The sequence below is a fragment of the Paraburkholderia bannensis genome (genome assembly GCF_014200455.1).
Lineage (GTDB): Bacteria > Pseudomonadota > Gammaproteobacteria > Burkholderiales > Burkholderiaceae > Paraburkholderia > Paraburkholderia bannensis_A.
Genome location: NZ_JACHBW010000008.1, coordinates 1 through 57,671, shown reverse-complemented (window position 1 = coordinate 57,671; position 57,671 = coordinate 1). Strand labels below are relative to the sequence as shown.

General features: G+C 63.7%; 50 protein-coding genes and 1 pseudogene (1 of these 51 running past the window's edge). 16 read left to right on the top strand and 35 right to left on the bottom strand.

All coding sequences use genetic code 11. The annotated features are described in order from the left end of the window. Nucleotides 1-190, top strand: the 3' portion of a protein-coding gene (locus F4827_RS14590) for a type II toxin-antitoxin system HicB family antitoxin (protein ID WP_183724657.1). It extends 170 nt beyond the left edge of the window; only the last 190 of its 360 coding nucleotides appear in the window; the start codon falls outside the window, past its left edge; the stop codon is at nt 188-190. Between the two features lie 81 nt (nt 191-271). On the opposite strand, the gene F4827_RS14585 is transcribed toward F4827_RS14590, so the two are convergent. The 5 genes from F4827_RS14585 to F4827_RS14565 form a co-directional block, all read right to left on the bottom strand. Then, nucleotides 272-535, bottom strand: a complete 264-nt coding sequence (locus tag F4827_RS14585) for a non-ribosomal peptide synthetase (RefSeq protein WP_183724656.1) — start codon at nt 533-535, stop codon at nt 272-274. Further along, nucleotides 532-972 (bottom strand): DUF2778 domain-containing protein, encoded by a 441-nt coding sequence (locus F4827_RS14580; protein WP_233177996.1) that lies wholly within the window; start codon nt 970-972, stop codon nt 532-534. Before F4827_RS14580 ends, F4827_RS14585 begins: the two co-directional genes overlap by 4 nt. Before the next feature lie 248 nt (nt 973-1,220). After that, nucleotides 1,221-1,496: a hypothetical protein gene (locus F4827_RS35265; RefSeq protein WP_260175221.1), complete on the bottom strand. Its 276-nt coding sequence runs from the start codon at nt 1,494-1,496 to the stop codon at nt 1,221-1,223. A gap of 203 nt (nt 1,497-1,699) precedes the next feature. After that, nucleotides 1,700-3,919 (bottom strand): TonB-dependent siderophore receptor, encoded by a 2,220-nt coding sequence (locus F4827_RS14570; RefSeq protein ID WP_183724654.1) that lies wholly within the window; start codon nt 3,917-3,919, stop codon nt 1,700-1,702. A 265-nt stretch (nt 3,920-4,184) separates the two neighbouring features. Then, the gene (locus tag F4827_RS14565) at nt 4,185-5,783 is read right to left on the bottom strand and encodes a tetratricopeptide repeat protein (RefSeq protein ID WP_183724653.1); all 1,599 of its coding nucleotides are present in this window, start codon (nt 5,781-5,783) and stop codon (nt 4,185-4,187) included. 416 nt (nt 5,784-6,199) lie between these two features. Between F4827_RS14565 and F4827_RS14560 the strand changes: the two genes are divergently transcribed. From F4827_RS14560 to F4827_RS14550, 3 genes are all read left to right on the top strand, one after another. Continuing rightward, nucleotides 6,200-7,333, top strand: a complete 1,134-nt coding sequence (locus F4827_RS14560; protein ID WP_183724652.1) for a porin — start codon at nt 6,200-6,202, stop codon at nt 7,331-7,333. A 275-nt stretch (nt 7,334-7,608) separates the two neighbouring features. Next, the gene (locus F4827_RS14555) at nt 7,609-8,847 is read left to right on the top strand and encodes an MFS transporter (RefSeq protein WP_183724651.1); all 1,239 of its coding nucleotides are present in this window, start codon (nt 7,609-7,611) and stop codon (nt 8,845-8,847) included. A 135-nt stretch (nt 8,848-8,982) separates the two neighbouring features. Further along, nucleotides 8,983-9,438, top strand: coding sequence for a DUF1269 domain-containing protein (locus F4827_RS14550; RefSeq protein WP_183724650.1), 456 nt, complete (start codon nt 8,983-8,985; stop codon nt 9,436-9,438). A gap of 162 nt (nt 9,439-9,600) precedes the next feature. Here F4827_RS14550 and F4827_RS14545 read toward each other — a convergent pair whose 3' ends face one another. The 5 genes from F4827_RS14545 to F4827_RS14525 form a co-directional block, all read right to left on the bottom strand. Beyond that, nucleotides 9,601-9,930, bottom strand: coding sequence for a hypothetical protein (locus tag F4827_RS14545; RefSeq protein WP_183724649.1), 330 nt, complete (start codon nt 9,928-9,930; stop codon nt 9,601-9,603). Between the two features lie 60 nt (nt 9,931-9,990). Beyond that, nucleotides 9,991-10,941, bottom strand: a complete 951-nt coding sequence (locus tag F4827_RS14540; RefSeq protein ID WP_183724648.1) for a TIGR03571 family LLM class oxidoreductase — start codon at nt 10,939-10,941, stop codon at nt 9,991-9,993. Between the two features lie 63 nt (nt 10,942-11,004). Further along, nucleotides 11,005-13,833, bottom strand: coding sequence for a LuxR C-terminal-related transcriptional regulator (locus F4827_RS14535; RefSeq protein WP_183724647.1), 2,829 nt, complete (start codon nt 13,831-13,833; stop codon nt 11,005-11,007). Next, the gene (locus tag F4827_RS14530; protein ID WP_183724909.1) at nt 13,830-14,813 is read right to left on the bottom strand and encodes a LysR family transcriptional regulator; all 984 of its coding nucleotides are present in this window, start codon (nt 14,811-14,813) and stop codon (nt 13,830-13,832) included. Before F4827_RS14530 ends, F4827_RS14535 begins: the two co-directional genes overlap by 4 nt. 48 nt (nt 14,814-14,861) lie before the next feature. Further along, nucleotides 14,862-16,604, bottom strand: a complete 1,743-nt coding sequence (locus F4827_RS14525) for a fatty acid--CoA ligase (RefSeq protein WP_183724646.1) — start codon at nt 16,602-16,604, stop codon at nt 14,862-14,864. A 273-nt stretch (nt 16,605-16,877) separates the two neighbouring features. On the opposite strand from F4827_RS14525, the gene F4827_RS14520 reads away from it, so the two are divergent. Together F4827_RS14520 and hchA are read left to right on the top strand one after the other, a co-directional pair. After that, nucleotides 16,878-17,909, top strand: coding sequence for an NADP-dependent oxidoreductase (locus tag F4827_RS14520; RefSeq protein ID WP_183724645.1), 1,032 nt, complete (start codon nt 16,878-16,880; stop codon nt 17,907-17,909). Between the two features lie 154 nt (nt 17,910-18,063). After that, on the top strand, nt 18,064-18,945 hold the full coding sequence (hchA, locus tag F4827_RS14515) for a glyoxalase III HchA (protein WP_183724644.1): 882 nt from the start codon (nt 18,064-18,066) through the stop codon (nt 18,943-18,945). A 64-nt stretch (nt 18,946-19,009) separates the two neighbouring features. Here the strand turns inward: hchA and F4827_RS14510 are convergent, their stop codons facing one another. Continuing rightward, on the bottom strand, nt 19,010-20,017 hold the full coding sequence (locus F4827_RS14510; RefSeq protein WP_183724908.1) for an NAD(P)H-quinone oxidoreductase: 1,008 nt from the start codon (nt 20,015-20,017) through the stop codon (nt 19,010-19,012). Between the two features lie 199 nt (nt 20,018-20,216). Here F4827_RS14510 and F4827_RS14505 point away from each other — a divergent pair, with 199 nt between their 5' ends. Further along, a complete protein-coding gene (locus F4827_RS14505; RefSeq protein WP_183724643.1) occupies nt 20,217-21,089 on the top strand; it encodes a LysR family transcriptional regulator in 873 nt (290 codons plus the stop codon). 24 nt (nt 21,090-21,113) lie between these two features. Here F4827_RS14505 and F4827_RS14500 read toward each other — a convergent pair whose 3' ends face one another. Both F4827_RS14500 and F4827_RS14495 read right to left on the bottom strand, forming a co-directional pair. After that, a complete protein-coding gene (locus F4827_RS14500) occupies nt 21,114-21,425 on the bottom strand; it encodes a cupin domain-containing protein (RefSeq protein ID WP_183724642.1) in 312 nt (103 codons plus the stop codon). 82 nt (nt 21,426-21,507) lie between these two features. Next, nucleotides 21,508-26,367 (bottom strand): NAD-glutamate dehydrogenase, encoded by a 4,860-nt coding sequence (locus F4827_RS14495; protein WP_183724641.1) that lies wholly within the window; start codon nt 26,365-26,367, stop codon nt 21,508-21,510. Between the two features lie 128 nt (nt 26,368-26,495). Between F4827_RS14495 and F4827_RS14490 the strand changes: the two genes are divergently transcribed. After that, nucleotides 26,496-26,966, top strand: coding sequence for a hypothetical protein (locus tag F4827_RS14490; protein WP_183724640.1), 471 nt, complete (start codon nt 26,496-26,498; stop codon nt 26,964-26,966). A 180-nt stretch (nt 26,967-27,146) separates the two neighbouring features. Further along, nucleotides 27,147-27,809 (top strand): hypothetical protein, encoded by a 663-nt coding sequence (locus F4827_RS14485; protein WP_311673454.1) that lies wholly within the window; start codon nt 27,147-27,149, stop codon nt 27,807-27,809. Between the two features lie 18 nt (nt 27,810-27,827). Here F4827_RS14485 and F4827_RS14480 read toward each other — a convergent pair whose 3' ends face one another. From F4827_RS14480 to F4827_RS14455, 6 genes are all read right to left on the bottom strand, one after another. Further along, nucleotides 27,828-28,982, bottom strand: a complete 1,155-nt coding sequence (locus F4827_RS14480) for an arabinogalactan endo-1,4-beta-galactosidase (RefSeq protein WP_183724639.1) — start codon at nt 28,980-28,982, stop codon at nt 27,828-27,830. Between the two features lie 75 nt (nt 28,983-29,057). Continuing rightward, nucleotides 29,058-31,025 carry a beta-galactosidase gene (locus tag F4827_RS14475; protein WP_183724638.1) on the bottom strand — a complete coding sequence of 656 codons (1,968 nt, stop codon included), beginning with the start codon at nt 31,023-31,025 and terminating at the stop codon, nt 29,058-29,060. Nucleotides 31,026-31,106: 81 nt separating this feature from the next. Beyond that, complete coding sequence (locus F4827_RS14470; RefSeq protein ID WP_183724637.1) at nt 31,107-31,958, bottom strand: carbohydrate ABC transporter permease; 852 nt, start codon at nt 31,956-31,958, stop codon at nt 31,107-31,109. 19 nt (nt 31,959-31,977) lie between these two features. Next, nucleotides 31,978-32,883: a carbohydrate ABC transporter permease gene (locus F4827_RS14465; protein ID WP_183724636.1), complete on the bottom strand. Its 906-nt coding sequence runs from the start codon at nt 32,881-32,883 to the stop codon at nt 31,978-31,980. 119 nt (nt 32,884-33,002) lie between these two features. After that, the gene (locus F4827_RS14460; protein WP_183724635.1) at nt 33,003-34,265 is read right to left on the bottom strand and encodes an ABC transporter substrate-binding protein; all 1,263 of its coding nucleotides are present in this window, start codon (nt 34,263-34,265) and stop codon (nt 33,003-33,005) included. A gap of 81 nt (nt 34,266-34,346) precedes the next feature. Next, nucleotides 34,347-35,489, bottom strand: coding sequence for an ABC transporter ATP-binding protein (locus F4827_RS14455; RefSeq protein ID WP_183724634.1), 1,143 nt, complete (start codon nt 35,487-35,489; stop codon nt 34,347-34,349). Nucleotides 35,490-35,782: 293 nt separating this feature from the next. Here F4827_RS14455 and F4827_RS14450 point away from each other — a divergent pair, with 293 nt between their 5' ends. After that, nucleotides 35,783-36,805 (top strand): LacI family DNA-binding transcriptional regulator, encoded by a 1,023-nt coding sequence (locus tag F4827_RS14450; RefSeq protein ID WP_183724633.1) that lies wholly within the window; start codon nt 35,783-35,785, stop codon nt 36,803-36,805. Nucleotides 36,806-36,817: 12 nt separating this feature from the next. On the opposite strand, the gene F4827_RS35260 is transcribed toward F4827_RS14450, so the two are convergent. From F4827_RS35260 to F4827_RS14425, 8 genes are all read right to left on the bottom strand, one after another. Then, the gene (locus tag F4827_RS35260; RefSeq protein ID WP_260175219.1) at nt 36,818-36,958 is read right to left on the bottom strand and encodes a hypothetical protein; all 141 of its coding nucleotides are present in this window, start codon (nt 36,956-36,958) and stop codon (nt 36,818-36,820) included. Beyond that, nucleotides 36,946-37,308, bottom strand: coding sequence for a hypothetical protein (locus tag F4827_RS35255; protein ID WP_260175218.1), 363 nt, complete (start codon nt 37,306-37,308; stop codon nt 36,946-36,948). Before F4827_RS35255 ends, F4827_RS35260 begins: the two co-directional genes overlap by 13 nt. Beyond that, the gene (locus F4827_RS35250; protein ID WP_260175217.1) at nt 37,269-37,439 is read right to left on the bottom strand and encodes a hypothetical protein; all 171 of its coding nucleotides are present in this window, start codon (nt 37,437-37,439) and stop codon (nt 37,269-37,271) included. Before F4827_RS35250 ends, F4827_RS35255 begins: the two co-directional genes overlap by 40 nt. A gap of 79 nt (nt 37,440-37,518) precedes the next feature. After that, the gene (locus tag F4827_RS35245; RefSeq protein WP_260175215.1) at nt 37,519-37,926 is read right to left on the bottom strand and encodes an MFS transporter; all 408 of its coding nucleotides are present in this window, start codon (nt 37,924-37,926) and stop codon (nt 37,519-37,521) included. 180 nt (nt 37,927-38,106) lie between these two features. Then, nucleotides 38,107-39,150, bottom strand: coding sequence for a porin (locus F4827_RS14440; RefSeq protein WP_183724632.1), 1,044 nt, complete (start codon nt 39,148-39,150; stop codon nt 38,107-38,109). A 157-nt stretch (nt 39,151-39,307) separates the two neighbouring features. Beyond that, nucleotides 39,308-41,818: a glucose/quinate/shikimate family membrane-bound PQQ-dependent dehydrogenase gene (locus tag F4827_RS14435; protein WP_183724631.1), complete on the bottom strand. Its 2,511-nt coding sequence runs from the start codon at nt 41,816-41,818 to the stop codon at nt 39,308-39,310. Between the two features lie 159 nt (nt 41,819-41,977). Beyond that, the gene (locus F4827_RS14430; protein WP_311673446.1) at nt 41,978-43,081 is read right to left on the bottom strand and encodes a porin; all 1,104 of its coding nucleotides are present in this window, start codon (nt 43,079-43,081) and stop codon (nt 41,978-41,980) included. Nucleotides 43,082-43,891: 810 nt separating this feature from the next. Further along, complete coding sequence (locus tag F4827_RS14425; RefSeq protein ID WP_183724630.1) at nt 43,892-44,824, bottom strand: LysR family transcriptional regulator; 933 nt, start codon at nt 44,822-44,824, stop codon at nt 43,892-43,894. 137 nt (nt 44,825-44,961) lie between these two features. Between F4827_RS14425 and F4827_RS14420 the strand changes: the two genes are divergently transcribed. From F4827_RS14420 to F4827_RS14400, 5 genes are all read left to right on the top strand, one after another. Next, nucleotides 44,962-46,179: a M20 aminoacylase family protein gene (locus F4827_RS14420; RefSeq protein WP_183724629.1), complete on the top strand. Its 1,218-nt coding sequence runs from the start codon at nt 44,962-44,964 to the stop codon at nt 46,177-46,179. Nucleotides 46,180-46,368: 189 nt separating this feature from the next. Continuing rightward, nucleotides 46,369-47,619 (top strand): porin, encoded by a 1,251-nt coding sequence (locus tag F4827_RS14415; RefSeq protein ID WP_183724628.1) that lies wholly within the window; start codon nt 46,369-46,371, stop codon nt 47,617-47,619. Nucleotides 47,620-47,650: 31 nt separating this feature from the next. Next, nucleotides 47,651-48,043 (top strand): BON domain-containing protein, encoded by a 393-nt coding sequence (locus tag F4827_RS14410; RefSeq protein WP_183724627.1) that lies wholly within the window; start codon nt 47,651-47,653, stop codon nt 48,041-48,043. 73 nt (nt 48,044-48,116) lie between these two features. Beyond that, entirely contained in the window at nt 48,117-49,415 is a 1,299-nt protein-coding gene (locus tag F4827_RS14405) for an MFS transporter (RefSeq protein WP_183724626.1), read from the top strand. A gap of 28 nt (nt 49,416-49,443) precedes the next feature. After that, complete coding sequence (locus tag F4827_RS14400) at nt 49,444-49,971, top strand: cysteine hydrolase family protein (RefSeq protein WP_183724625.1); 528 nt, start codon at nt 49,444-49,446, stop codon at nt 49,969-49,971. Between the two features lie 26 nt (nt 49,972-49,997). Here F4827_RS14400 and F4827_RS14395 read toward each other — a convergent pair whose 3' ends face one another. The 3 genes from F4827_RS14395 to F4827_RS14385 are packed head-to-tail and all read right to left on the bottom strand — an operon-like array spanning nt 49,998 to nt 52,503. Next, complete coding sequence (locus F4827_RS14395; protein ID WP_183724905.1) at nt 49,998-50,690, bottom strand: trimeric intracellular cation channel family protein; 693 nt, start codon at nt 50,688-50,690, stop codon at nt 49,998-50,000. A gap of 32 nt (nt 50,691-50,722) precedes the next feature. Beyond that, complete coding sequence (locus F4827_RS14390) at nt 50,723-52,015, bottom strand: M20 family metallopeptidase (protein WP_183724624.1); 1,293 nt, start codon at nt 52,013-52,015, stop codon at nt 50,723-50,725. 44 nt (nt 52,016-52,059) lie between these two features. Then, nucleotides 52,060-52,503, bottom strand: a complete 444-nt coding sequence (locus tag F4827_RS14385) for a MarR family winged helix-turn-helix transcriptional regulator (RefSeq protein ID WP_260175214.1) — start codon at nt 52,501-52,503, stop codon at nt 52,060-52,062. 190 nt (nt 52,504-52,693) lie between these two features. Here F4827_RS14385 and F4827_RS14380 point away from each other — a divergent pair, with 190 nt between their 5' ends. Then, the gene (locus tag F4827_RS14380; RefSeq protein WP_183724623.1) at nt 52,694-53,632 is read left to right on the top strand and encodes a LysR family transcriptional regulator; all 939 of its coding nucleotides are present in this window, start codon (nt 52,694-52,696) and stop codon (nt 53,630-53,632) included. Nucleotides 53,633-53,685: 53 nt separating this feature from the next. Here the strand turns inward: F4827_RS14380 and benD are convergent, their stop codons facing one another. The 5 genes and pseudogenes from benD to F4827_RS35240 form a co-directional block, all read right to left on the bottom strand. Continuing rightward, nucleotides 53,686-54,462, bottom strand: coding sequence for a benzoate diol dehydrogenase BenD (benD, locus tag F4827_RS14375; RefSeq protein ID WP_183724622.1), 777 nt, complete (start codon nt 54,460-54,462; stop codon nt 53,686-53,688). Beyond that, nucleotides 54,459-55,484 (bottom strand): benzoate 1,2-dioxygenase electron transfer component BenC, encoded by a 1,026-nt coding sequence (gene benC, locus F4827_RS14370; RefSeq protein WP_183724621.1) that lies wholly within the window; start codon nt 55,482-55,484, stop codon nt 54,459-54,461. The genes benD and benC overlap by 4 nt, the downstream gene beginning before the upstream one ends. A gap of 62 nt (nt 55,485-55,546) precedes the next feature. Beyond that, complete coding sequence (gene benB, locus F4827_RS14365) at nt 55,547-56,035, bottom strand: benzoate 1,2-dioxygenase small subunit (RefSeq protein WP_183724620.1); 489 nt, start codon at nt 56,033-56,035, stop codon at nt 55,547-55,549. After that, nucleotides 56,032-57,390, bottom strand: a complete 1,359-nt coding sequence (locus F4827_RS14360; protein WP_183724619.1) for a Rieske 2Fe-2S domain-containing protein — start codon at nt 57,388-57,390, stop codon at nt 56,032-56,034. The genes benB and F4827_RS14360 overlap by 4 nt, the downstream gene beginning before the upstream one ends. A 143-nt stretch (nt 57,391-57,533) precedes the next feature. Then, nucleotides 57,534-57,671 (bottom strand): annotated as a pseudogene (locus tag F4827_RS35240) (catechol 1,2-dioxygenase); the annotation flags it as partial.

The following is a 57,671-nucleotide window of genomic DNA, read 5'->3' as shown; positions in this document are numbered from 1 at the left end:
CGACTGCGAGGCAAGCGGCCGCAAGCCCCAGAAGCCGGCGTCCGGCAAGCTGATGCTCCGCATTGACCCGGACATTCATGCTCGCGTCGGTATCGCTGCTGCTGTGCTGGGTGAGAGCGTGAATCAGTGGTCGGAGGAAGTGCTGGGCCGCGCCGCGCGCGAAGTATTGGAGCGTGCGGCGCACGCCTGAATGTCAAGTCACAAAAATGAAAATGCCGCCGCGTGTTACCACGCAGGCGGCATTTTTTATGACGGCTAGAAACGTAAGGCGCTAGGTTCTCGGCGCTGTCTGCTTACTCAGCGCAGCGTTGGCACGCCAGACAAGCAGAGCGGCCAGCAGGAACGAAACTGCCATCGTGATGTAAAGGTAAAGGTCTTCCAGTGCTTCGTCACCATAGAAGCCGAGTAGCCCGCCGAACCGTGCGTAAGCGGCCGCCATCGAGTCAGAGAATGGAATATGTCCAAACGCCCACATGAATCCGGTAGCGAGCGCCAGGGTCAATGCAACGTTCACAACGATTTTGAATGGCTTCATTTCACTTCGATGATTCCATATGCGAAACCTTTCCCGCCAGGTATCGGCATTGCTTTGCTCGCCTTCAGTGCCGCCCTTAACCGGGAGAATGCGCTAGGGTCTGCGAGAGTTATACACCCTTCGCTCAGATTCCTTGGGCCGCGCGGGTGCAGGCGAAAATTTCCTCGCTTCACGCCGTTGATGAATACCCAGTCTGCGTTAGTGCCTGCGTTGTAGAGTGCGAACCAGGCACTTCGATCGGTGCCATAAATATGGTCGAGCATGAAGTCCCGAACGTGGGTAAAGATACCGCCTGAACCGCGATCCACGATGTAATAGCGCCCCGGCGGCAGAGGCCCGATGTTCGGGATTGCTGCGGCTCCAGCGTTATCTTTTCCGTTTCCGTCTCCGGAGAAGGCCGCGAAGTCTCCAACGCCTGCGCAACTCAGCTTCGACATCGGCTTACCGTTTAGGTCGAATGTGCACGATATAGCCATTTAATCACCATTAGAGCGATATTAATCTATTGGATTTTATCGCAATGCCGATTTTATGGAGTAACCGCCAACGTTGGTGATCGAAAGGTGCAGCACGAGTTCAGATAGGCAAGCAGCCAGGCGATCATCCCGTAGTTGCCGCCGTAGATGCCGAACGTGAGCAGAATCGCCTTGAGTGTGGTGGCGCGCAGCGGGCGCTCGAATGCGGCTCAGATGCTCGGGCGATCAGCGGTGTTCGCCCCGCGCGTCTGCGCGAAGACCAGTGCTGTCTTGATGTGGCGTCTGATCCACAGCACCAGCAGCGTCGGCAGCAGGCCGATTACGAACAGCACGCGCCCGTAGCGATCGGCCAGAATGCCGGCGATCCAGCCGCCTGGCGAGGCCATGATCAGCACCGTGGTGCCCAGCAGGCCGGCTTCGCCGCGCGTCATGCCCCACAGGGCGATCAGCGTGGGAATCGCGAGCGCATACATCTGCGTGTCCATCGCGTCGAGACCCCAGCGGCCGAAACACGCCCAGTACGTCTGCTTCTCCGGCTTCTTCAGCTCGGTGTATCACTTGGACCTGCGTTGTCTCCGTAAACCATGCCCTGTGTATAGAGTTTAACGATGCAAAGAACGCAACTCATGTCACAAACTCGCAAGGCGCTGAGTCAGAGCGGCTCGGCGCACCGGGCCGCTGAGCGGCCTCAGAAGTCCGTCGTCACCGAGAACCATGCCGTGCGCGGTTCGGCTTGCGTCAGATAACCGCCGAGCGCCGACGACCAGTACGCGCGATTCGCCAGGTTTGTCACCATCACGTTGAAGCTGGTGTCGTGCTTCGCAATCTGCGTCTTGTAGCGCGCGCCAATGTCCAGGCGCGTCCACGACGGCACTTTCTGCGTGTTCGCCGTGTTCAGGTATTGCGAGCTGGTCCAGATCGCGCGGCCCATCAGCGTGAGGCCGTTGAGCTGCGGCACATCGTATTCGAGGTTCGCGTTGAAGGTCCATGCCGGCACGCCGATCGGACGATTGCCCTCTTGCGCGCTGTCACCCGTATCGACGAGCTTCGCGTTGATGTACGAGACGCCGCCGATCAGACGCAGCCCTTTTAGCGGCTCGCCATACATCGAGAATTCGACGCCACGATGCTGCTGGATGCCGTCGGTCTCGTAGATGTTGGTGACGCTGTTGGTGTACGCCACCTGCTGCCTGATCTGATAGACCGCGAGCGCCGCGCCGTAGTGATTCGCGTCGTACTTCACGCCCGCTTCGTACTGCTTTGCGCGGAACGGCGACATCACCTGGCCGACGTTGGCCGTGCCGCTGGGCGCGATGCCGCCTTCGACGAGGCTTTCCGCACGGTTCGCGTAGATCGACAGGTTCGGCTGCAGCTTGTAGACGACGCCGAAAATCGGCGTGGTGGCCGAGTCGTTGTAGTTCGAGCTTTGCACTTGCGTGGCGTAGGCGTAACCGTTTTCGAGGATGTCCTGATGGCGCGCGCCAATCGTGAACAGCAGGCGGTTCTGGAAGAAACCCAGCGTATCCGACACCACAAAGCTGCGCATCAGGATCGAGGTCGTCAGGCCCGGATCGGAGAAATTGCCGCCGCTATAGCTCGCCGACGGGAACGCAATCGCCTGCGCGTTGTACAGGCTCGTCGGGAAATAGCCGGTCATGTCATAGGCGGCATATTCGGCGATGCGGTTGATCTGCCAGCCCGCGTTGATCTGGTTCGACACCGGGCCGAGATCGAATTTGCCACGCACGCCCACGTTCGCCGAAATCGCGTTTTCCTTGAGCGTGTCGCCCATGCGATAACCCTCGGACGAACCGTTGTCGTAGTAGATCGACTCGTACTGGCCAAGCTCGGTCGTATGGCGCGAGCCGACGCCCGCATAGGCGGTCCAGTTCGGCGCGATGTCGTATTCGCCGCGCAACATGCCCACCGTGTCTTCCTGCTTCGAGTACGTCCACGGCTGCGCGGCGTTGTAGCTCGCCGACGGCGTCGCCGGCATCTCGTCGCCCGTCACGAACACGCCCGAGCGCCCGCCCGTGATGTTGTTCTTCTGATAGAGGAAGTCGGCGTAGAGGCGCAGTTTGTCGCCGCGATAGTCGAGCGAAATCGCCGTCTGCTGCGAATGGCTGTCCTGGTTCTGCACCGCCGTGCTGCCGCCCACCACGGTCTGATTCACGCGAATGCCGAACTGGTCGTTGCCGCCAAAGCGGCGGCCCACGTCCACGTGCGTGCCCAGTTCGCCTGAGGCGCTGCCTTCCACTGTCACGCGTGTAACGGGCTTGTCGTCGGCCACCTTGGTCTGCACGTTGATCGTGCCGCCCACGCCCGAACCGCCCGGCGACGCGCCGTTCACGAAGGCGCTGGCACCCTTGAAGATATCGACGCGTTCGACCACGCCGGTGTCGACCATCTGGCGCGGCGTGAGGCCGTAGAAGCCGTTGAGGCCCACGTCGTCGGAATAGACCTGGAAGCCGCGGATGATGTACGTCTGCGAGAAGTTGCCGTAGCCAAGCGCCGTGCGCACGGCCGGGTCATTGGCGACTACGTCGGCGATGGTCTGCGCCTGCTGGTCCTGAATCAGCTTGGAGGTGTAGCTCGTCACCGAAAACGGCACGTCGATCATTTTCTGCTTGCCGAGCACGCCGATCTGCGCCCCGCTCGCCACCTGAGCGCCCGCGTAGGCCGGGGCGAGGTCGCCCGGCAGCGTGTCGCGCGCAGCTTTCACGCTCACGGCGGGCAGCAACGCCGATGCCTTGGTGTTGTCCGTCGTGCTGGCAGCGCCCGTGTCACTTGCAGCGCTCGCAGCCTCGGCGGCATAGGCCTGGACGGACAGGCTTGCAAGCGCGAGCGCCGCAGCGGCGAGCGGCGCGAGGCGGAACGCCTGCGCGGATGAAGAGAGGGTTCGGTTCATTTATCGGTATCCGCAGCGTGGTGGCGGGTCTCGCGACCCAATATGCATCAGAGGCCGCGATCATATCGATAAATGCGAATGATTCCTATTGCAATTGATAGTTTTGCGGGGAAGTCGCTAACCGTTGGTAAGGAATAGCAGCGAGCGGCGCGCAGGACGGGAACAGGATGGCCTGGCGCTGCGCCTTGCGGGGCACGGCGCAGCGCCAATTTTTGCTTCCGACGGACCTGTAAGAAGGCGTAAAAATTGACGTGTTGCGCCGTTTTCAGGTGGCTTGCGCCAGGATTTCCACGTCGATTGCCTTACAGAGCGCCTTCACCACCTCGTCCCACTGGTTGCGATGAATCTGCCGGAACAGCCGTGCGTTGGCGTACCACGGGCTGTCTTCGCGATGCATTTGCCAGCGCCAGTCGGGCGTAAACGGCAGCGCGATCCACACCGGTTTGCCGAGCGCCCCCGCCAGATGCGCAACCGCGGTATCGACGGCGATCACCAGATCGAGTTGCGCGATCAGCGCCGCGGTAGCCGAAAACGTCGTCAGGCGCGGCCCGGCGTCGATCAAACGCCCGCGCTGCACGAGATCGTCGACGCACGCCCGGTCGCGCTCGCGCACGTCTTTTTGCAGGGAGACGAAGCGCGCGTCGGCGTCGAACAGCGGCAAGAGTTCGGTGAGCGGCATCGAGCGATTGCGATCGTTGAGATGCGTGGTGTTGCCCGACCAGACCACGCCTACGCGCAAGCGCCGCTTCTGATCCGCTCGATCGCCCTCCTCCGCGCCGATCACATCGGACCATGCGGCCCGCGCGGCGGCGGCGTCGGCGTGCAGATACGCGCCCGAGGGCGCGAAATCCGCTTTGCGCAGCGCGAGCGCATGCGGCAGGCTCAGCATCGGCAGGTGATAGTCGAACGCGGGTGCAGGCGACGCTTCGCCGATCACGCTTGCCGCGCCAGCCACGCCTTGCAGCAACTCCACCAGTTCGTCCTGTACCTGCACGATTACGTGCGCGCCCTGCATATGCAGGCGGTCGACAAAACGCACGAACTGCACGGTGTCGCCAAACCCCTGCTCCGCATGCACGAACACCGTCTTGCCCGCTAGCGGCTGGCCCTTCCATTGCGTCGCGTCCGGCAAGCCATGCGACATGGTGCCGTCACGCCAGCGCCATTCGTATTCGCGCCAGCCATGTTCGAATTCGCCGAGCAGCAGATTGGTTTGTGCGCGATTGGTGCGCGCGCCCGCGTCGTTGGGATTGATCGACACGGCCTTTTTGAAGTGGCGCAGCGCATCGTCGAAGCGATGCAGGTCGCGCAAGGCGACGCCCAGATTCGTCCAGGCCGCGACGAAATCAGGCTTGAGTTCGATCGCGCGCCGGTACGCGTCGAGTTCCTCGTCGTAACGCCCGAGCTTGCCAAGCAGCGCGCCGCGGTTGTAGTGCACCTCCGGCGCTTTCGGATTGCGGCGCGTCAGGCGCGCGAGGTACTCAAGCGCGGCCTCGCCCTGTTCAAGTTGCACGAGCGACATGGCCGCTCCGTGCAGCGATGCGGCGTGATCGGGCACGAGCGCAAGCAGACGCTCATAGAGCGCCACGGCGTCGGCGTGACGCTGCGCGAGCTGGCAGATGCGCGCGGCGTGCTGCAACTGGTCGGCAGGCGTTTCGGCGGGGCGCGCGGCACGCCACGCAAACTCCGCCGCGCGCACATAATCCGAGCGCGCCGACCAGACGAAGGACATCGCTTCCAGCGCGCCCGCGTGATCGGGATTCGTTTGAAGGATCGATTGCAAAACCTGCTCCGTGGCGTCGAATCGGCCTGCGGTGAAGTGCTGTTGCGCTTGCGCGATCAGTGCGTCGTTAGCGTCGGTCATGGAAGCCAGGGCGTTCGCGCCCCAAACAAAAGTGGTGGTGTAGTGAGCAAGGATAGCGGCCCGGACCACAGAGGAAAAAATTCGCCGGAACCGTCCGTACCGCCGAATAGAGGGAATTTTATCGCGTTATTAAGAAACCGCAATAAAAGGTAATTTCCAATTTCGAATATTTCTCTTGATTACCGGACCTGCACGCGTAATCACGCGATTTATCCATCACCACATCAATCAGAACACCCCTTGTTTTACAGGATATTTCCTCCGAATGAGCCCTCTTCGTAATAAACAAGAATCGGAAAGACAATTGGCGTCAGAAATCGTCGTTCGCGAACCACATACGCTAAAACATATTGCGATTGTCGCGTTATGCTCCGCGCTCGCTCCCCAGGAGCGAATAACAATTCAATGGAGTAACGATGAAAAAGCACACCCTTTCCGCCCTCGCCGTTGCAGCGGCCTCGTTCGCAGGCGCAGCACACGCACAGAACACAGTCACGCTCTACGGCCTGATCGACGCAGGCGTCATGTACACCAGCAACCAGAGCGGCAGCTCGAACGTGCAGCAGACGAGCGGCGCGCTCAACGGCAGCCGTTGGGGCCTGCGCGGCAGCGAAGATCTGGGCGGTGGCCTGAAGACGATTTTCGTGCTCGAAAGCGGCTTCAGCATTTCGAACGGCACGGCCAAACAAGGCAGCCGCATGTTCGGCCGGCAGGCGTTCGTCGGTCTGTCGAGCGACCAGGCGGGTACGGTCACCCTCGGCCGCCAATACGATAGCGTGGTCGACAACCTCGGCGGCCTGGCGCTCAACGGCACGCAATACGGCGGCACGATCGCCTCGCACCCGTATGACAACGACAACCTTAACAACTCGTTTCGCGTGAGCAACTCGCTCAAGTACCAGAGCGTGAACTACGGCGGCCTCAAGTTCAATGCGCTGTACGGCTTCTCGAACTCGGCTGGCGGTTTCTCGAACAACCGCGCATACAGCGTGGGCGCAACCTACACGTTCGGCGGCCTCAAGGCCGGCGCGGGTTACCTGCAACTGAACAACTCGGGTTCGACCATCAACAGCAGCGGCGCTGTCAGCGACGACGCCACCTTCACCGCTTCGCGCCAGCGCACTTATGGCGCAGGCCTGAACTACGCGTTCGGCGCAGCTAACGTCGGCTTCGTGTTCACGCAGACGCAGCTGGGCAACCTCACGGCGATCAACTCGTCGAACGCGGGCGCCACGACCTCGCTCACGGGCAACAGCGCGCGCTTCAGCAACTACGAAATCAATGCACGCTACGCGTTCACGCCGGCGTTCACGCTGTCGGGCGCTTACACGTACACCGATGCGAGCCTCGAAGGCGTGAGCCCGAAATACCACCAGTTCACGCTGCAAGCCGACTACGCGCTGTCCAAGCGCACCGACGTCTACGCCGAAGGCGCGTATCAGCGCGTTGTGGATGGCGAAGGCAAGATCCACGCGGACATCATGGGCGTGTCGGCATCGAATTCGAATTCGCAAGCCGTGGCAACCGTGGGTATCCGTCATCGCTTCTAAAACGAAGGCGCGAGATTTGCCAGCTATAGCTCGGCTATAGCGAGGCGAATACAGATAAAAAGGGCTGGTAGAGGCTTCGGCTTCTGCCAGCCCTTTTGCTTTTGCACCACCGTTTTTCCCGCGTTTTTTGCAGCCGGATTGTTCCGATTGCTCCGATTGTTCAGCTTCCCCATCTTCTCTTTTCGGAATTCGGGTCTTTTTGTTGGACAAATCCCTGCCTAGAATTCGATGCCTCGATCCACGTTCATTCCACGCAATCCAGGATTAAGGCCTTCATGCAAATCGATACCCATACGGCTTCAGTATCTCTGGAGGGAACGGCCACTTCCGCGAGTCAATGGCTGTCGGTCATTGCGGTCGCCATCAGTGCGTTCGCGTTCGTGACTGCCGAGTTTCTGCCCGTCGGCCTGTTGCCGCAAATCGCGCACGATCTGGGCGTCTCGACCGGTGTCGCCGGCCTGATGGTCACCACGCCCGGCGTCATGGCAGCGATCTCGGCGCCGATGCTCATCGTGAGCGCGGGCCGCACGGACCGGCGCTACGTGTTCCTGCTGCTCACCGCCGTTCTGCTGATCGCCAATATCCTGTGCGCCGTCGCGCCGGATCTGGCGCTCATGCTGACCGGTCGCGCGCTGCTGGGCGCAGCGCTCGGCGGCTTCTGGACGCTTGCCACGGCGGCGGCCCCGCGCCTCGTACAAGGCAAGGACGCCGCGAAAGCCACCGCGACGATCCTCACCGGCGTGACCTTCGCCACGGTGATCGGCGTGCCGCTGGGGACCTTCATCGCGTCCTTTTCGTCGTGGCGGCTGGCTTTCGGTGCGACGGCCGGACTCGTCGCGCTCGCGCTGGTGGCGCAGGCTTTCCTCGTGCCGTCGCTGCCGTCGAAATCGGCCTTGCGCATGGCGGATTTCCGCAAGCTGCTTGGCCGTTCGCACACGCGCCTGAGCATGCTGATGGTCGCTCTGGTGTTCGGCGCGCATTTTTCGACCTACACGTATATCGCGCCGCTGCTCGAACACGACTTCTCGTTGAACGCCATGACGCTGCTGTTGCTCGGCTTCGGTCTGATCGGCTTCTTTTCGAATGCGATCACCTCGACGGTGATTTCCGGACACATCAAGAAGTCGGTCGCCACGATGGTCCTGCTGCTGCTGGCGGCGATGTCCTCGATGCTGCTGCTCGACCATTCGCCCATCGGCGAAACGGCCGGGATGCTGCTGTGGGGGATTGCGTTCGGCGCGCTGCCGCTGTGCTTCAGCGTCTGGATTCAGCGCGATACGGCGGATTTGCCCGAAGCGGGTTCGGCAATGTTCGTGAGCGTGATCCAGGTGGCGATCGCCGTGGGCTCGGCGGTGGGCGGCACGATCGTCGATCGCGCGGGCGTGCATGCCGATTTTCTGCTGGGACTGGGGCTTGCCCTGCTGGGCCTCGTCACACTGCAACGTCTGGCCGCCGCCACGCGGCCGGCTAAAGCTTCGAATCTAGACTGCGCCTGCGACCCGTCGCTGGATTGACACCCATCGTCAGACCGGCGCGGCGAGCGAATTTCATTCCTGCCGCGCCGCCCAATCTCGCCAAAAACTCCTCCCTCTTCTCCCGGATTGCCTATCTTTGACTGAAGGATGTCATCAGGCATCGGGAGCATGCATATGTCGCAGGAATTAATCGTCGCGACTTTCGGAACACTGGACGAAGCCCAACGCGCCGCGCGCGACTTCAAGAACTTCGAGACCGACGGCCAGGGCCTGCGGATCGAAAGCGGTGTCATGGTGCAGAAAGACGCATTGGGTGCGCTCAAGGTGCTCGACCAGTACAGCCGGCCGCATTGGGGCACGGTGATCGGCGCGGCCACGGGCGCGCTTATCGGCCTGCTGGGCGGGCCGGTCGGCGCGATTGCGGGGCTCGCGATCGGCGGCGGGGTTGGGCTGGGTGCGCGCGAGATCGAGGCGCATCTGGACAGCAGGCTCACACGTACCATCGAGGGCGAACTGAAGCCGGGTGGCTGGGCACTCGTGCTCGAAACGCACGATCCTGCGCCCGCGCAGATCGATGAAATCGTCCACGGATATGGCGGCCAGGTGTTTCGTCAGGCGCTGGCCTGGTGAACGGGGCCGCGCGCGGGATTCAATAAAATTCCAGGGGAGGAAGGATCATGGTGCAAGGATCGCAACCAGCACAACAGCAAAATCGTCAACGCCGGGGCTTTCTGCATAACCTCAAATGGATGTTCATCCTCTGGTGCGTGGGATTCGGCGCGACGGTGCTGCTCACGCTCCCGTTCCACTTTCTGGTTGAGGCGATGATGCACAAGTAGGCCCGCCGCCAGGCGCACCGCCGAGCGCCGCGTGCTTCACAGCCGCAGCCTTGATCACACGTTGCGCGCGCGGATAGGTCTCGCCGGTCGCGGCCTGATACTGCTTCAGCGCCACCACCGCCTGCGCAAACGCGCTGCCGCCAATGCACGCCTTCAACTCGCCCGCCTGCTCGAGCGCGGGATAACGCGCCTGCGCCTCGTCGAGAAAGCCGTCCATCGCCGTGTGCAGGTCGTCGTAATTCTGGGCCTGCTGGATGCCGTCGATACGCTGGTCCGTATTCACGATTGCCCTCCTTGCCGGTTTGCCTGAGTTCATTGAAGCACAGGAAAGGCGGCGCGGAGTTTAATCGACATGGAAATGCGGCAGCACCTCGGCGGCCAGTTCGTCGACGACTTCGCGCGCGCGCCGCTCGCCGCCCAGATTGAAGGTCACGTGATGCATGCCCGCTTCGCGCATCGCCTCCAGCATGCCGACGAGCGCGATGCGCCCGGTGCGATAGCCCAGCGATACCGGCGTCGCCGCTTCGTGGGCGTCGTCGCTCAATTGCAGGCGCATGGCCGTGCCGAAGGCGCGGAACGCATCGGGCGCGTTGCGCGCCACCGCGGCACGCCAGAGTGCATGACGCGCACGCTGGGCTTCGGGTTCGCGGTGATAGGTCATCCAGCCGATCGAACGGCGCGCGATCCAGTCCACGCTCTGTCCGCCCGAACCGACCGCAAGCATGGGCACCGGTTCAGCCGGGCGCGGCAGAAGAAAGAACTCGGGCGCATCGACGGAAGCCAGATCGGGCACGATGCGCGAATCCGGGGCCAGCGCTGCGGCCAGCGTGTCCCAATGCCGCCGATACAGCTCTCGACGCGCCTCGCCGTCCTGGCCAAATGCGGCGTATTCGGCAGGCCGATCGCCGGAACCGAGCCCGAGGATAAAGCGCCCCAGCGCCAGATGGCTCACCGACACCGCGCCCTTGGCGATATGCAGCGGATGACGCAGCGTCAGCACGATCGCGCCGCTGATGAGCGCGGCGCGGCGCGTGTGCATGGCGAGCGCGCCGAGCAGGACCCACGGATCGAGATGGCCGACCGGATCGGGATAATCGGCGCTGTTGAGCGGCACGTCGCGCACCCAGAGCGCGCGAAAGCCCAGCGCATCGGCGTGCTGCGCGAGAGCGACCTGCTCGCGGAAATCGGCGATATGAGTATCGGTGCGCAGAACCGGCAGCGATAAGCCGATGGTCAGTTGCGATGGTGCGAAGACGCGTGCGGCGATGGGCGCTGCGTGCGGTAAAGAAGCCATGAACATGGTCCCGAAGGAAAACTGCCAGAGCGTGACGATAGCGTGTTTCAGGCGTTGTCGTGATCAGCGCGCCGTGTCCTCGCCGGGCGCACGGGTTTCGCGTCCCACCGACGGCATATCGAAGGCAAGTCCGCTGCGCACGGCCTGAATGCGCGAATTCACGTTGAGCTTCTCGAAGATATTCTTGAGATGCCATTTGATGGTTTCAGGCGCGACGCGCAGCGCACGGGCGATTTCCTTGTTCGAAAGACCGCGCGCCACGTAGTCCAGAATTTCCACTTCGCGCGCGCTGAGATTGTTGGCGGCGAGGCTTGCGGCCGGACGTGCAGCCACTTTTTGCCGATTGCTACGTGCGCCCGCAGCAGCGCCGGCGAACGCCGACTTCAGTTCGTCGAGATACCACGGGCTTACGTCCGCAAAGCGCGCCGGCGTCTGAGCTATCGCCGACAACAACGTCACGACGCCCTCGCCTTCATCGACGAAGCTGCGCACGAGGCCATTGCGCTGGCCGTACGCAAGCGCATCGGCGAGCAAGGCAAGCGCGGCTTCCTCATGGCCCGCGGCATGCCTTGCCAGCGCGCCGGGCACGGCTGCCTGCGCCGCGAACCACGGCACGCCGCGCGCGGCCAGTTCGCGATGAACCGCGCCGAAGGCGTCGGCGGCTTCTCTCGCATGCCCGTCGCTCATCAGTAGCCGTGCGCGCGCCGTCTGCGCAAAGGCCCATGTTTCGATGGCGCTGCCTGCGGCAGGCGGCGGTTGTCCATCGAAGTCCGAGAGCGCGCGCAACGCGTCACCGTGACGATGCGCGTGCGTAAGATTGCCCGCCATCAGACCGATGCGCACCTGCGCCCCCAGGCAAGCGACCTGCAAACGCAGCCATTGCCGCCCCGCCGCGACGCGCTCCACATCGCGCAGCAGCGCATAAGCACCACTGAAATCGCCCGTGTGCGCGAGATCCATGGCCGCGGTCAGCGCGAAGCGCAGCATCGGCCCGAGCGAGCAAGCCTGCAAGGCGATCGGCAGACGCTCGCGCTGCAACTCGCGTACGCGTGCAAGATCGCCCCATTCGTAGCAGATCGCCCCAAGATAGCCGGCTGGCAGCGCCGCCGCCGCGCACAGGCGGCCCGCGCGTTCCTCGGCTATACGCAGCGCGGCTTCGAAGGTGTTCGACGCATCGTGCAGCCGCCCGGCGACGAATTCACCGAGGCCGCTCATGCTGCGCCGGTAGACGTTCGAATAGAGCGGCTCGTGTTCCGACGCTTCATCGCGGGCGCGCAGCCGCAGCATTTCTTCGAGGCCTCCTGCATAGCTGAGCCCGAAGATCAGCGTGGTCTGGCCGATCTGCTCGACCCACGAACCGGCGGACGGCTGGGCGTCCAGCACCTGGCGGCCGAGCCGCAACGATTCGGCGCTGTCGTCGGCCAGACCCGCGACCAGCGAACGCACGGCGAGCACGTCGAGCGCAGCGACATCGTCGATGGCCAGCGCGCCGTTGTCGATATCCGCTTCGATGCGTTCGAGCGCGCGCCGCGCCGCGACGATCTGCAGCGACAGGGCCAACGCCCATGCGTGAGCCAGGCGCAGGCGCACGCGGCCTTCGAACGCGGAATCGGGCAGGCGCGCGATCCAGTTGAGCACGGTGCGCACGTCGCTCGCGGCGATCAGCTCCATCGCGCAGGATTCGACCCAATCGGCGGCCTGCCCGACTTCACCGGCGGCTAGCGCATGACGTACGGCTTCCGGCCAGAGGCCCGCCGCGCCTAGCCAGCGCGCCGCGGCACGATGCAGATCGGGCACCGTCTGCGGTTTGCGCACCAGCAGTTCCTCGCGCAGATAGTGCGAAAACAGCGCGTGATATCGGAACCACTGCGTTTCGCCATCGAGCGTCTTGACGAAGAGATTGCGTGCACTGAGCCACTCCAGCATGGCGTGCGCGTCGTCGCGGCCCGTGAGCGCGTTGCAGAGCGCGGGCGTCATGCGGTCGAGTATCGCCGTCGCCAGCAGGAAATCGCGCACCGGCTGCGGCAGCGCGTGCGTGACGTTTTCGTTCAGATAGGCCGCGATGCCGCCGCGCGCCCGGGCGACGCGGCGCACCACCTGCGCAGCGTCCGCGTCGTCGCGCAATGCCAGTGCAGCCAGTTGCAGACCCGAGACCCAGCCTTCGGTCGCGCCGACCAGCGCTTCCAGATCGGCGCTGCCGAGTTCCTTGCCGGCCACGCGCCGCACGAATTCGGCGGCTTCGGTGCGCGAGAACCGCAGCGTATCGGCGTCGAGCCAGACCAGTTGGTCGCGCGAGGCGAAGTAACTGAGCGGCAGCGCGGGCGTCGAACGGCAACCCAATACCAGATGCAGATGGTCGGGCGCGTAGCGCAGCAGGCTGAACAGCGCCTCATGAATCGCAGGCGCTTCGAGGCGGTCGATATCGTCGAGAAACAGAAACAGCGGCGTGCTGCTGGCGGCCAGTTCGTTGAGCAACTCCGCAAAGGCGACGTGGATCGGCAGCACGGCACGCTCGCGCAATTGCTGCTGGGCCCGCAGGCCCACGCCGCCGGTCGCCTCCATCACGGCGGCGATCACGTAGGCGGCGAAGACGGACGGCTCGTCGTCCTCGTCGTCGAAACTGACCCACGCGGCCTGCGCGCCTTGCGCGAGCAAAGCCGTGCGCCACTCGGCCAGCACGGTGGATTTGCCATAGCCCGCCGGTGCGCAGACTACAGTGAGCTTGCGATCGAGGCCCGCACGCAAACGTTCGATCGGCGCAACGCGCGCCACGTGCTCGCGCGCATGCGCGGGCGCCAGCCTGGTGTGGATCAGTGCGGCCGCGAGTGCGGCGGCACCGGCAGCATGGTCTGCGGGCGCGTCGCGTCTGCGCCTTTCGGGGCGGGGATTCATCGGCGCGGTCGGCTCCTCAGCGGCAGCACATTCAGGCTCGGCGTGGCGCGAACGAGCTGGCCGATCTCCTGTTCCTCGTTGCATAGCGCGGGGCCGAGTGTCGCGCGCAAATGTTCGACGAAAGTACGGATGCGCGCATCGACATAGACCCGCGACACATACACCGCATACACATTGAGCGCCTGCAGCCGGTAGTCGGGCAGCACGCGCACCAGCGTGCCCGCACGCAGATCGTCGATCACCGAGTATATGGCGAGCGAACCGATGCCGCTGCCCGCACGCAACGCCACGGCCAGCGCCTCGGGTTCATTGAGCTGTAACGCGGGCTCGCCGAGCGCGTGCACGAATTCGCCGTCCGGCCCTTGCAGACGCCATTCGTGCGCGGGCGCGGCGGGCGTGTCGAGGCCGACACTGGCGTGCTTCGCAAGATCAGCGGGGGTGCGCGGCACGCCGTGACGCGCGAGCCACGCGGGCGAGGCCACCAGCACGCTATAGCTCATGCCGATGGGCTGGGCGATATAACCCGAGTCGGGCAAGGACGCGGCGCTCAGCACGGAAACGTCGTAGCCCTCCTCGACCAGATTGGGCAGGCGCTGCGAAAGCGTGAGTTCGACCCCGACATCGGCATAACGCTCGCGGTACGCGACCACCGACGCCGTCACGTGGCGTTGCCCCAGCCCCGGCATCGCGTGCACGCGTAGTCGCCCATAGGGCCTGACGAGCGCATTGCGGGCCTCGGCGTTGGCTTCGTCGACATCGCCCAGGATCGGCCGCACGCGTTCGAAGTAACGTCGCCCGCTTTCGGTCAGCGCGAGATGACGCGTCGTGCGCTGCAGCAGCCGCGTTTCCAGGTAGCCTTCGAGCTGGGAGACCGCGCGGGACACCATGCCCGTCGAAGTATCCATGCGCTTCGCGGCGGCCGTGAAACTGCCGGCCTCCACGACGCGCACGAAAGTACGCATGTTTTCGAGCATGTCCATCATGATCTGCGGGTTATGCGAGGCGGCGCGCCGCCATCGGAATCCGCATTATCGGCGCGGCGCACGGCTGCGATCAGCCCCCCGCGTGGGGGGCTTCCGCTTTGCGGCGCTGTCCTGATAGCGTTCGCGCAAGGCGCGCTTGTTGATCTTGCCGACGCTGGTGCGCTCCAGCGCTTCCACGATCAACAGCCGTTCCGGCACCGCAAAGCGCGAGATCAGGCCGCGCTCGGCCACGCGCTTGACGTGCGCCTGCAACTGTTCGGGCGTGACGCTTTCATGCCCCGGCGCAAGGACCACCAGCGCGAGCGGACGCTCGCCCCAGCGCACATCGTGGACGCCGATCACCGCCGCTTCGCGCACGCCCGGATGGGTCGAGAGAAGGTTTTCCAGTTCCAGCGAGGAAATCCATTCGCCGCCCGTCTTGATGACGTCCTTGATGCGGTCGGTGATGCGCAGATTGCCCTCGGCGTCGATCACACCGATGTCATTGGTATGCAGATAACCGCCCGCCCAGAGCGCCGCGCTCGCCTGCGCATCGCCCAGATAGCCTTGCGTGGCCCAAGGCGCGCGCACCACCACTTCGCCCGCCGACTTGCCGTCGCGCGGCACGTCGCGCATATGTTCATCGACGATACGCAGATCCACCAACGGTAGCGGCGTGCCCGCGCGCGTGCGCACGCCGATATCGGCCGTCGCTCCCGGCTCTGCGGTCTCGCCGCGCGCCTGGGCGAGCGTGAGCAGCGGACAGGTCTCCGACATGCCGTAACCCGTGTACACGTCGATGCCGCGAGCGCGCGCGGCGCGCGTGAGGCCTTCCGAAAGCAGCGAGCCGCCCACGATCACCTTCCAGCGCGACAGATCGACCGATGCGGCCGCCGGGCTGGCGAGAATCATGTCGAGCAGCGTGGGCACGCAATGCGAGAAAGTGACCGCCTCGCGCTCGATCAGACGCAGCAGGGTGTCGGGCGCGTAGCGGCCCGGGTAGACCTGTTTGAGCCCCATCGCCGTGGCGATATACGGCATGCCCCACGCATGTACATGGAACATCGGCGTGATCGGCATATAGACGTCTTCGCGATGCACGCGGCCCTGCTCGCGCGCGCTGCCGAGTGCGGCCATGCCCGCGAGCGTGTGCAGCACGAGTTGCCGATGGCTGAACGACACGCCCTTGGGCAAGCCGGTGGTGCCGGTCGTGTAGAAGGTGGTCGCGCGCGTGCGTTCATCGAAGTCGGGAAATGCGTAGTCGGGACCACTGGCGTTGATCAGCGCTTCGTACTCGCCGTGAAAGCCGGCGGGATGGCGAGCATCTTCGACGTCGTCGCCAATCAGAATGAAGCTGCGCACCGTCGTGAGGCGCGCGCGAATATTTTCGAGCATCGGCAAAAAGTCGCGATGCACCAGCAGCACGCCGGCCCGCGCGTGATTGAGCGTGTAGAGCAACTGCCCGGACGAAAGCCGCACGTTCGCGGTCATCAACACCGCACCCATCATCGGCACGGCGAAATAGCATTCGAGGTAGCGATGGCTGTCCCAGTCCATCACCGCCACGGTGTCTCCCGCGCTTACGCCTGCGCCGGCCAGCGCGCTCGCCAGTTGTCCGAGCCGATGCCGGAAGCCCCAGTAGGTGTAGCGGACTTCGTCGCCATAGACAATCTGCTGCTCGGGACAGGTCGCGAGCGTCGTGTGCAGCAATTGCTTGATCAGCAGCGGGTACGCGTACGCCTCGTCGCCCTGCTCAGTTGGGTTGTCGGGTGGATTGCCTGCTTGATTGCCTGCACTTTGTTTAGTCATGCCAATCTCTTCGATAGACGTTCGCGAATCGGATGCAACAGCGTAGCGAAGCGCCATCGCGTATTCAGCCCCCTGATTGGGGGGAACCCGGTTATTCCGTGCCTGCACGCGCATTCGCACGCCGCGTGCAACGATGATTTCCTGTTCACGCCGCATTCGGTGCAACCTGCCGACCTACAATCGGCCTGCATCGACGCATGCGGGTTGCACGATTGCCTCAATGCCTGCTCGCTCCCGCGCCTCGCGTCGCAACCCGTATTGAGGATGTTTCCGATGTCGCAATCACCGACCGTCAATCGACGTGTAGTTCTTCATTCGCGTCCGCTGGGCGCGCCCACGCACGAGAATTTCCGTTTGCATGAAAGCGCAGTGCCGTCTCCCGACGATGGCGAAGTGCTGTTGCGCACGCTGTGGCTTTCGCTCGATCCCTACATGCGCACCCGCATGAACCATACGGCCTCCTACGCACCGTCCGTGGCGCTTGGCGAACCCATGGTGGGCGCAACCGTGAGCCGGGTCGTCGATTCGAAACATGCGCAGTTCAAGGCGGGCGATCTGGTGCTCGCGCAGGCGGGCTGGCAGGACTACGCGCTGGCGCACGGCGCGTCGCTTACCGCGCTCGACGGTATCGCCGAGCCTTCGCATGCATTGAGCGTGCTGGGTATGACGGGCTTTACGGCGTATTGGGGCCTGCTGGAGATCGGCAAACCGCAACCCGGTGAAACCGTGGTGGTCGCTTCCGCGAGCGGCGCCGTTGGTGCGGTCGTGGGACAGATCGCCCGACTCAAGGGCGCGCGCGTGGTGGGCATCGCAGGCGACGCCGACAAATGCCGCTATGTCACGCAGGCACTGGGCTTCGACGTGTGCCTGGACCGTCGTGCGCCCGACTTCGCCGCCCAACTGGCGCAGGCCTGCCCTGCTGGCATCGACGTCTACTTCGAGAACGTGGGCGGCGCAGTATTCGACGCCGTGCAGCCGTTGCTCAACACGGGCGCGCGCATTCCGCTGTGCGGATTGATCTCGCAGTACAACGCAGACAGTGCGCCGCCAACGCCGGACATGCTGCCCGGCTTCCTCCAGATGTTGCTGTTCAAGCGTATTCGTCTGCAGGGCTTCATCATCGGCGACCATTACGCGAGCGGATTCGATGCATTCCAGCGCGACATGCGCAACTGGATCGCCGGGGGCAAGGTCAAGCTCCAGGAAGATATCGTCGACGGCCTGGAGCGCGCGCCCGAAGCGTTTCTTGGTCTGCTGGCGGGCCGCAACTTCGGCAAGGTGGTTGTGCGCGTCGCGCACGATTGAACGCGTCGCCGCGCGCCGAGCCTTGCCCACCCGTTCGGGGGGCTTTGTGCGCGGCGTGCGATTTCCTACCATGTTCTCTGTGGTTCGCGCCACACCGCCTTTGCCAAATTCCCCTGCCCGCTGTTGTCTTCAACATCCCATGCAAGGAAATCTCATGACTGCCGCCCAACAGGCGTCCGATCGCGCCCCCACGCCCGATCACGCCGAGCACAACGCCTTCTTTCCCTCGCCGTATTCGCTCACTCAGTACACCGCGTCGAAAACTGATTTCGATGGCACGACTTATCCGAACCCCTATAAAGAGGGCAAATGGAAAGTTCTGATGATCGCCACCGACGAGCGCTACGTTCTCACCACCAACGGCAAGTTTTTCTCGACCGGCAATCATCCGGTTGAGATGCTGCTGCCGATTCATCACATGGATCAGGCCGGTTTCGAAGTCGATATCGCCACGCTTTCGGGCAATCCCGCCAAGCTCGAACTCTGGGCGATGCCGAACGAAGACGAAGCCGTGCTGGGCACGTATCGCAAGTACCTGCCCAAACTCAAGCAGCCGCTGAAACTCGCCGACGTGCTGGAAAAGAGCCTTGGCAAGGACTCGCCGTATATCGCGGTGTTCGTGCCGGGCGGCCATGGCGTGCTCGCGGGTATTCCGCACAGCAAGGAAGTCAAGCAGGTGCTCAAATGGGCGATGGATCACGACAAGTACATCGTGACGCTCTGCCACGGTCCCGCGTGCCTGCTCGCCGCCGCCGTGGACGAAGATCCGGCCGACTATCCGTTCAAGGACTACGAAATCTGCGTGTTTCCGGATTCGCTCGATACCGGCGCGAATCAGGAGATCGGCTATATGCCGGGACTGCTGCCCTGGCTGGTGGGCGAAAGCCTTGAAAAGCTCGGCGTAAAGGTGCTCAACCGCGGCATCGATGGCCGTTGCCATACCGATCGCAAGCTCATCACGGGCGACAGTCCGCTTGCCTCGCACAATCTCGGCAAGCTGGCTGCGGCGGCGCTGTTGAAGGAAGTGGGTCTATAGCCGCGGCATCTTGCAGGTGATCGCGCCCGCCGCTGTCCAGCACGCGGGCGCGATCGTTATACGCTTACTGCTGGGGCGACTGCGAAGCGGCGCGGGTCGTCAGCACGATCTTGCCGATGTGCGTGCCCGAATCCATCAGCGTGTGGGCATCGCGTGCGTGCTCCAGCGCGAAGTGGCGATAAATCATCGGCTTTATGCTGCCGCTGCGGATATGCGGCCAGATGTGCGTTTCGAGTTCGTGAATGATGTCCGCCTTTTCCTCATGCGTGCGCGAGCGCAAGGTCGAGCCGATATGCGTGAGCCGCTTGGTGAGCATCGGGAACAGATCGACCTGCGTGGCCGGCCCCTTGATGACGCCGATCTGCACGATGCGCCCGTTCACCGCCGCCGCCGCGAAATTGCGCGCCACATAGTCGCCCGCAATGATATCCACGATCACATCGGCGCCCTTGCCGTCCGTGAAGGCCAGCGTTTCCTCGACGAAATCCGCGTGACGATAGTCGATTGCGAGGTCCGCGCCCAATGCTAGGCTCGCCGCGCGCTGCTCGTGCGAACCCACCGTTGTGATGATGCGGCCCGCGCCCAAGGCCTTCGCGAACATCGTGGCGGTCGTGCCGATGCCTGACGCACCGCCGTGGATCAGCACGGTTTCGCCTTTGAGGAACTTGCCGCGCTGGAACACGTTGAGCCAGACTGTCATGAAGGTCTCCGGCATCGCGGCGGCTTCCACGAGGCTCAAACCAGCGGGAATGAAAAGCGTATTCGATTCGTGCGCCGTGGCGTATTCGGCGTAGCCACCGCCGGCAATCAGCGCGCAGACGCGGTCGCCCAACACGAAACGCGTGACGCCCGCGCCCAGCGCGACGACTTCACCCGCTATTTCAAGGCCCGGCAGATCGGACGCGCCCGGCGGCGGATCATACAGCCCTTTGCGCTGAAACACGTCGGGGCCGTTGACGCCCGCGGCATGAATGCGGATCAGGACCTCGCCAGGACCCGGCGCCGGCACCGCGCGCACCGTGGGCACCAGCACTTCCGGGCCGCCCGGCTGCGTAATCTCGACCGCCGACATGACCGGCGCAATCTTGTGTGCTGCATTCGACATCGATTCATCCTCGTAAGCTCGATCGAGGTGCGTGGGGAACCGGAAGGTTTCGTTGGACTGCACGCCTCGGATCTGCAGACGAGTATAGTTTTCAGGGTCTCGCAGGCCACGCAGCAAATTACCCGCCTGCTGATGCAAAATTGCATCAGCACTGCACGGAGTATTCATGAACTGGGACGACGCCCGCATCTTCCTCGCGATCCATCGCGAACGCACTCTGCGCGCCGCCGCACGCGTGCTCAACCTCGATCAGGCGACCGTGGGACGGCGGCTAGCGACGCTCGAACAGAGTTTGTCTGCCGCATTGTTTGTGCGGAGTTCGCAGGGGTATGTGCTCACGCCCGCCGGTCAACTCGCCTTGCGCCCCGCAGAATCGATGGAGCGTTCTGCTCATGATTTGACGCGGCAAACACAGGGGCTCGACAAGCGGCTCGCCGGCGAAGTCAAGGTGACGACCACCGACGCGCTGGCACTCGAATTCGTCATTCCCGCGATTGAGAACCTGCACGCGAAGCATCCGGACGTCAGCGTGCATCTGAGCACTTCGACGCAATTACTCAACCTCGCCAAACGCGCGGCGGATATTGCGGTGAGGACGGTGCGCCCGCGCAATCCCGGTCTTATCGCGCGACAGCTTGCGAGTTGGGAGATGGGGCTTTTTGCATCGCAGGCTTACCTCGATCGTATGGGGCAGCCTGGACCAGGCAAAGCATTCTCTGGACACGATCTGGTCGTTTATCAGCCTTATATCGATGCCATGCGCGTCCCGGCGCTCGCGGGCGAGCCCTTGCACGGCGGACGCATCGTCGCCCGTTTCGACTCGAATCTGAGCGTGCGCGCGGCCATCAAGGCCGGCATCGGGCTGGGCGAGATTCCCGCGAACATGGGCGAGCGCGACGGTCTGATCCGCGTGTGGCCGTCATGCAGACGCGAAACGCCGTATGAAGTGTGGCTCGTCACACACGAGGATTTGCGCCGCACCGCGCGCATTCGCGCGACCATCGACGAGATTGTGCAAGCCTTTCAAGCGCCGCCCTGATCGCGCGTGGCGAAGGCGTGCGTTCTAGACGCTGCCGGCCCTCTCGATCACGAGAATACGCGCCTCGCCCAGCGGATGCGCAACATGCTCGGCGCCCACCGAGGCGAAGAACACATCGCCCGTTTCGAGCACGGTCGAATGTTCGACGTCAGCCTCGCGATAGCGCATCTCCACCCGTCCGTCGAGCACTGCGAAAACTTCTTCGCCGTCGTTCACATGCCATTTATACGGCTGGTCGGTCCAGTGCAGGCGAGTGGTGATGCCGCCCATATTGGCGATGTCGAGCGCGCCCCAGGCGCGTTCAGCGGTAAAGCTTTTGCTGCGGATGATTTTCATGGGAGACGTCGCTGATCGGGATCGCCTATTGTCGATCCACGATCAGCCTCAAGTCCAGCCCGTTTCCATGCCCTTGCGTGCTTCAAGGCCTTTCCAGCATCGCCATCGCCCGCACGATCACCAGCAGGACCGAAAGACTCACGCCGCTGGTGGCGCGCAGTTCCGTGAGCAGATGCGCGTAGCGCTCCAGCGCCGCTTCGTGCTGGCCGCACCATTCGTCCACCAGCGTCTGCGGGTCCGCGCTCGCGGGGGCATCGGCCAGCACGCTCATCGTCAGTGCGCGCTTGAGGCGTCCGATCTCCGCAAGCGCGGCCGCGCGCGCCATGGTGTCCCAGTGGGTCGGCGTCGGTAATGCGGCGGCACGTTCGCTGATCCAGCCGTAGTTCAGGCGCGTGCCCAGCGCGAAATACACCGCGGCCACCCATTCGAGCGGACGCGCGCAGGCCGCCGCAACATCGGCGATATCGAGCAGCGCGACCGACAATTCGCCGCTCGCCACCCGCACCGCCAATGCGCTCTCCACGCCCGCATTCACCAACGCCGCCTGACGCGCCGCCAGTGCTTCGAGATCGGCGGCCGGCAGCAGCGTCGGCAACTGCGGCGCGAGCTGTTGCGCCGCATCGCGGCAGCGTGCAATGAGCGTATTGACACTCACGTTGTCCGCTGCGCCGGTCTGCAGATGACGCAGGAACCAGAGCGCCGCGCGTTCGAGCAGCCGCGCCACATCGACGAACATGCTGGCCTGCACGTCGTCGGGCACGCGGTTGTCGAGTGCGTCGATGTCGCGCCAGATCTGGTCGAGATCGAACACGTCGCGCGCCATGATGCACGCGCGCACGATCTCGCCGGGGCGCGCGTCGGTTTCCTCCATCAGGCGGTGCACGAAGGCGCAGCCCACGCGGTTCACCAGCGCGTTGGTCAGATGCGTGGCGAGAATCTCGCGGCGTAGTGGGTGGCGCTGCATCGGCGCGCTGAACCGCGCCTGCAGCGGCACCGGAAAATAGTCGATCAACAACGCGGCGACCAGCGGATCTTCGGGCACGTCCGAATCGAGCAGCGCGTCGTAGAGCCACATCTTGCTGTAGGCAAGCAGCACGGCGCGCTCCGGAGAGGTCAGGCCGAGCTTCGCCGCCTGACGTTCGGCTACCTGTTCATCGGTGGGGAGGAATTCGATGACGCGATTCAAGCGCCCCGCGCGTTCGAGCCAGCGCATCAGGCGCGTTTCAGCGTCGAGCAATTCAGCGCTATAACGGCCCGCGATCGAGAGCGCCTGAGTCTGATAATAGTTGTCGCGCAGCACCAGCAGGCCCACTTCGTCGGTCATTTCGGCGAGCAGGGTGTTGCGCTGCTTCGTGGTCATTTCGCCATCGGCCACTACCAGGCCCAACAGGATCTTGATGTTAACTTCGTGATCCGAACAATCGACGCCTGCTGAATTATCAATGGCATCGGTATTGATGCGTCCGCCTTTCTGTGCGAATTCGATACGGCCATATTGCGTGACGCCCAGATTGCCGCCCTCGCCGACCACCTTGCAGCGCAGGTCCGCGCCGTTCACGCGCACGGCGTCGTTGGCGCGGTCGCCCACTTGCGCGTTGGTTTCGTGCGCCGCTTTCACATAAGTGCCGATGCCGCCGTTATAAAGCAGATCGACGGGCGCCTGCAATATCGCGCGAATCAATTCGCTGGGCGTGAGCGCCGCCGCCTCGATGCCGAGCACGGCCTGCACGGCCGGCGAAAGCGGAATCGTCTTGACCGTGCGCGCGAACACGCCGCCCCCCGCCGAAATCGCTGCGGGATCGTAATCGGCCCAGCTCGAACGGTCGAGCCCAAACAGACGGCTGCGTTCCGCGAAACTCACGGCGGTATCGGGATTCGGATCGAGGAAGATATGCCGGTGATCGAACGCGGCCACCAGCTTGATATGCGGCGAAAGCAGCATGCCGTTGCCAAACACATCGCCCGACATATCGCCCACGCCTGCCACGGTGAAATCGGTCGTCTGGGTGTCCACGCCCATTTCGCGGAAGTGGCGCTTGACCGATTCCCACGCGCCACGCGCCGTAATGGCCATTTTCTTGTGGTCGTAGCCAACCGAGCCGCCCGATGCGAAAGCATCGTCGAGCCAGAACCCATACTCCTGCGAAATGGCGTTCGCGTAATCGGAGAAGGTGGCCGTGCCCTTGTCTGCCGCGACCACCAGATAGGGGTCGTCCTGGTCGTGGCGCACGACATCGGGCGGCGGCACGATCACATTGCTTTCAAGATTGTCCGTGAGGTCGAGCAGCCCGCGCAAAAAGGTCTGATAGCATGCGATGCCTTCGCGCATCCACGCCTCGCGATCCGTGATGGGCGGCGGATTCTTCACGACGAAGCCGCCCTTCGATCCCACCGGCACGATCACGACGTTCTTCACCATCTGCGCTTTCATGAGGCCCAGCACTTCGGTGCGGAAGTCCTCGCGCCGGTCGGACCAGCGCAGACCGCCGCGCGCCACGCGTCCGCCGCGCAGGTGCACGCCTTCCACCCGCGGCGAATACACCCAGATTTCGAACATCGGCCTGGGTTCGGGCAGGCCCGGCACTTTCGAGGGATCGAACTTGAACGAAAGTGCGGGCAGCGGCGCGCCATCGGCATCGCGGCGAAAATAATTGGTGCGCTGCGTGGCGTTGATGACGCCGAGAAACTGACGCAGGATGCGGTCTTCGTCGAGATTGGGCACCTGGTCGAGCGCGGCTTCGATGGCCTTGAGCGCAAGCTCCATGCGGGCCGTACGCGAGGCCGTCACCACCGTGCCGTCGCCCGCGCGCGGATCGAAGCGGATCAGGAACAGTTCGACCAGTTGCCGCGCGATGGCCGGGTTGCCGGTGAGCGCGCGTTCGATATAGGCGTCGCTGAAGGTCGAACCGACCTGGCGCAAATACTTCGCGTAGGCGCGCAGGATCGTCACCTCGCGTGCACCGAGATACGCGCGCAACACGAGGCGGTTGAAATCGTCGTTTTCGATGCGTGCGGTCCAGACCGCTTCGAACGCGTCTTCGAACAGGTCTTTCACACGCTCGATATCGAATTCGGCGTCGTCGGCCAGTTCGAGGCCGAAATCATGCACCCAGGCCGGTTCACAGCCCGGCACCTGAATCACATAGGGCCGCTCTTCGTCCACGCGCACGCCCAGATGTTCCAGCATCGGCAGGCTGCGCGACAGCGCGATGGCGTCGCCCGCGCAATAGACCTTGAAGCGGAATGCGCGTGGCCCCGCCTCGATAGGCCGATACAGATTCATGGCGATACGCCGCGTGCCCTGCACGCGCTCGATCAACTCGATATCGCGCACTGCCGTGCGGGCGGGATAGTCATCGCGATAACCAGCAGGAAAGGAATCGGCGTAACGGTGCAACAGGCGTGTGCCCTGCTCTTCGCCAAACGCATCGAGTAGCGCATCGGCGAGATCGTCCTGCCAGCGGCGCGTGACCTGCACGAGCCGCGCCTCCAGTTCGCGCGTGTCGACCTCGGGCATCTCACCCGATTTGATATGCACGACGAAATGAATGCGTGCGAGCGTGGATTCGGACAGCAGCGGCGTGAATTCGACCGATTCGCCGTTGAAGGCCCCGCTCAACAAGTGGGCGATCTTGCGGCGCAAATCCGTGTTGTACTTATCGCGCGCCACGTAGACAAGGCAGGAAACGAAGCGGCCAAAGCGGTCGCGCCGCACGAACAGGCGCGTGCGCTGATGCTCCTGCAAACGCAGAACGCCGAGCGCGATATCGTAAAGCTCGTCTTCGCTGGCCTGGAACAGTTCGTCGCGTGGCCAGGTTTCCAGCACGGTCACGAGGGATTTGCCCAGATGGCCCTTGGGCAGAAAGCCCGCACGCCGCACGATATTCGCGCATTTGCGGCGCACGATGGGGATCTCGGCGATCGAATCCATGTAGACGGTCGAGGTGTAAAGCCCCACGAAGCGGCGCTCGCCGACCACGCTCCCGTCCGCCCCGACGAGTTTGACGCCCACATAGTCGAGGTAACCCGGGCGATGCACGGTCGCGCGCGAATTCGCCTTGGTCAGAAAAATGGGCCATGCGCCCAGGATGATTTCATTGGCGGCGGGCGGCAATGGCGTAACGTCGGGAATGCCGGGCGTGCGCCGGGATTCGCGCAGAATGCCGAGCCCCGATCCTTCCACGCCGCGCAGGCCAAAGCCGCCTTCGTGGTCGACCAGTGCGTAGTCGCGCTGGCCGAGGAAGGTGAAATGATCGGACACCATCCATTCGAGGAAGGCACGCGATTCGATATCTTCCGCGCTCCTCTCTCGCGCTTTCATGGCCTTGATGGTCTCGCGCGCAACTTCGACAATCTTTTGCCAATCCTCCACCGAGGCGCGCACATCGCCCAGCACCCTGGCGATATCGTGGCGCAGTTCGTCGAGCTTTGCTGCGTCGCCACATCGATCGATTTCGAAATGGATGAACGAGGCCAGTTGCGATTGCCCGTCGTCGGTGCCCGCGCCGCCTACGTCAACGCGGGTAATCGCGCCGTCCTGGCCGCGCCAGATGCGAAAGACCGGGTGCATCGCCGAATGCAGCGCGAGCCCGAGCTTGTTGACGGCCATCGACACGGAATCGACCAGAAACGGCATGTCGTCGTTGACGATCTCGACGACGGTGTGGTCCGAATGCCAGCCGTGCTGTTCGAGGATCGGGTTATAGACCCGCATGCGTTCGGTGCCGGGCACGAAGCGCTGGGCGGTTTGCCAGTGCGCCATGGCCGCGCCGTAGAGGTCGGCGATCGCGCGGCTGCGCAGGTCCTCGGCATCGACGAAATCGTAATAGTGACGCAGGAAAGGCTCGACGATCTGGAAGGTCGATTCGGGTAATCGCGCGCGCGCGAAGTCCACGAGATCGGAGAGCAGATGGGCGACGAATTCCTCGTTCCTCGCTTGCATGGCGGGCTCCTGGGCGGAAGGCCATCGACTGCTATCGGCAGGGAGTTCATTATGCACCGCCACGGTGATCGAACGACGACTGCGTGCGCAGGCCCGTGTGCGGGTATGCAATCTGCTGCATCGATGCTATGACTTTCAATACGCCGATCGAAAACATCAGGCGAAACGGACCGACCCGACTAAAAGGAAACTCCGGGATGGAAGAGGATCTCCCGTTGCCCCAAACCGGCCGCACCGCGATCTGGCTCGGGCTGGCCGGTGTGCCGCTTATCTGGCTGCTGCACCTCGCGCTTTGCGTGACGCTTATCTCCAACGCCTGCGACGATTTCCAGCGCAGCGGGACGCTGACCTGGCCCCAGGTGGAAAGAATCGTGGCTGGCGCGTCATTGATCGCGCTGGTGGTCTCGGCGGTCATTGCCGTGGCGGCGGGCCGCGCCTGGCGCGTGATCGCCACGCGGCTGCCAGGCAAGCGCGATCCCGACCGATTTATCGCATGGTGCGGCGCGACCGCGGCGGTCGCCTTTACTGTTGGCCTGGCGTTTTCGTCCTGCGTGCTGATCGTCGTGCCGATCGACCGGCTCTGCGCCACGTTCCACTGACTTCGCAATCGAGTGACCATCGGCCCCTCCTCTGAAGGGGTCGAATCTTGTTTACACGAAGATTTCGATTTGCCATGCGAAATGACTGCATCTCGCCCAATTGACTTCTTTGCTCGCCACGTAAAGTCATGGGCGTCAGGAGGCCCATAGCGAGCGCTTCCTGATTTCAGGGAGAGAGCAGTGAGATCAATTAGTCATCCGATTTATCTGGCGCTGGGCGCCTTGCTGGCGAGCGTGGCCGTTGGGCACGCCCAGGCGCAGGAAGTCTATGTCACGGGCGGCACGCTGGGCGCGGGCCTGGGCGGGGCGCTCAATTTGAGCCCGCATTTCGGCGTGCATGCCGATGCCGAAGGTTTCGGCCTGAGCCACACCGTCACCGTGGACGATAACCGTTATGACGGGCGTCTCACCCTCGCGCAAGGCGGTACATATCTGGACGTGTTTCCGTTCGCGTCTAGCGCGTTCCGCCTGACGGCTGGCGCACTTTTCAACGGCGATTCGCTGAGTGCGAAGCTTCAGCCCAACGCGCAAGGCAACTACACCATCGGCGGTACGAGCGTGCCGGCGCTCGGCCCCTCGCCGTCCGCGAAGGTAACGCTGCCGCACGTGATGCCGTATATCGGCATCGGCTATGGTCACAAGAAGCCCGCACTGGGCCTGGGCGTGTCATTCGATCTGGGCGTGGCGTATGGCCGCCCGCGCGTGGACTACAACGTGCCGTCGGTATACGACCCGTTCGTCACGGATCAGAACATCCTCGACGAAGAACAGAAGTTCAGCGACAAGGTGACCCGCTACCACTGGTATCCGGTGGCGCAGGTCGCCCTGACGTATCGCTTTTAAGCGCTAACGCGCCGAGCTTCAGCGCTTTCTGAACACGTCGATCGACGACAACGCGCGACCCTGGAAGTCAAACAGGGTGTTGTTGTCCCACTGGTCGCCCGCGCCCACTTTCCAGCCGACGTTGGGCGTGGGGATCCATTCGGGTTCCCACCAGAACACGCCCTTGCCGCGCCCGTTCGGGATGCTCTTCACCACGTTCGTGAGCGCGGCGAAGAACTGCGTCTGGCCTTCGGGCGTGGGCGGGAAATTGAGCGTGCCGGTGTTGGTCATCGAGTTGGGTTCCGGGTCGCCGTCGCTCGTGGTCCACGGATAGGCGGTCTCCACCACGATGATGTCCTTGCCATAGCGCGCGGACAGATCGTTGGCGTTGTTTTGCAGATCGTCGAGCGAACCTTGCCACTGCGGGTAATACGAGAGCCCGATCAGATCGAATTCCACGCCGCGCTGCACGGCGCTGTCGAACCACCAGCGGCTTTTGGCGTTGTCGCCGCCGCTATCGATATGCAGCATGTGTTTGATGTGCGGATCGACGGTTTTCACTGCATCATGTGCGGTCTTGAGCAGCGTCGCAAGGTTATCCCACTGATCGTATTTGCCGAGCGGCCAGAGCATGCCGCCCGTGATTTCGTTGCCGGTCTGCACCCATTCGGGGCGCACACCCTCTTCGCGCAGCGTGCGCAGCACGCCCGTCGTATAGTCGGAGAGCAGTTCGCAGGTTTGCGCGAGATCCTTGCCCGCCCAGGCATGCGGCGGATACTGCTTGCCGGGGTCGGCCCACCAGTCGCTGTAATGAAAGTCGATCAGCACGCGCAGCCCGAGCTCGGCGGCGCGGCGCGCGAGCACGCGTACATGTTTCGCATTGTTGTAGCCTGCCGCGACGCTTTGATTGGCCGGAAAATAATCAGGATTGCCAGGGTCATTCCAGACCTTGATGCGGATGGCGTCCAGTCCATGCCGCTTGAAGATGCGCAGACAATCGTCGGCTTTACCGTGGTCGTAGAATTTCGCGCCGTTCGCTTCCAGTTCCAGCAGCGTCGATACATCCGCGCCCAGTGTCAGGCGCTCGCCACTGCCGCGCGCGTCGCTCGCCAATGCCGAAGCCGCAAAACCGGGCGCCGCACCGGATGCAAGCGCGGTGCAGGCCAGCCAGGACAGCATCTCTCTTCTTTTCATCTGTGCTCCTCCATCGTCTCCGGCGAGCCGCATGAGTGCTGCCCGCAACGCTTGTGGTCGGTTTTGTCGAAGGCTCTATTGCGGATCGCGCCAGGCGCACACGTCACCGGTGCCCAGCGACGCCTCGCCCAGCACGAATTGCGCATTGGCGGGTGCGGGTGCGATCGCGCGCGCTTCACCGAAATTGAAGGCGAACGTCAAGCCGCCGCGCCTGGCCAGGCGCAAGCCTTCGGGCAAGCTCTGCAGCGTGAGGCCCGCTGCGCGCGCGGCATCGGACAGCACGGTGCGATGCAGATCGTGCGTGAGCCACGCAGCCACGTAATGCACACGCCCATGCGAGAGCAACGCGGCCCATCCATCGGCGAATTCGGCATGCACGTGTGCGCCCGGGTTTGCGCGCACGTGTTCGCGCCAATGCAGCGCCGTGCCGTGAACGTCACCTACGCTCAATGCCGGGGCAAGCGTGGGCCGCAGCGATTCGACTTCGAGCACCTGCAGCGGCAGCACGCGCTGCAGCGCGCCGGGCGGCAACGTGCCGGGAATCGCGAAATCGGCCGTCCTGGAGCCGCTGCGCGGGCCGAATACCCATTGCGCGTCGCTGCGCTCGATCTGGTCGACGAATGCATCGTCGATCACGGCCAGTGACGGCACGACCACCAGCCGATAGTGCGAAAGATCCGCGTGCCGCGACACGATATCGATATCCAGTCCCTGTTCGCGCAGGGCCCGGTAGTATTCGAACGCCAGCGTTTGATAGTCGAAGCCCGCGCCGTGACGCTGGATCTCGAACATCCATTGCGTCTCGTAGTCGAACACCAGCGCTACCGGCGCGCGCACGGGCGCGGCCAGCGTGCGCAGCACCTCGCTCTGCGCGATTTCCTGCGCCGCGCGCGCCACTTCCTTGCCGCCTGGCGATAGCTCGTTGTTCGGCAGATTCAGGCCCGAATGCATCTGTTCCTGCGCATAAGGACACTGTCGCCAACGGAAGTACGAGACCAGTTCCGCACCATGCGCAAAGGCCTCGTAAGCCCAAAGGCGCACCATGCCCGGCGCGGGAACAGGATTCCAGGGCGCCCAGTTCACCGGTCCCGCCTGCTGCTCCATGACCCAGAAGCGCCCCCCACCGATGGCGCGATAGCGGTCATGATCGAAGGCCGAGACATCGGGATGCGCCGTGCGTGCGTAGCGCGCCTTGTCCGCTTCGGGCAGGCCGATGACTTCGGTGCGGGCGATCGGATAGCTATCCCATGTGGCGACGTCGATCGCCTTGTCAGCCGCGAAGCGATAGTGATCGAAGGTAGTGAAAAAGCCCATGAAGTTGTGCAGCACGTCGACGCCCGGAGCGTGACGGCGCAGCACGTCGGCCTGCTCGCGATGGAAACTCGCCACTTCGTCGGACATGTAGCGGCGAAAATCGAGCAGATGGGAGGGATTGGCGTCGGTGGGCGTGAGCATCGGCAGGCCGATCGATTCGAACGCCGGATACTCCATGCTCCAGAACACGTTGCCCCACGCGGTGTTGAGCGATTCGACGCTGCCATGGCGCTGTTGCAGCCAGGCCTGGAAGCGCCGTTGCGCAGCGGGCGAGTAGCTGGGCACGGTATCGTGACAACCGAGTTCGTTGTCGGTTTGCCACGCGACCACCGCAGGATGGCGCCCATAGCGCTGCGCCATTGCCTTCGTAATCCGTATGCATTCCTTACGATACGTTTCGCTGGCGATATCGTAATGGCGGCGCGATCCATAATTCCAGCGCGTGCCGTCCGCGCGCACCGGCAGCATCTCGGGATCGCGCTCGACCAGCCATTTCGGCGGCGAAGCCGTGGGCGTGCCGAGCACGATTTTCAGGCCTTGCGCGGCGAGCGTTTCGATCGCGTCGTCGAGCCATGTCCAGTCGTATTCTCCCGCGCGCGGCTCCATGCGGCTCCAGGCGAATTCAGCGATGCGCACGTGCGAGATGCCCAGTTCGGCCATGCGGCGCGCGTCGTCGGCCCACATCGTGCGCGGCCATTGTTCGGGGTAGTAGCAGACACCGATTTGCATGAGTGAAAACCCGGTTCGAGTAGTGTGATCAGGCGTTGGACAGGAAAAAGGACCTTCGGCGCAGCAATGCCGGACAGGAGCTCAGCCCTTGCTGGCGCCGAAGGTCAGTCCCGCGACAAAGTGTTTCTGCATGGCGAAGAACATCAGCACGGAAGGCAGCGCCGCGAGCACCGAGCCCGCCGCCACCAGATTCCACGCCGTGGTCCACTGCCCCTTGAGGGCGGCCACGCCTACGGTGATGGGCGCGGCATCGTCGCCTTGCGTGAGGCACAGGGCCCAGAAGTAGTCGTTCCAGACAAAGGTAAAGACCAGAATGCCGAGCGCCGCGAGCGCGGGCCGCACCAGCGGCATAACGATGCGCCAGTAGATGGTCCATTCGCTTGCGCCTTCCACGCGCGCCGCTTCGATCAGCTCGAACGGCAACTGCTTGATGAAATTGCGCAGAAACAATGTGCAAAATCCGGTCTGAAACGAGACGTGAAAAATGATGAGCGCCCAGACCGTGTTGTAGAGCCCCACGCGCAGCGCCATATCGCGCACCGGAATCATGAGGATCTGGATCGGCACGAAGTTGCCCGCGACAAAGGCGAACAGCACGGCGGTGTTGCCGCGAAAGCGATAGGTGGAGAGCGCGAAGCCCGCCATCGAGGCCAGCGCGATCGCGCCAAGCACCGAAGGCACCGTAATCAGCACGCTATTGGCGAAGTAATGAAGCATGGGCGTCTGCGTGAGCGCCGCGCCGTAGTTCTCCAGAAGCGCAAAATGCTTCGGCCACCCCCAGTAATCGCCCTGTTGCAACTCGTCGGTTGAGCGGATCGAAGTGACGAGCACGGCGAGCATCGGCAGCAGCCAGATAATGAGCGCAATGGGCAGCGAGATCTTGTAGAGCACGCGATTCGCCGGTTTCCAGCGTTCGACGGGAAGCGGATACATGTGCGAAAACTCCCTTGTTTCAGCGTTCTTCGCGCAGCATGCGGCGCAGATGGAACACGATGTAGACAAGCATGATGGCGAACAGCACCACGGCAATCGAGGCTGAATAGCCTTCGCGGTAATACTTGATCGCCTGGTCGTACATGTAGTAAGCGAGCACGGTGGAGCTATCGAACGGACCACCGCCGCTCATCACCGCAATCAGATCGAAGCTGCGCAGCGCGCCGATCACGGTCAGCACGATCGCCATAAAGGTCACGGGGCGCAGTTGCGGCAGGATCACGTGCCAGAAAAGCTTGATGCCCTTCGCGCCTTCCATGCGCGCGGCTTCGACGATTTCCGGGTTGATCGACGTGAGGCCCGTGAGATAGAGCACCATGCAGAACGGCGTCTGCGGCCATAGCGCGGCAAGGATAATGCCGGGCGTGACGAGTTTCGGGTCGCCCAGCACCGCCACGCCATGCCCCACAATCAGGCGCAGCAGGCCAAAGGTGGGATCGTAGAACCACGAGAACACCAGCCCCACCACTACGCCCGAGAGCACAAAGGGCGCGAAAAACAGCGACTTGACGATGCGGATGCCGCCCACGCGCTGGTTCAGATACAGCGCAAACATCAGCCCGACTGGCGGTGCGAGCAGGAAAAGCACGAGCCACAGCAGATTGTTCTTGAGCGCGGTGTAGAAGGTGTCGGTCTGGAACAGCTCGACATAGTTCGCGAGGCCCACAAAGGTCTTCGGCGTCATGCCGTCCCAGTTGTAGAAACTCAGCGCGATGCTGTTGACGATCGGATAAAGCACGCAGAGCGTGAATAGCGCGCAGCCAGGCAGCAGGAACCAGAGCGCCGCGCGGCTCTGCTTGCTACGCACCGTCGATTTGCGCTGCGTGCGCGCCGCACCAAGCGGGCGCGCGACAGTATCGGACATGATGAGGTCTCGCCGGATCGTTTATTTCGTTCAATTAATTCGGATGCCGAATTACATGAAACACTTGCACTCCGTAGCGCGCCGGCAGATTGCACTGCCAGCGCGGGAAGCAGGCAGACTTACTTGTGGTAGATGCGCTGACGCGTCGTTTCGAGGCGCACAAGCAGCGCATCGATCTGCGACGGGTCGCTGTAGAACTGCTGCATCGCCTTCATGCCCTCGTCGGCCATTTCCTTTTGCATGTCGCGGTCATAGAACTGCGCGATGCCGCCACGCGTACTGGCGAGCGTCTGGAAGCCGACCTTCGAGATCGCGTCCTCGGGTTCGGCGGCCTTGTTGTTGGACGGCAACTGGCCCCAGCCGCGCGCGAGATCGGCATTGATCTGCGGCGTTTCCATGAAGGCCAGCAGGCGGCGCGCGTCGGTCTTGTTCTTCGCCTTCGCGGGGATCAGCAGTACGTTGACCGGGCCGTCTTCGGCAGTCGGCACACTGGCGTCGATCACCGGGAAGCGGAAGAAGCCCACGTCCTGCCTCATCGTCGCCGGGAAGCTGGCCGAGAAGAACGTGCCCATCAGCATCATGGCGGCCTTGCCGTTCACCAGCACCGGCGCGACCGAATCGACGTCATAGGACAGTGCGTTGTCCATGAAATAGTGGTTGTCGATCAGCGTCTTCCAGGCGGTAAATACCTTTTTCACGCGCGCATCGGTATAGGGAATTTCGCCCGCCATCAGTTGCTGGTGGAAGGCGTTGCCGTTGATACGCAGGTCGAGATAGTCGAACCACGCGGCCAGCGTCCAGCTGTCGCGCGCCGCCACGGCGATCGGTTGCACGCCGCTCGCCTTGAGCTTCCTGCAGGCGTCGAGGAATTCGTCCCAGCTTTTCGGCTCGGCTTTCACGCCCGCTTTCTGGAACAGATCCTTGCGATAGAAAAAGCCGTAGGCGTCATAGCCCAGCGGCGCGGCGTACTGTTTGCCCTTGTAGGTCGAGGCCTCTTTCACCGAGGCATACTGCTCGTTCCAGCCGTTCTTCACCCAGTCGCCCGACAGGTCTTCCAGCAGGCCGCGCTGCGCGTAATACGCCATGCGTTCGCCGTCGTGCCACGAAACCACATCGGGCGGATCGGCCGCAAGCCAGCCGCTCATCTGCACCTTGTAGGCTTCTTCGGTCACATAGGCCACCTTGAGATCGACGTCCGGATTGGCCTTCTTGAACTTGTCGAAGGCGTCCTGCCAGGTCGCGCGCTGGTTGCCGCGCGCCGAAACGTTGACCGTGAGCGTGCCGGCATCGGCCGCGCCGCTGGCGAGCGTGGCGGCCACGAGCGCCACGGCGGCGGTGGCGCGCGCCAATGTGCCGAAACTGGGTAAGCGATAAGCGAACATCAGGTGTCTCCTTGGTTTGCCTTGCCTTGGTGAAAGACCCGCTCTGGCGGCGGGGTCATACAGATTCACAGATTGATTGCTTCAGGCCAGCGCCACCGCTGCGAGGGCCGGTGACGCCAGGCGCCGCCGCGCAACGCCCGCCTCGTCGAACAGATGGCACGCATCGGCGGGTACGCGCACACGCAGACGCTCGCCCACGCCCACGGGCGTGTCGCCGGGCGCTTTCGCCACCAGCGTGCCGGCCGCGTGATCCGCATGCAGATAGCTGTGCTCGCCCAGACGCTCGGTGATGACCGTTGTGCACGCAACCGTTTGATCGTCGCCGTCGAGACGCAGATGTTCGGGCCGCACGCCCAGCGTCACGCGCTGGCCGCGTTGCAGGCCGCGCCCATCGACGCTGGCGAGCAGTGCTTCACCACCGTTGAGCGTCAAGCGCACGCCGCCCTCTTCGACCGCATCGACCTGGGCATCGATAAAATTCATGCGCGGCGAGCCGATGAAACCCGCCACAAAGCGCGACTTCGGATGGTGATACAACTCCAGCGGCGCGCCGCTCTGCGCGACGCTGCCGTGCCTTTCCATTTCCGCGCCCGCGTGCAGCAGCACGATGCGGTCGGCCAGCGTCATCGCTTCGACCTGATCGTGCGTCACGTAGACCACGCTGGCGTTTTCGAAGCGTTGATGCAGGCGCGCGATTTCCACTCGCGTGTGGCTGCGCAGCGCGGCATCAAGATTGGAAAGCGGTTCGTCGAACAGGAATACGCCGGGTTCGCGCACGATCGCGCGGCCAATCGCGACGCGCTGGCGCTGGCCGCCCGACAGCGCTTTGGGATGACGGTCGAGCAGCGCTTCGAGTTGCAGGCTGCGTGCGGCGTCGCGCACGCGTCGTTCGACTTCGGCCTTCGCCACTTTGGCGATCTTCAGGCCGAAGGCCATGTTCTCGAACACGGTCATGTGCGGGAACAGCGCATAGCTCTGGAACACCATCGCCACGCCGCGCTCCGCAGCCGGCGCGTCGTTGACCACGCGGTTGCCGATACGCAGTTCGCCGTCGCTCAGTTCTTCGAGGCCCGCGATCATGCGCAGCAGCGTGGATTTCCCGCAGCCCGAGGGACCGAGGAACACGCAGAATTCGTGATGGCCGATGTCGAGATCGACGCGCCGGATCACGGGCGGATGATCGCCGTACTGCTTGCCGACGTTCGACAACTGGATCGCTGCCATGGATTTGTCTCCTCCGTTTTCGCCGCGCCTTGCCTGATTCCTCAGATTTAAGCGCTTAAATTCTACGCGATAAATTTAGCCGGGGGGCTTGTGCGACGGCCATTTAACCGCTTAAATTTCTGGGCGGCACAATCGCGTACAAATCGCGTTCCGGCTTGGTGTGGGTGAAAATTAACAAATCCTCGCTACGCCTTGCAACATTTGAATCGTGTTCCCTGAATGTGGGAAACGTCACGAAATACCCGCTAAACCCCGGGTAAACGCTTGAAACAGCGCCAACAAAAAGGCAGGACATGGTCACCTTGTCAGAAGTCGCGCGGCATGCGCGCGTTACCGCCGCCACCGTTTCCAACGTGCTGCGCAACCGCGAGAAGGTGCGCCCGGAGACGGCGGAACGCGTGCTCCAGGCCATCGCCGAACTGGGCTATCGGCCCAATCTCAATGCGCGCGCGCTGGCGCAAGGCAGGTCGTCCACGCTCGCGCTGATGCTCTCGAATATCGCCAACCCGTTCTATCCCGAGTTCGTGCTGGCCGCCGAGCGCGCCGCGCGCAAGTCCGGCCATTTCCTGATGGTCTGCAACACCGACGACGACGCGCAGATCGGCCGCGCCTACCTCAACCAGATCGCCGGCACCTTCGCGGACGGCGTGCTGGTGATGAACACCGATATCGCCATGAACGAGTTGTGCATCTCCGCGATGCATAACGGGCCGATCCTGCTGGCGATGTGGGAGCACCCCGAAAAGCCGCCGGCACTGCCATGCGTGGCGGTCGATTTTGCGCAGGCGGGCGCATTGGCGGCGAAACATCTGCTCGAACTGGGCCATCGCAAGATCGGCATGTTGATCGGCGACGGTTGCGGCGGATTGCAGGACGCGCGTTCGGATGGTTTTCGCGCAGCGCTGGCAGCGGGCGGCGTGGCGTGCGCCACAGCGCAAATGCAGGTGCGCGACTCGATCGACGCCGGGCATGAGGCATGTGTGACGCTGATGAAAAAACACCCGCAATTGACGGCTATTTTTGCGTCGAACGACCTGCTGGCCATCGGCGCGATTCAGGCCTTGATCGGCATGGGACGCGCAGTGCCGCACGATGTTTCGGTGATCGGCATCACCGATATTGCGCTTGCGCATCAGGTGCGCCCCGCCCTCACTACCGTGGCGATCCAGACCGCTGCCGTGGCCGAACTGTCGATCAGCCGCCTGATTCAATTGATCGATGCGCCCGTGCAGGTACCGTCAATGGCGATCGGACCGCCGCCCGAACTGGTGGTGCGCGATTCCACGGGACCCTGCAAAGCGCGCGCATCGGGTTGATCGCGCGACGCTTCAGGTCGCGCGCCAGCGTATCAGCAGTGCGAACACGGCCACCACCGCGCAGAAAATCGCCAGCGAGGAAAGCAGATTGGCGCTTGCTACAAGGGTTGCCTGCGTTTCCACCATCGTCGCCATGTGCATCATGTCGGGCATCGGCGGCATGCCGCCCAGATCGAACATCGTGATGCGATCGACAAGACGCGAGCGCGCGATCGCCCGCCGTATTGCAGCCAGAGGCTGGCCGCACCCGTACCGGCGGCGGTCGCGATCTGGCGCACGATATTCTTGAATGCGTAGGCGTGCTGAAAATCGTCTTCCGTGAAATCGACGAACGTCATACCCGCCACTTGCGCCATCACGAACGGCACCGTCAATCCCTGCAGAAACAGCGCGGGCAGAATCACGTCCATCGATACATCGGTGAGCGTGCGCAGCGACAGCATCAGCAGCGCAGCGGCAAACATCACGTAGCCCAGCGCGATATAGCGGCGGCGTCCGAACACTCGATGTCCATTTCCCAGAGCGCGCCCGGCGGCGTCACGCGGCTCGGATACGTGAGCACGACCAGCACCAGCACGGCCAGCGCCAGCACCACCTGGATCACGAACACCATCTGCCACGCGGCGCTTTCCACCAGTACGGCCGCGAGCCAGGGCGTAAGTGCGGACAGCCCGAAGGAGCCGATATTGAAGCCGACAAAGAGGGGCGCGCGTTCATCGCGCCGACACCAGTTGAATCAGGATGCGCGCGGCAGCGAACAGGCCGCCCGCGCCAAAGCCCTGCACCGCGCGCGCAAACGTCAGTTCGAGCGGCGTATCGCACAGCGCGCAGAGCAGCGAGCCGATCGCCGCGACGATCAATCCAGCGATGGTGTAAGAGCGATAGCTCGTGTGCCGCGCGATGCGGCCGAGCATGAGATTGGCGACCGTCGCCATGGCGGCGTACGAGGTCATGCTCCAGAGGAAGTCTTCGGGCGAGGCATGCACGCCGCCGCGAATATGCGTGCCGGCGATACCCATCATCGACGAAGCCACGAAATCCACGCCGGTTGCGGCGCCCAGCGCGACGGTAAAGAAGAACACGCGCAACGGCGAAAAATGCGGCAGCGCGCGTAGCCTCATCGGGCAGCTCCGCGCGTGCGCTGCTTGTCAGGCATCGGTCGGGTGGCGTTGCTGGGCGTCACGCGTTTTCCCCTTCGCCATCGTAGCGGCGTGCAAATCAGTGTAGCAAAGCGCGGGGGGCGCTTCGCTTAACGTCTGCCCTGCTCGCGCGGTTCTTGAACCGCGCTTTGGAACCGCGCTTTAAAACCTGTCAACCATGCCGAACTGCACGCCGCGTACCGACGCGCCCGGCCACGATGGCGTCAGGCCCGTCACGTTCACGCCCTTGAGCGTGAATTCGCCCTGCCCTCGATTGCGCAGCCAGCCCGCGCTCGCGTACGGCAAAACGCGCTTGCTCAGGTCGTACTCGCAGGCGGCGCTGAACTGGTCGGCATTATCGTCGCCGCCCGAGCGGTCGCGCAGGTACGTGTAGCCCAGCGAGGCGCGAAAACGCGCATTGACCGCATAGCGCGCCGACACCGACACGCCATCGTTGTGATAGCGCGGGGTACCACCATCACCGTTGAAAAACGACAGATAGCCCGTGATCGGGCCGTACACATAGGAGACGCCGCCCAGGTTGGCGCGCAGTGCGCCGTCGCCGTGCGTTTGCTGGTGTGCGTACGAAATGCGCAACGGCCCGTTGCGGTACGCGAAGGTTTCGATATTGCCGGCGATACCGTTGCCGTCGCCATCGGTCGAATCGCGCAGCGAGGCCATCAGCGTGGTCGAAAAGCCGTGGAATTCCGGCGAGAGATACGTAATCGCATTGCTCTCGTAGGGCGTGATCTTCGAGAGATTATCGAGGCCCGAGGCGATGGTGCCCGCGCCGAACGCGTCCAGCCCGCCCTTGAACGGAATATAGATGGGCGAATACTGGCGGCCCATGCGCAGCGTGCCGTAGGGCGTGCCCAGACCGACCCAGGCCTGGCGGTTAAAGAGAGTGTTGCTCACGGCCATCGTGCCGTTGCCGGAACTGAAGCCATTCTCCAGATCGAACAGGATCTTCAGGCCATTACCGATGTCTTCGGCACCGCGCAGGCCAATGCGCGAGCCGCGATACGCGCCCGAGTCCATGCGCGCGACATAACCCGCGCCGGGATTGGTGATTTCGATGCTGGTATCGATCGCGCCATAGAGCGTGACCGAGCTTTGCGCATGCGCGCCAATGGCATGGGCCGCCAGCGCGGTCAGCGCGACGTACGCTGCGTATGACACGCGGCGGGCGTTGGAGTGTGGGCTCATGTCGGGTACAGAAAGGAAACAGCGAAAGAACAGATTAAGCAGGCAAAAAAAACGGCATGCCAGGCATGCCGCTTCCGGTGTCATCGCGTGCGCCGCGAGGCTTCAAGGCCCGCGCGGCGCACGCTGCACGTATCAACCAACGTGCGTCAAGCGCGCTTTAGTTCGGCAGCGCGTAAGCGATCACGTAATCGCCCAGCTTGGTGCCGAACGAGCCGTGGCCGCCTGCGGCGATCACGACGTACTGTTTGCCGTTGATCGAGTAGCTCATCGGCGTTGCCTGCCCGCCTGCCGGCAGGCGGGCTTCCCAGAGCTGCTTGCCGTTGTTCACGTCGAACGCGCGGATGAAGTTGTCCGCCGTTGCGCCGATGAACGCCACACCGCCCGCCGTCACGATCGGGCCGCCCAGCATCGGCATGCCCATCTTGAACGGCAGCGGGATCGGCGAGCTGTCACGCACCGTGCCGATACGCTTCTTCCAGACGATATCGTTGGTCTTCAGATCGATACCGGCGATGTAGCCCCATGCCGGCTGCTTGCACGGCAGGCCGAAGGGCGACAGGAACGGGTTCAGCGTGACGCCGTACGGCACGCCGTATTGCGGCTGGATGCCCGATTCCGTACCGCTGCCCTTGGCGCCTGGTTCCGGCTCGATCGGATTGCCCGGACCGCGCGGGATCAGACGCGAGACGAACGGCAGCGCGATCGGGTTGGCGATGGCGATCTGACGATCGGTGTCGAGTGCAATACCGCCCCACTCGAACATGCCCAGGTTGCCCGGGAACACCAGCGTGCCTTGCAGCGACGGCGGCGTGAAGGTGCCTTCATAGCGCAGCTTGTGGAACATCACGCGGCAGACCAGCTGGTCGTACATCGTCGCGCCCCACATGTCCTTGTCCGTGAGCAGATTCTTCGGACGGAACGTGAGCTCGGAGAACGGCTGCGTCGGCGAGGTGCGGTCGCCAGGCGCCGCGCCTTGCGGCACCGGCAGTTCCGGAGCCGGCACGACGGTTTCGCCGGTGCGGCGGTCGAGCACGAACAGGTTGCCGGTCTTGGCCGGGCCGTACACGACCGGCACGGTCTTGCCGTCCTTGGTCGTGATGTCGGCGAGCGTCGGCTGCGACGGCATGTCCATGTCCCACAGGTCATGGTGAGCGGTCTGATAGAACCAGGCCAGCTTGCCCGTCGATGCATGCAGCGCGAGCAGGCCGCTTGCATAGCGCTCCATCTCCGGCGTGCGGTCGCCGCCCCAGATGTCCGGGGTGCGCACGCCCATCGGCAGATAGACGATGTCGAGCTTCGCATCGTAGGCGGCAGGCGCCCACGAGTTCGGCGAGTTCCAGGTGTAGTGCTCGCCCGGGCCCGGGATGTGGTTCGGGTCCTTCGCACCCGGATCGAACGCCCACAGGAGTTGGCCCGTACGCACGTCGAAGCCGCGGATCACGCCCGACGGTTCGCGGTTCGAGAAGTTATCTTCCACCGCGCCCGCCACGATGATCACCTTGCTGGTGATGATCGGCGGCGAAGTCGGCTCGTACATGCCCGGCGTCGTGACCGGCATGGCGTGCTGCAGATCGAGATCGCCGTTGTTGGCGAAGCCCGCGCAGCGCTCGCCCGTCAGCGCGTCGAGCGCGTACAGGTGGCCGTCGTTGACCGGCAGATAGATACGGCGCGAGCAGGCGCCCGTCACCGGTGCGGCGGCCGTGGTGGTCACGTCGCTGGCCGGAGCAGCAGCTTGCGCAGCCGAAGCGGCAGCGTCCGAAGCAGCGGCTTGCGGCGCCGATGCGGCAGCAGCCGAAGCAGCGGCGTCGCTAGCCGGTGCAGCCGCATCAGCCGCAGCATTCGCCGTCAGATCGACATACGACACGCCGCGGCAGGTCACGTGCTGGAATGACGGATCGGCCTTGAGCTTCGGATCGAAGGTCCACTTGAGCGTGCCGCTTTGCGCGTCGAGCGCGAACAGCTTCTGGTGCGGCGAGCACAGGTAGAGCAGATTGCCGATCTTGATCGGCGTGACTTCGTTGGTGATTTCGACCGGATCGTTCGGGCCTTTCATGTCGCCCGTGCGGAACGTCCAGGCCACCTGCAGGTTCTTCACGTTATCCGGCGTGATCTGCTGCAGCGGCGCGTAGCGCGTGCCTTCCTGGGTGCGGCCGTAAGCGGGCCAGTCGGCGTTGTCGATGCCGTTCGCGTTGGCGGCGAGCGAACCCGTCGACGAAGCGAGCGTGCCGTTGACCGTCTGCGGATCGTTGAAGCCGGCATACACGAGCACGCCGGCCCAGATCACCAGCGCGCCGACGAGCGATTGCACGCCCAGCTTGCGCGGCGCTTCGAGACGCCAGCTCACGAGCAGCAGCAGCCACACGCCGAACACGACGAGCACGCCCGAACGCGGCGCGAGCGCCCAGAAGTCGGGACCCGACTCCCACAGCGACCAGATGGCGGTACCCACGAGCACGAGCGCGTAGAGCACGAGCGCGGTGGGACTGCGGCGATACAGCAGCCATGTGACGGCCAGCAGCACGACGCCGGTCACGACGTAATACGCCGAGCCGCCGAGCGAGAGCAGGTATGCGCCGCCGATCAGCAGAAACAGCGATGTGAGCGCGATGAATAGTAAGGTGATGACGCCGATGAACCCCGGCGATGATGATTCTCTGGATCTGGACATGATGATCTCAACCTTCTTTTGAGGACGCCGCCCGCATCGCCTGTCACACGATGCCAGCGGCGAGGCGCGCCGACACGAAGGCCGGCGAGTCGTCCAGCCGCTGCGCTACGCCCGCGGCGGCCGGTTGTGCGGAAAACACTCCGCGAAAAAACTGCTGCTTCAGAAGACGTGCATCATCCCGACGTAAGCGCCGGTCTGCGATTCGCCCACGTTCGGGCTGGTCGGCGAGCTGGAGTCGCGCGGCGTGGCAAACACCGAGAAGTTGCCGTTCTTGCTGTTGTCCACATAAGCCACCGTGCCGTACAGGAAGGTGCGCTTGCTCAGGTTGTAGGTGGTGCCGAGCGCGTACAGCATGGCGTGGCTGCCCGGATCGTGCGCAGCGTCGCCGCTGCCCTCGCCCACGTGAATGTAGAAGCCCGCGGCCGTGACGGCCCACTTCGGCGTCGCCTGATACGTCGCGCCCAGCCAGTAGTGGTCGGCACTGTCGGCCACGCCCACCGGCGAATCCGGCGCGGCGTAGTGCGTGTAGGCCGCCTGGATCTTCCAGTTGTCGACGCGCAGATTGCCGCCCACGAAGAATTCGCGCGAGGCCGTGAAGATGTTGGAGAAACGGCCGCTGGAATCGCGCAGCTCGTCGTAGATGCCGCGCACGTCGAAAAGCGGCGAGTGGTACGTCAGCATGATGCCGTCCGAGCGGCCAAAGTCGCCGTCGGCGCCATTGTTGAAGCCGCTCGCCTGGTTGCCGAATGCGTACTGGCCTTGCACGTCGAGGCCATGCCACACGGGGCTGTGGTACTCGACGTTGTTGCTGGTCTGCTGCCAGTTGCGCCCGCGCACGAGCGACGCCGACGACACCGCCTGCTGCACGAACGGGTCGAATTCCCACACGCCGTCGCTGTCGATGAAGAGATTGCGACCGGCCTGGATTTGCCCCCAGGTGTCGTTCTTCAAGCCGACATAGGCACGGCGCGAGAACAGCTTGCCGCCGCCCGAGGTGCCATTCATGATCTGCAGCGCGGTTTCCAGGTCGAACAGCGCGGAGGTGCCGCCGCCAAGATCCTCGGTGCCCTTCATGCCCAGCATGCTGGTGCCCCAGTCGCCGCCTTCCGCGCTCCAGCGGCTCGACTGGCCGCCACTGCCATTGGCAATGTGATTCAGATATTCGATACCGCCGTCGACGCGGCCGTAGAGCGTCACGCTCGATTGCGCCGAGGCAGCCGTGCTCGCTGCCAGCAGGGCAATTGCGCCCAGTTGTTTTTTCACGTCAGCTCCCAGATGGATCTTCTTTCGTTGTCCGTGCCGACCGGGCCGCCTGAGCCCACTTGCGTGGTTTCGCTGCGCCTGGCGCGTTGCGGTCCGTGAAAGCCATTGCCGGTTATCCCGAAATGGCCGTACCGAAAGCAGTGAAACGGGTCGATAAATTCCGCTTCGCTGGGGATGCTTCGCGCTGTGCCCGGTGGCGACTTTTTGTTCGATGCGTACCGCCGCAAGCACACGACGCCTGAAAAATATAGCGCGTCATCTGGAATGGTGCTTTCTGGCTGGTCGCAGCGGGGTCGGACTATAGCAGTCCAGAGCGAATTTCGCATCCAACTTTACGCAATCGGGCAAAACCCGCACGGGGTTTTGCCGAATTCCATTGAAGCCGCCTACCCAGCGGCTCGTTGCGATTTTGTAAGTTCAATCGGCAAGGTGGATTGGCTCAACGTCCCAGCACGTTCCGTACCTAAATTTTTATGCTGGTGGATCGGGCGATGTGCGCGCCTGCCGGCGCTGGGCTTGGTCGAGAAAGGGAAAGGCGCTCACCTGGGCGGGCATGGTCGCGGCGTGGCGCACGGTTCACCTGAAGCGCAGCGCGGGGGATCTGGGAAAAACGGCAGCTAAAGCAGCTCGCACTGTGTTTCGATGACGGGACGAGCAACCCGCGTCACCGCGTCCATTTTGAGCGCGGGAGCGATGCCGGGCACCGAGGCCGCGCACATCAAGGTTCCTGCTTTCGTTGTACTGGCAACGTGTGCCGGGAACGATAGCCGCGCAAAATGCCCGCAACCTGCGACTTCGGTTGCGGGGGGATCAACCGCCGGTCAATACCGTACCGCCCATGCCGCTGCGGGCGCGCCCGGCGGCCACCGCGAGAATGCAATCGACGAAATATTCGGCGGGCCGGGTGATCTGCGCCTCGGGCGGCGCAAACAGATAAAGCTGCAAGGCGGGCGGCTGCACTGGCAGATTCAATTCGACGAAGGCGCGTCCGAGTTCCGCCGTTTGCAAGGTATGGCGCGTCCACGCGAACACCGCATCGTTGTTGAGCGCCAGGCCATAGAGCAAGCCGTAGGAGGTGCAACGCGTGATGCGCTGCGGCGGCGCCAGGCCCGCACGCTCGAACATCGCGCGGATATTGGCCGGATAGCCGTCGGTGACGTCGGTGTGGATCCACTCGGCGTCCTGCACCTGCGCGAGCGAGGTGGCCTGGGCGAACGCGCCGCTGGCGCGCGTCACGAACACCGAATCGAAGGCGAACAGCGGCCGGGCCGTGCCCGAATCGTCGCCGGGACTGGTCGGAAACGCCGCGAAAGCGAGGTCGAGCGTGCGATTGCTCAGGTTTTCGCGCAACTGGTTGAAGCCCAGTTCGCGGAATTCGACCGTGACCTGCGGCCAGTGGCGACGGAAATCGGTGAAGGCTTCGGCGAGTCCCGCCGTGCCCGCAATCGGCGTCACACCGATCACCAGCTTGCCGGTGCGCTTGCCTTTCAGGTGCGCGAGGTCTTCTTCGGCGCGTTCGAGTTCGCGCACCACGGTGCGAGCGCGCTGGAGCAACGCCGCGCCCTCGGCCGTGGGCACCACGCCCCAGGGATTACGCTCAAGCAGACGCACGCCGCATTCGTCTTCCAGGTCGCGCACTGCCTTGGTGATGGCCGGCTGGGTCACGTGCAGACGCCGCGCCGCGCCGTTAATACTGCCGGTTGCGGCGATTTCGACCAGCGCACGCAGTTGGTGGATCTTCATAAATAGCCTTTCATGATGCGGAGGATATTACCAAAAGTTATAGACATACGCATTTTTGCTTTTTTATTTTGACCGATCGTCCTTAGTCTGTGACTCCAGAGGCCGTCACCCGTACGGCCAGTCAAGAGAGCCCAGACATGACGCAAGCCCACGCTGCCCTCCCCCCCAACGACGCCGAGCGCGCCGCGCTCGTCGAGACCCTGCGCGAGCGCCGCGCGCCGTTCGTGCAGATTCGCCACGACATCCACGCGCACCCCGAGCTGGGTTTCGCCGAGACGCGCACCGCCACGCTGGTCGCTGAAAAGCTCGCCGAATGGGGCTACGAAGTGACAACCGGCATTGGCGGCACGGGCGTGGTCGGGCGCATCAAGCGCGGTACGGGCGAGCGCGCCATCGGCCTGCGCGCCGATATGGACGCCCTGCCGGTCCAGGAAAACACCGGCCTGCCCTACGCCAGCACCGTCGCGCAAACCATGCACGCCTGCGGCCACGACGGCCACACGGCCACGTTGCTCGCCGCCGCGCAGTACCTGGCGAGCGACGCGCAATTCGACGGCACGCTCAACGTGATCTTCCAGCCCGCCGAGGAAGGCCTGGGCGGCGCGTCGCGCATGATCGCCGACGGTCTGTTCGAGCGCTTCCCGTGCGACCAGGTGTTCGCGCTGCACAACGCGCCGGGCCTGCCGGTGGGCCATTTCGCGGTGCGCCACGGCTGCATGCTGGCGTCTTCCGACACCGTCACGATCACCGTGACCGGACGCGGCGCGCACGGCGCGATGCCGCAAATGGGCTGCGACCCGATCGTTGCGTCCGCAAGCATCGTGATGGCGCTGCAAAGCATCGTGGCTCGCAACGTCGAGCCCACGCGCGCCGCCGTGGTGACGGTGGGCGCGATCCACGCGGGCAAGGCCGGCAACGTGATCCCGGAAAGCGCCACCTTGCAGCTTTCCGTGCGCGCGCTCGACAGCGAGACGCGCAATCTGCTGGAAACGCGTATCCGCAGCATCGCGGAACTGCAGGCGCAGTCCTATGGCGCGACGGCCACGGTCGACTACAAGGCGATCTCGCGCCCGCTCGTCAACGAGCAGAACGCCACCGATCTCGCCATCGAAGTCATGCAATCGCTGGTCGGCAAAAGCGGGCTGACGATGATGCCCGAGGCCGTGATGGGCAGCGAAGACTTTTCGTGGATGACCGAGAAACTGCCCGGCTGCTACGTCCTGCTGGGCAATGGCGTAGGCAGCGTCGGCGGCTGCTCCGTGCACAACCCCGGCTACGACTTCAACGACGATGCGATCCCTTATGGCGCGGCGTGGTTCGTCGCGCTTGTCGAGCGCTATCTGCGCCAGGGCTAAAAGCGGACCGGAATCCGCATCACGCCGGCGCACGTCGTCCTGATGAGACAGGGGCTTCACGCGCCGGCAGTTGTGAGCCGGCAGTTCTCAGCAACGGCCGGCTCACAACGATAAAAGGTCAGGCGCGCCACTTCTCGCCCTCGCGCGCCGCCCTCCCCGCAGTTTCTGACCAACCTCAAGAGTCTATCAATGCCAGCAAGCAGCATCACGCCTCAGAACCCGAGCGACGGCGCACGAACCCTCGCAGGAACACGCGCGCCACGGCAGACCCGCATCGCGCGCGCCACGCGTCTGGTTGCGTGCGCAACCGTCGTGGGCGGCGCCTCGCTCGGCGCACACGCCCAGGCTTCGAATCTCTTTCTCGAAGACTATTTTCAGGGTGTGCCGTATGCGACTACCGGTGCGTATTCGCCGGGCGTGCGCCTCTACGGCGCGGTGGACCAGTCGATCGGTTTCACCAAGGGCGCGCAGACGGCGTTCGTGCAGCAAAGCGGCGGGGAATGGACCTCGAAGATCGGCCTGTACGGTGTCGAGGATCTGGGCGGCGGCTATCGCGTGCGCTTCGACCTGGAAAACGGCTTCAACGCCGCCAACGGTCAGTTGGGGACCGCGAATACGCTGTTCAATCGCGAGGCGTGGGTGAGCATCGGTTCGCAAAAGACGGGCGAGTTGAAACTCGGCTTGCAGGACGATGTGGGCGTGCCGCTCTTCATCGACGTGTTCGGCCAGGTGGGCACGGTTTCCACCGTCGCCTATATGACGGCGTGGGTCTACGATCTGGGACCGGGCGCGAGCTACGAAGCGAGCCGTCTGTCGAACGCGATCAGCTATTCGTCGCCGTGGTTCGGGCCGCTCAATGCGCAAGTGGCGCTTTCGCTGCACGACAGCAGTTCCAGCGCGCCGACCATCGTCACGCGCGCGCTCGCGCTGAATTACTTCGACGGCCATCTGTTCGGCACGCTGAGCTATCTGGGCAACTACGGCCTGAACGCGCTCACCACCTCGCAATACGTGCGCACCGATAACTTCGCAGCCGGCCTGCTCTACGACGCCGGGCATTACGTGCTCTCGGCGGGCTACAGCTTTCTCGCGCCGCGTCTGGAAGGCGACCGCGTGGCCTCGCTCTACACGCTGGGCGCGCTGTATCGCTATCAGCAGCGCAACGACTTCCGCGTGGAAGTTGCGTATCGCGACGTGGCGGGCGTGAGCAGCCATTCGTATGGCCTGACGCTCGGCTACGACTACAACCTCTCGAAACGCACGGCCCTTTATGTGCGCGGCGCGGTGATCCACAACACGGGCACGACGCCGACTTACGGCCGCTATCCGTCGCAGCAACCGAGCGTCGACAACATCAGCAACAGCTATACCGGCAGCACGGGAACGGAGATGTATCAGTCGCCGCATCTGATGCTCGTCGGCATGTATCACAAGTTCTGAACACCGTTCGTATCGCTACAGGAGACAGGGGATGAGCATTCACACGAAATCGCACGCGGCGCGGCGCCTGGTTGCCGTCGCGTTGTGCGCGGCCGCCGCGCTGGGCGTTCACAGCGCTTACGCACAGGGCGGCAGCGAGGCCAGTGCGGCAACGGCCACGCCGGCAGTCGCCGCTTCGCCGGGCGCGGATCGCGCACTGGCCGCCAATGTGCGCCACGCGCTCAAGGCGGCACGCAAGCAAGGACTGAAATCGAGCTTTATCCGTGTGCGCGCGCGTGACGGCGTTGTCACGCTCTCGGGCGTGGTCGCCAGCCAAAGCCAGATCGACATGGCGACGTCGGTCGCGCAAGGCGTGAGCGGCGTGCGCTCGGTCACGACCAGACTCGTGATTCGCGACGACGAAGGCATCAAGGGCAGCCAGTAACGAGGCCTGCGAGGCGGCGCTTCAAGTGAGCGCGCCGCCTCGCCAACGAAGCATCAGCAATCGAGGCATCCGCATGAACGTCGTACACGAACGCGCAGCAACGCATGGCGCAGCAGAATCAGCACGCACGAGCCGCACGATGGTGCTCGCCGCCGCGCTGGGCAACGGTCTGGAGTTCTTCGACTTCACCGTCTACAGCTTCTTTTCCGCACTGATCGGCCAGTTATTCTTCCCGTCACATGACGCGATGTCTTCGCTGATGATGTCGCTCGCGACCTTCGGCGTGGGCTTCGTCGTGCGTCCGCTGGGCGGCGTGACGATTGGCGCCTATGCGGACCGCGCGGGCCGCAAGCCTGCGCTGATCCTCACCGTGCTGCTGATGGCGCTGGGCACCGGGCTGATCGGCCTTGCGCCCACCTATGCGCAGATCGGCCTCGCCGCACCCGCGCTTATCGTGCTAGGGCGTTTGCTGCAAGGATTTTCGGCGGGCGGCGAAGTGGGCGCGGCCACCACGTTGCTGATGGAAGCGGGCCGCGAAGGCCGCCGCGGGCTGCTGGTGAGCTGGCAGATGGCGAGCCAGGGCGGCGCGGCGCTGGCGGGCGCGTTGATCGCGCTGCTGTTGTCGAAGTCGCTCTCGCACGAGCAACTGATAACTTGGGGCTGGCGCGTGCCGTTCCTGATCGGTCTTGCCATCGGTCCGCTGGGGTTTTTCCTGCGCGCGCGGCTGGACGATACCTTGCCCGCCCATGCCCATGCGCATGCAACCCCCAAAACGAGCGCCGTGCGCCGCAAGCTGCCGCTGCGCGTGATCGTGGCCGGCACGATGCTGGTGATCGGCGGCACGGGCACGATGTACACCATCGTCTTCTTCCTGCCCGCGTTCCTCGCGCTCACGCTGCATATGCCGGCGGCCACCGCATCGGCGAGCGGTTGTGCGGCGGGCCTGGTGCTGCTGATCGGCTCGCCGTTCGCGGGCAAGCTGGCGGACCGTTTGCCGCGTCGCAAGCCGCTGCTCGCCATCGTCTCGGTCGTCTCGCTGGCTCTGCTGTTTCCGGCCTTCGCGGCGATCGCAGCAAGGCCGACCGTGAGCACGGTGCTGATCGTCGCCATCGTGCTGATCGGCCTGATGACGCTCACGAGCCCCGCGGGCTTTCTGATGATTCTGGAAGCGCTGCGCCCCGAAGTGCGCGCGACCTCGCTGGGCATCATCTACGCCGTGGGCGTGACGCTGTTTGGCGGCTTTGCGCAGTTGGCCGTGGGCGCGTTGTGGCGTGCGACCGGTAGCTTCTATGCGCCGGCTTGGTACGTGCTGGGATGTGGAATCGTCAGCCTCGCGGGACTGACGCTGTTTCGGGAGAAAGCCAGCGGATAGAATCGGTTCTTTCCAGGGGAACTGTTTTATGTCTACTGCATTGCTCGTCATTGACTTCCAGAACGGCCTGGTCGCGACCGACCCGCTGCCTGGCGACGCGGCCGCAATTTCCGCCAACGTCCGCGAGCTGACGGAACGCGCCCACGCCGCCCGCGTGCCGGTGGTCTTCATCCAGCACGAGGACGAAGAACTCGTGCCCGGCAGCGAAGCCTGGAAAATAGCCGATTCCGCGCAGGCGCAATCGAGCGATTATTTTGTGAGCAAGCGTACGCCCGACTCTTTCCTGAACACGGCACTGGGCGCGACGCTTGCCGAACATGGCGTCAAGCATGTGGTGATCTGCGGCTACGCGACGGAATTCTGCGTCGATACCACCACGCGCCGCGCGGCGGCCAACGGCTTCACGGTGACGCTGGTCGCCGATGCCCACACCACACACGACAAACCGCACGCCACCGCCGCGACGATTCGCGAGCATCACAACCAGACGCTGTCGAGCATGCGCAGCTTCGGGCCGCGCATCAGCGCCGTACGAACGGCGGATATTACGTTCTAAGGCTTTTTGCGGCACGCACAGCGCAGTCAGCGCCCGTCGTGCCGCGCGTCCTCGCCAGCCTCCAGGGCTTCCTGCTCCATCGCGCGGATCCGCTTCCTGACCTCGCGCGTATGGAACACCGGCAAGCGCCAGCCAAAGTACAGCGAAGCCAGACGCAGCGCCACGCAGCCAAGCGTGGCGACCCACGGCGTCCAGAACGTCGACCAATCCATATACGTCAGCCCGATCTGAAGCGCCGCGCCCAGCAGCGCCGCCGATGCGTAAATCTCTCGCTCCAGGATCGCCGGCACACGCGACAGCATGATGTCGCGCAGGACGCCGCCACCCACCGCGCTCACCATGCCGAGCACGATCGCCGTCTCCGCGCTGTCGGTCCAGATCCACGTCTTTTGCGCGCCGGAAACCGCAAACAGTCCCAGCCCGATCGCATCGAAGAACAGCACCGGATGACGCAGCCGCCGCACTTGCGGATAGGCGACGATGGTGAGCAGCGCGGCCAGCACCGTCACCGCCATATAAGCCCAGTTCGACAGCCCCGCAGGCGGAATCGCGCCGATACAGACATCGCGCACGATGCCACCGCCGCACGCCACCATGAAGGTCACGACGAGGATGCCGAACAGGTCCAGCCGCCGCTGCCGCGCCGCGACGGCGCCCGAGATCGCAAAGGCGAAGGTGCCGATGAGATCGAGCGCCGTGTACGCCGTATGGGCGTTCATATGCGCGCTAACGTGCGCGCCCAATGCCATGCTCACGCCGCCTCGCTCATCGGTTGATCCGCTGCGGCGGCGTCGTGGCCCAGCCACGCGCCTGCCGCGCAGAGCATCGCTTCGAGCCCGGTGCGCAGCGTCGGGTCGATCACCGGCGCGAAGCGCGGCGAGTGATTGCTCGGGATCTGGTTGATCTTCTTCTCGGCGCGGGCTTTTTCGAACACGGCACGATCGGTGCCGCCGACGAACCAGAACGCGTAAGGCACGCCCCACTCGCGCCCGAACACGCTGAAGTCTTCGCTGGCCGCCGCCGGTTCCGTCTCGTAGGCGCGCTCGCCGAACTGCGCTTCGAAGGCGGTGCGCAGGCGCGCCGTAGTGGCTTCGTCGTTGACGGTCAACGGGTAGCTGGAGAGCGTGGTGAACTCCGGCTCGCGCGGCGCGTTGGACGCCGTGCATTCGGCGCAGCAGATGCGGCGGATCGCGCCCAGCATGTACTCGCGCACGTCCTCGTCGTAGGTGCGCACGTTCAGTTTGAGCGTGGCGTCGTCGGGGATGATGTTTTCCTTGGTGCCCGCCTGCAGGCTGCCAATCGTCAGCACGGCGCTGTCGCGCGGCGAAATTTCTCGCGACACGATGGTCTGCAAACGCAGCGTGGTGGACGCGGCCATGATGACCGGATCGATCGAGGTCTGCGGCTGCGAGCCGTGCGAGCCGCGCCCGAACAGCTTGACCTTGAGGCTGTCGCCCGCCGAAAGAATCGTCCCGCTGCGATACCCCACCGTGCCCGCCGCGCCCACCATGACATGCTGGCCGAGAATCACGTCGGGCTTGGGAAAGCGTGTGGTCATGCCGTCGTCGATCATGCTGCGCGCACCTCGCCCCACTTCCTCGCCGGGCTGGAACACCGCCATGAGCGTGCCGCTCCACGCGCCGCGATGCGCCGCCATCAGGCGCGCCACGCCCAGCAGCCAGGTCACATGCATGTCGTGGCCGCAGCTATGCGCCACGCCAACCTGCACCCCGTCCTCGTCCTTCGTCACCACCTTGCTGGCGTACGGCAGGCCCGTGTCTTCAGCCATCGGCAGCGCGTCCATATCGGCGCGCAGCATCACAGTCGGGCCCGCGCCGTTGCGCAGGATGGCGACCACGCCCGTCACGCCGACTTCGCGCGTGACTTCGTAGCCGAGCTTTTCCACGTAATCGGCGACGATCTTCGCGGTGCGCAATTCCTGCATCGATAGTTCCGGATGTTCGTGCAGGTCCTTGTAGATCGTCTCCAGTTCAGGCAGCAGCGCGCCGATGGCCGGCGCGAGCGTATCGATCAATCTGGTCATTGTGACTCCTGGAAAGGGGGTGCTTGCCGATTGCGGCGCATCGGTCAGGCGGCGCCGTTGAGCAAGCTGTCCGAAAGTTTTTCGAGCAGACGGTCGAGCGTCTTGCGTTCGTTCGCCGTCAAGGCAGCGGCCAGTTCGCCTTCGAGATCCGCGCCGACCTTCGCCGATGCCTGCGCCACCTCCAGGCCCTCGGGCGTGCCGCTCAGCGCGATGCTGCGGCGGTCCTGCGCGTGGGTGTCGCGCACGATCAGGCCACGCGCTTCAAGCTCGGCGAGCGTTTTCGACAGCAGCGTTTTTTCGATCAAGGCGCGCTGCGAAACGGTCTTGGGCGTGATGCCCGCTTCGGCACAAACGAGCCGCAATACGCGCAGCGCGCGCACGTCCAGCCCCCAGCGCTCGCGGTAGATCGCGTTGGCGCGCTCGCTGAGCAGCGCGCTCGCGAGATCGAGCCTGAAAGTAAGAAAGCCGGGATGCAAGCCGGAAGACAAGAGCGCGCTCCAATGATGAAAGCCCGATGAAGTTTCGAGCCTGGCCGACGACGCATCGGAGTATAGACAAATAGTTGAAAATTTCAACTATTATCGAGATGGTGACGGCGCGATACACTATGCCTTACAGGTATAATGAGATGCGTTTGAGCGCCATTCTGTAACGAATCAATATCCCAGAGGTTGGAACATGGAACTGCGCCATCTTCGCTACTTCGTGGCTGTCGCCGAGGAGCGCAGCTTCACCCGCGCGGCGCAACGGCTGCATATCGCGCAGCCGCCCCTGAGCCGCCAGATCCAGCAGCTCGAAGAGATCCTCGGCGTGCAGCTTTTCGAGCGCAATTCGCGCCCGCTCAAGCTCACCGATACCGGCCGCTTCTTCTATCAGCACGCCTCGCAGTTGCTGGCGCAAACCGCCGAACTCGAATCGATGACGCGCCGCGTGGGCAAGATCGAGCGCAATCTGTCGGTGGGCTTCGTCGGCTCGACGCTGTACGGGATGCTGCCGAAGATCATCCGGCGCTATCGGCAACAGCACGCCGAAGTCGAATTGAGCCTCAACGAAATGTCCACCATGGACCAGATCAAGGCGCTTAAAGAAGGTCGCATCGATGTGGGATTCGGGCGCATTCGTCTGGACGATCCGAGCATTCGCCGCGTGGTGCTGCGCGAGGAGCGCATGATCGTGGCGCTGCCGATCGGCCATCCCCTGGGCGACGCGAAGGCCGAACTGTCGCTGCACGACCTGCTCAGCGAGACACTGATAATTTTTCCGAAGTCGCCGCGCCCAAGTTACGCGGATCAGGTGCTGGCGGCCTTTCACGATCGCGCGCTCAAACCGGGGCGCGTGCTGGAGACGCGTGAATTGCAGGTGGCGCTGGGCCTCGTGGCGGCCGGAGAAGGCATTTCGATCGTGCCGAAGAGCGTCTATGGCCTCAAGCGCGACGACGTGCTCTACAAGGATCTGGACGACGCCAATCTGGTGTCGCCGATCATCATGAGCGTGCGCATGCTGGACGAATCCGAGGATCTGCAGCGCATGCTGCAACTGATCTACGACCTCTACGAAGAGCAAGGCATGGCGTACCTCACGCCAACCGATCGCGAAGCACACGCGAAAAAGGGCTGATTTTCGGGCCTTTTATCGAGCAGCGGGTTTCAAGCCGTGGTTCAGACCGCAGTTCAGCCCGTATCGCCCCCTGCAACCGGCAAGACAGACCCGGTGATATAGCTCGCTTCATCCGACGCGAGGAACAGGATCGGCGCGACCTGCTCGTCGATGCTGCCGTAGCGCTTGAAAAAAGTCGATTCGGTGACCTGATGGACGGCTTCGTTCATCCACGCTTTTTCCTGCTCGCTGTCGCCGGCGGCATTGCGCGGCACGCGTCGCGGCGGCGCGCTGGTGCCGCCGGGCGCCGTGGCCACCACGCGGATATTGTGCTCGGCGTATTCCATGGCCAGCGCCTGGGTGATCGCGTTGACACCACCTTTTGCAGCCGAATACGGCACACGTCGAATCCCGCGCGTGGCATTCGACGAAATATTGACGATGGTGCCGCCGCCGCGCGCCAGCAGATGCGGCAGCACCGCGTGGCAGGTGTAAAGCGTGGGCATGAGCGAGCGGCGGATTTCCGCGTCGATCTGCTCGGGCTCGAACTCCGCAAACGGACGCATGCGGATCGCGCCGCCCACGCCATTAATCAGAATGTCGATGCCGCCAAATTTTTCCACGGCAAAGGCCATCGTCGCCCGTGCGCCTTCGTAGGTTTCGAGGTCGGCGACAAAGCCTGCGGTGTCGGTGCTCACGGCCTCGGCCGCCACTTCCGCCACAAAATCCGCGCGATCGACGAACAGGACCTTGCCGCCCTCCGCTGCTGCACGTAAGGCCACGCCGCGCCCGATGCCCTGCGCCGCGCCGGTGACAACCAGCACCTTGCCCGCAAATCGTTGCGCGCTCATGCTGCCGCCTTCGGCGCGACGTTGGGCGTGAACTTCTCATAATGGAAGCTGTTGGGCTTCACGCCCTGGTCGTCGAAGTGCTTGCGCACGGCATCGACCATCGGAGGCGGCCCGCACAGATAGACGTCGACGTCGCCGTCGTTGAGCGCATCGGCGGGAATATGCTGTGTGACCCAACCCTTGCGCGGGTGGCTCGACGCATCGTCCGCCACCACCGTGCTGAAACTGAAATTCGGCAGCTTCGCCGTATAGGCTTCGATCGCTTCGACCTGGACGAGATCGAGATCGCGCGTCACGCCATAGATCAGATGCACCTTTTGCCGCGACTTGGCGCGCGCGAGCACTTCCAGCATCGACAGGAACGGCGCGAGCCCCGTGCCGCCCGCGAGGAACAGCAGCGGGCGCTGCACGTCGCGCAGATAGAAACTGCCAAGCGGCCCGATCAGTTCGAGCTTGTCGCCGGTTTGTGCGGCTTCGAGCCACGTGCTCATCACGCCGCCGGGGATCTTCTTGATGAGAAAGCTGAGCTTCGACTCGCCAGGCGCCGACGAAAACGAATACGAGCGATGCTGACCGCTGCCGGGCACGTCGATATTGACATACTGGCCCGGCAAAAACACCGGCGCGTTTTCTTCGACGTCCAGTTCCAGCACCACCGCCGCATCGTTATGCAATTCGATCTTCGCGACCGTGGCGGCAAATTTGCTCTGCCCCGTCTTGCACACCGCCGAGGAAGCCGGCACCGCAATCACGCAGTCGCTTTGCGGCACCATCTGGCAAGTGAGCACAAGGCCGCCGCATTTTTCGTCGTCGCTCAGGGCGTCTTCGATATAGTCGTCGCCAAGGTCATAGCGGCCGCTTTCGGCCTTGCATTTGCAGGTGCCGCACACGCCGTCGGAACAATCCATCGGCAGATTGATGCGGGCGCGAAACGCCGCGTCGAGGACTTTCTCGCCGGCCTTGCATTCGATGAAGCGCGTAACGCCATCCTCGAAATTCAGCGCAATATTGAAACTGGACATGGGGACCTCCTCCAACTACCTGATATTGATGCGTTCGACGCCAGACAAAAATTCAACGTGATTTACACGTGATAGACGTCGAGAACCTGCCGGATATAGTCGTTTTTCAGCACGATCTTCTTATAGGCGATCAGCCACTTTGCTTCGACCAGGCGCAACGTGACGAACATCGTGCCGTAAAAAAGGTCCGTCGTGCGGTAGCGATGGTTGAGCGTCTGGAAGTTGTAGCGCAGATCCACTTCGTTATCGCGCGTGGACAGCACTTCCACATTGGTGATGTTATGGCTCGTGCGCGGCTCCGGCGTGGACGCGCCGCTGCGCTCGGTCTTGATGCGGAACACGCGGTCTTCCAGGCCGCCGCGATCCGGGTAGTACATCAGCGAGATCTGGCTTTCGTGGTCGTCGGTGAGCTGGTCGTCGTCGTCCCAGGCCGGCATCCAGTAGGTGACGTCCTCGGTGTAGCAGGTGAGCCATTCGTCCCACTGACGGTCGTCGAGCAGGCGCGCTTCGCGATAGAGCACTGCGCACAGGGTTTGATAATCGAAGCTCATGCTACGGACTCCTCGCGTTCTTTCTTCAGCGCGTCTTGCATCGTGCGCACCCAGTATTCGTGCTGGCACACGAACAGGCCTTCGTCCTCGCTGCGCTCGCCCGAGATGAGCGGCTTGAGGCCCATCTTCCTGGCGTTCTCGTCCGGGCCTTCCACCCAAAGGGGCGCGCCGCGTGACAGATCGTTCCACATGGCCGCGATGCCGGCATAGCCGTTCTGGCAGGCGCGGAATTCTTCCAGATCGTCCGCCGTACCCATGCCCGAGACATTGAAAAAGTCTTCGTACTGGCGGATGCGCGTGGCGCGATCCGTTGCGCTCTCGCCCTTCGGCGCGAAGCAGAAAATCGATACTTCGGTTTTATCGACGCTGATCGGACGCACCACGCGAATCTGCGTGCTGAACTGATCCATCAGGAACACATTCGGATAAAGGCACAGATTGCGCGTCTGGTTGACGATGAAATCGGCGGCGACTTCGCCCACACGCGCCTTGATTTCGTCGCGCTGGTGATAAACCGGGCGAACCTCGGGATTCATCGTCTGGGTCCACAGCAGAATGTGGCCGTGCTCGAAGCCATAGACGCCCGCCACCGACTTGCTCCAGCTATTCGCATCCACCGCCTTGGTACCCTCTTCCTTGCGGCGGCCCATGGTGGCGGCGTAATTCCAGTGCACGGTGCTGACGTGATAACCGTCGCAACCGTTTTCCATCTGCATTTTCCAGTTGCCCTCGTACACATACGAGGAATTGCCGCGCAGCACTTCCAGGCCGCCGGGCGCCTGATCGACAATCTGGTCGATAATCACGCGCGCTTCGCCCAGATACGCTTCGAGCGGCATCGCATCCGCATTGAGGCTGCCGAACAGGAAACCGCGATAGTTCTGGAAACGCGCGACCTTTTTCAGGTCGTGCGAACCGTGCGTGTTGAATTGCACGGGATATTCAGTGGTTTTCTCGTCTTTCACCTTGAGCAATTTGCCCGTGTTCGAGAAAGTCCAGCCGTGGAACGGACAGGTAAAGCTGCCCTTGTTGCCGTGTTTGCGACGGCACAGCATCGCTCCCTTGTGCGCGCAGGCATTGATCACGGCGTTCAGTTCGCCGGTCTTGTCACGCGTAATGACGATGGGCTGGCGGCCGATCCAGGTCGTGTAGTAATCGTTGTTGTTCGGAATCTGGCTTTCGTGCGCCAGATACACCCAGTTGTTCTCGAAGATGTGCTTCATCTCCAGTTCGAACAAGTCGGCGTTGGTGAAGATATCGCGACGGCAGCGGAAAATACCGGCTTGCCTGTCGTCCTGCACGGCGGTGGCCAGCAGATGGTCGAGTTCGTTGGCTTTGTCGATGATGGCGGACATGTTTCCTCTCCCTATGCGTACACCGATCCCTGCACGGGACGCATGCATCGGTGGCGAACGGGTTCTCGCGGGGGAATCTGGGGATGGCGGCAGCGCGAATTGCAGTACGGTCAGTACCAGGCGGCTGCCGCCGTGCGGGACGCTCAGGCGGTGGCGGTAGCCTCGGCCGCTGCGCGCGGACGCTGGACGATCTGGTTGTCGCGGCCTTGCAGCAGCGGCGTCAACGTGATGTCGAATTCGATGTGTTTGTAGGCATCGGCCTTGAGGCCAAGCGCCGCGCC

Coding starts and splice junctions, on each gene's coding strand:
- F4827_RS35265 (WP_260175221.1), bottom strand. CDS start 1,496: ATGGACACGCAGATGTATGCGCTCGCGATTCCCACGCTGATCGCCCTG.
- F4827_RS14465 (WP_183724636.1), bottom strand. CDS start 32,883: ATGTCCGATACTGTCGCGCGCCCGCTTGGTGCGGCGCGCACGCAGCGC.
- benB (WP_183724620.1), bottom strand. CDS start 56,035: ATGAGCTTCGATTATCAAACCCTGTGCGCAGTGCTCTATCGCGAAGCG.
- F4827_RS14490 (WP_183724640.1), top strand. CDS start 26,496: ATGACTTTCAATACGCCGATCGAAAACATCAGGCGAAACGGACCGACC.
- F4827_RS14480 (WP_183724639.1), bottom strand. CDS start 28,982: ATGAAAAGAAGAGAGATGCTGTCCTGGCTGGCCTGCACCGCGCTTGCA.
- F4827_RS14550 (WP_183724650.1), top strand. CDS start 8,983: ATGTCGCAGGAATTAATCGTCGCGACTTTCGGAACACTGGACGAAGCC.
- F4827_RS14410 (WP_183724627.1), top strand. CDS start 47,651: ATGAGCATTCACACGAAATCGCACGCGGCGCGGCGCCTGGTTGCCGTC.
- F4827_RS14405 (WP_183724626.1), top strand. CDS start 48,117: ATGAACGTCGTACACGAACGCGCAGCAACGCATGGCGCAGCAGAATCA.
- F4827_RS14505 (WP_183724643.1), top strand. CDS start 20,217: ATGAACTGGGACGACGCCCGCATCTTCCTCGCGATCCATCGCGAACGC.
- F4827_RS14360 (WP_183724619.1), bottom strand. CDS start 57,390: ATGTCCGCCATCATCGACAAAGCCAACGAACTCGACCATCTGCTGGCC.
- F4827_RS14400 (WP_183724625.1), top strand. CDS start 49,444: ATGTCTACTGCATTGCTCGTCATTGACTTCCAGAACGGCCTGGTCGCG.
- benC (WP_183724621.1), bottom strand. CDS start 55,484: ATGTCCAGTTTCAATATTGCGCTGAATTTCGAGGATGGCGTTACGCGC.
- F4827_RS14570 (WP_183724654.1), bottom strand. CDS start 3,919: ATGAACCGAACCCTCTCTTCATCCGCGCAGGCGTTCCGCCTCGCGCCG.
- F4827_RS14455 (WP_183724634.1), bottom strand. CDS start 35,489: ATGGCAGCGATCCAGTTGTCGAACGTCGGCAAGCAGTACGGCGATCAT.
- F4827_RS14395 (WP_183724905.1), bottom strand. CDS start 50,690: ATGAACGCCCATACGGCGTACACGGCGCTCGATCTCATCGGCACCTTC.
- F4827_RS35260 (WP_260175219.1), bottom strand. CDS start 36,958: ATGCCCGACATGATGCACATGGCGACGATGGTGGAAACGCAGGCAACC.
- F4827_RS14415 (WP_183724628.1), top strand. CDS start 46,369: ATGCCAGCAAGCAGCATCACGCCTCAGAACCCGAGCGACGGCGCACGA.
- F4827_RS14535 (WP_183724647.1), bottom strand. CDS start 13,833: ATGAATCCCCGCCCCGAAAGGCGCAGACGCGACGCGCCCGCAGACCAT.
- F4827_RS14495 (WP_183724641.1), bottom strand. CDS start 26,367: ATGCAAGCGAGGAACGAGGAATTCGTCGCCCATCTGCTCTCCGATCTC.
- F4827_RS14565 (WP_183724653.1), bottom strand. CDS start 5,783: ATGACCGACGCTAACGACGCACTGATCGCGCAAGCGCAACAGCACTTC.
- F4827_RS14530 (WP_183724909.1), bottom strand. CDS start 14,813: ATGGACATGCTCGAAAACATGCGTACTTTCGTGCGCGTCGTGGAGGCC.
- benD (WP_183724622.1), bottom strand. CDS start 54,462: ATGAGCGCGCAACGATTTGCGGGCAAGGTGCTGGTTGTCACCGGCGCG.
- F4827_RS14450 (WP_183724633.1), top strand. CDS start 35,783: ATGGTCACCTTGTCAGAAGTCGCGCGGCATGCGCGCGTTACCGCCGCC.
- F4827_RS14470 (WP_183724637.1), bottom strand. CDS start 31,958: ATGTATCCGCTTCCCGTCGAACGCTGGAAACCGGCGAATCGCGTGCTC.
- F4827_RS14510 (WP_183724908.1), bottom strand. CDS start 20,017: ATGTCGGCGGTCGAGATTACGCAGCCGGGCGGCCCGGAAGTGCTGGTG.
- F4827_RS14585 (WP_183724656.1), bottom strand. CDS start 535: ATGAAGCCATTCAAAATCGTTGTGAACGTTGCATTGACCCTGGCGCTC.
- F4827_RS14435 (WP_183724631.1), bottom strand. CDS start 41,818: ATGTCCAGATCCAGAGAATCATCATCGCCGGGGTTCATCGGCGTCATC.
- F4827_RS35245 (WP_260175215.1), bottom strand. CDS start 37,926: ATGAGGCTACGCGCGCTGCCGCATTTTTCGCCGTTGCGCGTGTTCTTC.
- F4827_RS14380 (WP_183724623.1), top strand. CDS start 52,694: ATGGAACTGCGCCATCTTCGCTACTTCGTGGCTGTCGCCGAGGAGCGC.
- F4827_RS14390 (WP_183724624.1), bottom strand. CDS start 52,015: ATGACCAGATTGATCGATACGCTCGCGCCGGCCATCGGCGCGCTGCTG.
- F4827_RS14425 (WP_183724630.1), bottom strand. CDS start 44,824: ATGAAGATCCACCAACTGCGTGCGCTGGTCGAAATCGCCGCAACCGGC.
- F4827_RS14525 (WP_183724646.1), bottom strand. CDS start 16,604: ATGACTAAACAAAGTGCAGGCAATCAAGCAGGCAATCCACCCGACAAC.
- F4827_RS14560 (WP_183724652.1), top strand. CDS start 6,200: ATGAAAAAGCACACCCTTTCCGCCCTCGCCGTTGCAGCGGCCTCGTTC.
- F4827_RS14540 (WP_183724648.1), bottom strand. CDS start 10,941: ATGGCTTCTTTACCGCACGCAGCGCCCATCGCCGCACGCGTCTTCGCA.
- F4827_RS14460 (WP_183724635.1), bottom strand. CDS start 34,265: ATGTTCGCTTATCGCTTACCCAGTTTCGGCACATTGGCGCGCGCCACC.
- F4827_RS14520 (WP_183724645.1), top strand. CDS start 16,878: ATGTCGCAATCACCGACCGTCAATCGACGTGTAGTTCTTCATTCGCGT.
- F4827_RS14475 (WP_183724638.1), bottom strand. CDS start 31,025: ATGCAAATCGGTGTCTGCTACTACCCCGAACAATGGCCGCGCACGATG.
- hchA (WP_183724644.1), top strand. CDS start 18,064: ATGACTGCCGCCCAACAGGCGTCCGATCGCGCCCCCACGCCCGATCAC.
- F4827_RS14420 (WP_183724629.1), top strand. CDS start 44,962: ATGACGCAAGCCCACGCTGCCCTCCCCCCCAACGACGCCGAGCGCGCC.
- F4827_RS14500 (WP_183724642.1), bottom strand. CDS start 21,425: ATGAAAATCATCCGCAGCAAAAGCTTTACCGCTGAACGCGCCTGGGGC.
- F4827_RS14555 (WP_183724651.1), top strand. CDS start 7,609: ATGCAAATCGATACCCATACGGCTTCAGTATCTCTGGAGGGAACGGCC.
- F4827_RS14440 (WP_183724632.1), bottom strand. CDS start 39,150: ATGAGCCCACACTCCAACGCCCGCCGCGTGTCATACGCAGCGTACGTC.
- F4827_RS14580 (WP_233177996.1), bottom strand. CDS start 972: ATGTCGAAGCTGAGTTGCGCAGGCGTTGGAGACTTCGCGGCCTTCTCC.